Genomic DNA, 57,671 nt, shown 5'->3' with positions numbered 1-57,671 from the left:
ACGATCACGCATTACGGCGCAACCGCGATGCGGATCGATGTCGACGGTTTGCTGGATAACTCCGCGGGCGGCGTGTTGCAGAGCAACGGTTCGGACCTTACGTTGACGCCATCGTCGCTCAACAATAACGGCGGGAAGATTCTATCTGCCGGTACGGGGAAACTGACCATCGCGCCGGGAGGGGGGACTGGAACGCTAACGAATGTCGGCGGCGAGATCGTGTCAGGCGGTCAGTTGTCGCTGCTCGCGGCTCATCTCGATAACACGCAAGGCGCGCTGTCCTCACGCGGTGATTTTCAGGCCAACATCCTTAGCAACCTCATCAATTCACACGGTCTGATTCGGTCGCTGGGGTCCATCTCGCTCGGCACCGACGGGGACCTGCTCAATGTTCGGGGACGGATTCAGTCTGGCACCGAGAGCGGCAACGACACCCTCTCCGTTCGCGCGACGACGATTGACAACACGGACGGCCTTGTCGGCAATCTGGGGAATGGCGACACGGCGATGCTAAGCACCGGCAGAACCGTCAACCGTGGAGGTGTCATCACAGGTAATGGGCGTGTGGCTGTGACAGCCGCCGCCATAGACAATATCGACGGCGCGCAGTTAAGCGGCATGAGCGTCAGCGTCAATGCCGACACGCTCGACAACACTGGCGGCAGCATCGGCAACATTGCTGGCTCGCCCGGAGACATTGCGCTGGCGACAACGGGAGTCCTCACCAACGCCGGTGGTGAAATCGGTGCCACTCGGGATCTCAGCGTCAGTGCCGCCTCGCTCGCTGGCGGCGGTGGATATCGTGCGACTCAGGATGTGGCGATCAACGTTAGCGGGGATTTCACGCTCCAGCCGACATTCCAATTCGCAGCGGGTCGCAATCTGTCGATCACGCTGCCGGGCACGTTCACCAACGGCAGCGCGTTCTCGGCGATCCGTCATCTGACGGTGACCGCTGGTGACATCACAAACTACGGCTCGATCACTGTCGGAGGAACCCTCGCGACGCATTCCCGCACGTTGCGCAATGTCGGCTCGCTCGTGGGTGGCGATGTCTCGCTCACCGCCACATCGCAGTTATCGAACATCGGCGCGACCGCACTGATTGGCGCGACGAATGCCGACGGAACGCTGGAATTGCTCGCACCGTTCATCGACAACGTCGACGACACGACCGGTACCGATTCACAAGCGACGACAGCCATCTATGGTCTAGGCCGCGTCGTTATTGCCGGTCTCAAGGACGCAAGCGGTCGCTACGTCAATGCGAGCCGAATCCAAAATCACTCGGCGCTCATTCAGTCCGGCGCGGACATGGCGCTGCACGCGGATCAGGTGACGAATACGCGGCGTGCGATGCAAACCTCGGGATTCAGTTCGTCGGTGGATCCCGAGCTGATTGCCCGTCTCGGCATCAGCCTGAGTGGACGGACGGGCAAGGTGAATACCAAGAATCCGAACGCCATCGGCGGCGTCTACATCGAGCAACCGCACGGCGGGGAGTGGAACAGCGATTACATGTTCACGTCGTACTGGGGTGTGGCGACGGCCAACACCGTGACGTCGATCAGCCCGCAGGCGCAGATCATGTCGGGCGCGAACCTGAATGCGTCGGCGGTGGGTCTGTTCCAGAACTACTGGAGTGCGGTTTCCGCGACGGGTGACATCGCGATGCCCTCGACGCTGGACCAGAACAGCTGGCGGGATCAGGCCGCACCTGCGGTCACCGTCAGATACTCAGGGCACTACCACTACAACAATTACGACAACAGCAAGCATGACTGGCAGCTTCCTTTCGGCGACGCGACCTTCACGACCCAACGCCCCGGTGGGTATTCGCAGGTCGCGCCTGCGGACGTTCGTACTTATGCGCTTCCCGCCTATGAATCGAGCTTCGTCGCCAACGGCACGCTCTCCGGCTCGGGTGTCAGCGTTGAGAACACCGCAGGGAGTGCGGGCACGCCATCGCTCGGGTTACTGCCTGGACAGAATGCGACAGAGGTAAACGTCGGTGCGTTCGGCGGGAATGCGAGCGGCGCAAACACCGGCGTCACCTCGTTCCAGCACGACGGAATACTTATCGATCCGGTCATCGCCAACGCCGTCGCGTTAGACGTAATTGCGAACCTGACGATCCCGCAAGGCGGCCTGTTCCGACCGACTACCGCACCGGGTGCCAGGTACGTCATCGAATCGAATCCAGCCTTTACCAACGCAAAGACGTTTATCTCCAGCGATTACTACCTCAAGCAGATCGGCGTCGATCCGCAAACGGTGATCAAACGTCTGGGCGACGGCATGTACGAGCAGCAACTGGTCCGAAATCAGATCACAGCGCTCACCGGACGTGCTGTGCTCGGCCCCTTCGGCGATACGGAAAGCATGTTCGAGGTAATGATGACCTCCGGTGCTGCGCTCGCCAAGTCGCTGAACCTGCCGCTTGGCATGAGCCTGTCGGCGGAACAAGTTGCAGCGCTAACGAGCGACGTGATCGTGATGCAAACGCAGGTCGTCGACGGACAAGCCGTATTGGTACCGGTCGTCTATCTCGCGCAGACGGGGCGGCAAACCATGAACGGCCCATTGATCGCTGCGCGTGACGTCGATCTGAAGAACACGCAGCAATTCACTAATAGCGGCACGCTCAGCGCTGAGCGAACGCTCACGGTCGATGGCAAGTCCATCGACAACGCCTTCGGTGCATTGCAGAGCGGCGGGGTGATGACGTTGTCCACAGTCGGTGACGTCGACCTGAGTTCTGCGACGGTGAATGCAGGAAGCCTTGCATTGAAAGCGGGTGGCGATCTGAAGCTAAACACAACGGTCAACCGTGTCGATCAGGTCAGCGACACCGGGGCGACGCGCACCTCGACAACGCTCGGTCCCGCCGCGACGCTTAACGTCACGGGCGATGCGGTGATCGCCACTGGCGGCAACTTCGAGCAAAACGCAGGCACGTTGAACGTCGGCGGAAATCTCGGCATGGCGGTAAGCGGCAACTGGGAATTGAGCACCGTGCAGACGGGCGAGCAGAAGGTCGTCTCCCGCGCGAACGGCGTATCCGATACCAACATCAACGCGGCGACGGGCAGCGCGGTGACTGTCGGGGGTGTTTCCAATATCGGCGTGGGCGGCAATCTGAGCGCGACCGGGGCGGACATCAACCTCAAGGGAGGCGGCGCGATTGCGGCCCGGGGCGATGTCACATTACAGGCTGCGGTGACGACGTCCACCGTGCGAAGCAGCAGCGCGGACAGCGATTACTCGGAGTCGTCGTATCGATCCGATGACGCGGTCATGGGTACTACCGTGCACGCGGGGGACAGTCTCACGATTGCGTCCGGCAACGACATCAACTTGCTTGGCAGCGGCATCACGCTCGAACGTGGGACGGCAATGCTCGCGGCCGCGCGGGATGTGGTCGTCGGCGAAGTTACCGAGACCCACGAATATCACGGCCGTCATGAAGGCAGTCGCAGCGGCTTCGTCAGTAGCAAGCGCACATCGAGCACGATGGATTCGAAGACGGTGCAAGCGAACGGCAGCATGATCTCCGCCGATGCCGTCGCCATCGTCGCGGGTAATGACCTGAGCGTGCGAGGCAGCACGATTGTCGGGGGTAAGGGCGTCGCGCTTCAGGCAGGGCGTGATCTCACTATTCAGTCGACGGAGAGCCAGAGCGAGAGTCATTCCTCCTACGAGGAAAAGCGGTCGGGGTTCGGTATGTCCGGCGGGGTGGGCGTGTCTTATGGCAGTAGTCAGCAACGCGACCGGATGAACGAGAGCAGCGTGACGCAGACCAAGAGTCTCGTGGGGGCGCTCGATGGAAACGTCAGCATGATCGCTGGCAATGAGTTGCTGATTCGCGGAAGCGATATCGTCGCGACCGGTGACGTCACGGGGATTGGCCAGAGCGTGACGATCGAATCGTCCGTCAATCGTCAGCATCAGGACGAGACGCACGAGATGAAGCGCTCCGGCTTCACGCTGGCGATCAAGTCGCCGGTCATCGACGCCGTGCAGAACGTCGCCAATCAGACGCGTGCAGCGGTGGACAACGGCGGCGACGCACGGGTGTCCGCGCTGCGAGGTTACGCGGCGGGGAGTGGCGCATACGGTGCGTATGGCGAAGGCAAGGCGGCCCTGGATGCACTGAAGAAAGGCAAGGTGCCAGAAGGTAAGGTCGAGCTGAGCTGGGGGTCGTCGAGCAGCAAATCGACCTCGTCGATGGACATGACGCAGAACGATGCCAGCAACATCAGAGCGGGCGGCACCGTCGCGTTGATCGCCACTGGGGATGCGGCCTCGGGCAAAGGCAACGTCAACATCACAGGTTCAAATGTCGACGCCCGGGACGTCCTCCTTCAAGCCACCAATCAAGTCAACTTGCGCAACAGCACCGACACCGAGTCGATGCGCAGCGACAACCAATCGAAGAATGCTGGCTTTGGGGTGTCATACGGGACGAGTGGGTTCGGTATCTCCGCTTCCGTGTCGAAGGGGAACGGCGACGCCAACACGGATTCGGCATTCCAGAACAACACGCACATCAGCGCGAGCAACACCGCAGTGATAGTTAGCGGTGGGGATACGAACATCGTGGGGGCGGTTGTCGATGCGAAGACCGTCATCGCTCGCGTGGGTGGAGACCTGAACGTGGCCAGCGTGCAGGACACGACCGAAGGATCCGCGCATCAGCAAAGCATGGGCGGCGGCGTGAATCTCAGTATGGGCGGTGCATCAGGAAGCGCCAGCTATGCACGCGGTAATGCCAGCGGAAATTACGCGGGCGTAATCGAGCAGTCGGGATTGCAGGCGGGAGACGGCGGCTTCGACATCGCTGTCGCCGGGAATACGGATCTGAAGGGCGCGTACATCGCGAGCACAGCGGACGCCTCAAAGAACCGCCTGACGACAGGCACGCTGACGTTCAGCGACGTTGAAAACCACTCCGACTACAGCGCGAACAGCTTCGGCTTCGGCGGCGGGTTCACCGTCGGCAACGGGGGTGCTAACGAACGTACTACTGGCAAGACGTCGGGCAAGAACAAGGGTGGGATTTCTCCGATGTTGCCGCAAATGGAAAGCGGCAGCGAGCGCGCGACAACTCGCACCGGCGTAAGCGAGGGGACGATTGTCATCACCGACGCGGCGAACCAGACGCAAGATTTGGCGAATCTCAACAGAGATACTGCGGACCTGAATGGAACGGTCACGCGGACGCCAGATTTGCAGAATCTTCTCAGCGATCAATCACGTTTGATGCAGGCAGCGACGGCAGCAGGCGAAGCCGTCGCACGCGACATCGGCACGTACGCGGACAAGAAGGCGGAAGCGGCAGAAAAGCTTGCCGAGAAGACCAATGATCCCGCGCTGAAAGCGCAGTACTTGGAAGAGGCGAAACAATGGTCTGAAGGCGGCGACTATCGCGCGACGATGCACGCGGCAGGCGGCGCGCTCGTCGCCGGGTTGGGTGGAGGCAATGCATTAGGTGGTGCATTAGGCGCAGGGCTGACTTCGAAGCTCGGCCCCGTACTCAACGGCGTGAGCGACGACATCCGCAAGAAGCGCCCCACCGGAAACGCCGACATGGACGAGGCCCTCGGCCAGATTGTCGCAACAGGCCTAGGCACAGCGGTCGGTGCGATGGCCGGTGGCAGTTCAGGCGCGTTCACCGGATTCAATACGGATCGGTTTAATCGGCAGTTGGGGGATCCGGATAGAACGCTTGCCGAACACATCGCAAACCGAAGTAACGGCAAATACAGCAAGGAGCAAGTTGAGGATCAGTTGCGACTTATGGGCATTGAATACTCCGACGGCTCGTTTGTGCCACCTGGCGTCGTAGAGGAATTGAACGGACGCACCCCTTCCGATACTGGAGCACGATGGATCGATACCCGCATGGAAAACGCTCAAGGAAATCCGCTGATCGTTCAATCGATGCCGAAGGTGGATAGGGAACTGCAGGCGTACATCATGTCGACCTACGAATCTGCAACTCCGGGGCAAGTCCCCCTCACCTTCACATACGTGCCGACCCCGGTCGAAACCGATGCTAGGGAAACGGTGGCCAATTTGGCGGGAGGAGTATCGACTGCAGCAAGTCGATTTGGCGCGATCACAACGGCTAGCGCTTCAATTCCGTCACCCTACTCCCCCGGGCTTGCCACTGCATCCTTCATTGCGACCGTCACCGCAGTAGCGGCCGACGCAGTGGTCCAACTTGCGAAGCCAAATGTTGGCCAATATTGGACAAGCGGCGGTAGCGCATTAATAGTGGATCAATTATCTACGAAATACCCGATGATAAGTCCAGCAATTAATGAGACAGCCAACATTTTTAATTCAAGCGATTATTCTAAACTACTTCAAAATAAATTCAATTCGTTTTTCAATGGCATCAGTGAAATCAACAATCAAGAAGGTAACAAAAAATGAGAATAATTGAAGACGGTAACCTGACCGACTGGATGTGCACGGTACTAATCGTGGCTGGCGCAGCTATTTCGTACTTGACGGTCGAGTTCGCTACCCCCTCGTACTTTAGCGCCTCCCTTGCATTACTAGGATTCGCCGCCATGGCTATTGGCGGACTATGCGGCCGTGCACGCTTCTTAAAAATCCGTCCTTTTGGAACCGGTTATAAGAAAGCCCGCAAGAGTTACGAAACCCAACGGGACAAGGAGCACTCCTAGACTACGACTCCTCTGTTCCGGGGCAAGTCCCCGTCACCTTCACCTTCACATACGTGCCAACTCCGGTCGAAACCGACCTAAGAGGGACAGTCGCAGATGTTGCCGGTGACATTTCCACCGCTGCGGGTCCATTTGGTGCCATCACCGCTGCAGGAGCCTATGTGCCCACTCCGTATGCACCTGCACTGAAAACGGCATCTCAAATTGCCACGGCGACTGGAATTGTTGCCAACGCGGTGGTCCAAATGATGAAGCCTGATATGGGTGAGTACGCCGTCAAGGGTACGGTAAATTTCTTCGCGAAACCTCTAGGCGACCGGATTCCTGCCCTCAGTCCGGCGATTAATGAAACCGCAAACGTCATCAACAATAGTTCGGCTTCGAAAGAAGCTCAGGCGATAGCCAATAAATTTTTGTCACGTTTCTTAAATCAAAACAGGAGGTGGTCGTGAAAATAAAGTTTATTGAGAATGGGAATTTTTCCCGCTGGGTACGCGAGGGCCTGTTAGTTTTAGGAGCATCCATCATGGTGATTGCCGTCAAATACGTGCCGCCGGTCCCATTTGGTGGATGGCTTTTTTTTCTCGGGTTTGGTCTTGTCGCTCTAGGAGGTCTAGCAAGTAATGCCCATATGCTAGACATAAAGCCGTTCGACAACGAAAACAAGAAGGCTAGAAAAACCTATTCCTCGTCCGACGAAAATTAGGACAGCTAGTTGTCGCTCTGTTGGCGAAAGTAATTGAAGTTAAATAATTTCCGGAAGGTGGTGAGTTTGGCGCGTTCGGAGTCGAGGAGGGTCGTCGCTGCTCGTTCAATAGGGAAGCAAAGATATCTTTAAGGACTTTGCTATTGGCTACCGACCGCATCGGGAGTCGTAATCTACAGTCTTGATTTTCTTAAGATTGGCACAATAATTAGGTATGCGATATAAAAGTGAATAAATGGTTTCTGTATATTTTTACTCCGCTCATCGGGGCGACCCTTGTCTGTCTGATAGCGCTGTTTCCAACGATGAGGCGGAATTTTAGGTTGTGGTACATGAATCGAAAAAAGACTCCCTCATGGCCAGTTCGCGAGGAAGTGAGGATCGACAAGCATTTTGATAACTTCGCGGGCGACGATAGCTTCGCGTTTGCGGAGGTTGCGTGTTACTTGCTGGCGATGTTGAGTATTTTGGATGCACTCATCTTGTTGGCAGGTGCCAGCCCATACTCTCTGGCCCCGGGTATCTCCGTTGAGCAGGGACCGATTGTCCTCACCGCTGCCTTGATTTTTGAAATATTTTCGGTCGTCGTCTATTACGCTTTGGCAAGGCGTCTCTCAAGTTGCTCCATGCTGGTATGGAGAGTGACGCTGGGCATCTTCTTGCTAAATCTAATCTGGAGTGCGCAGTTAATGACCGTCAAACCCGGGCCGCTTCCAATGCTGCTGGGCATCCTCTCACTGGGAGGAGTAATTTCGGTCGTTCGAGGGCGAAAGTCGATACAGGGCCCGAATGTTGCCGCGGCGAAGCCCGGAGTCTGATTGATGAGAGTGAATGTTCGATGGAAAAGAAATCCCGAAAAGACAATTTTCTGATTGCACAAGTTGCTTTTTGTTATTTTGCTGTATTCAACGCATTTGTTCTTGTTCTAGCGTTGATCGGAGCCGACTATTCTTTGAACGGCGCACCATTACCCCAAAGAATATCGATTTTTGCGAACACCATCGCAAACGTATTTCTAATGACGCTCGGATTCTCAGTTATGGCCATGAGCCTGGAGCGGTGTACGAAAGTCGTTTGGCGGATAGCGTTAATCGTCCTTTTGGTGGCGGTGATCGTCAATGTGCTAACGATGTTTGCGCAACTGTCCATCATGCCGATTTTGAACACTGTGGTTTCGGTTGCGGGTATCGCGTCATTGATCTATGAGCGAAATGCGGTTTTCGGGAAGTCCGAGAGCGATACTTCGGGCGTCGTGCACGGCTGATACCCGGCTTTCCTCAGGCGGCGGGATGCCCCCCCCTTTAAGCCGGTACATCCCTCGCATCGCGATCAGCACGCGGCGTTCGCGCAATGCCCGAATTGATTGACGTCATCTGAGTTGCAACCGTTACAACGGTTACATGAAACCTGCACAAACCCAATCCCCTTTGGGTTTACGCTTCGTCCACAGCTCACGGCGATGCAGAATGTACGTCCCGGTGAGCCCCCATACGGAGACGAGCATCGATGACAAAACCCCATATCACCCTGTTTGCTGCCCTCGCAGCGACCGCCGCTATCAGCTGGATGGCCTTCAGTGCGCGCAGTTATGCCGCCGAGGCCGGTGCCCAAGTTCAGACGAATCCCCGGCAAGACGAGATCAAATCGCTCGTCGATAAGACCATCGCGCCGCTTATGGCGCGTCAGGACATTCCCGGCATGGCCGTCGGCATCATCTTCGACGGGCACTCCTATGTCTTCGATTACGGTGTCGCCGACAAAGCCGCCAACAAACCTGTGACCGATGACACCCTGTTCGAAATCGGCTCCGTCAGCAAAACCTTCACCGCCACGCTTGCTACGTATGCGCAAGCCGCTGGCGCACTCTCCCTCACTGACAAAGTCAGCCGTCTCGCCCCAGAATTCGCGGGCACACCGTTCGGCGACGTCAAACTGCTGAATCTCGGCACGCACACCACCGGCGGCATGCCGCAACAAGTGCCGGACAACGTCACCAACATCGACGAGATGACCCAGTACCTCAAAGCGTGGAAGCCCGCCAAGCCGACCGGCACCGCGCGCACGTACTCGAACATCAGCATCGGCGCACTCGGCTGGATTACCGCTCGTGCCATGCACGGCGATTTCCCCACGCTTATGTCGGATCACGTCTTCAAACCGCTCGATCTGAAGCACACCTTCATCAAGGTGCCGGAAGATCAGCAAGCGAACTACGCGTGGGGATACAAGAACGGCAAGCCGACTCGCGTCTCGCCCGGTGTGTTCGAGCAGGAGGCGTACGGTGTGAAGACGACCGCCTCCGACTTGCTGCGCTTCGTCAACGCGAATATCGGGGAGGCGGTCCATGATCGGCGTCTGCGTCACGCGATCTACGCGACGCGCACCAGTTACTTTTTCGATGCGCCGATGACGCAAGACCTCGCGTGGGAACAGTATCCGTATCCCGTTACGATCGAAGCGCTGATCGAGGGCAACTCCACGCGGATGTCGATGGAATCGACCCCTGCACGCGAACTCACGCCACCGATGGCACCGGCGCCCGTTTCGTGGGTCAACAAGACGGGATCGACGAGCGGGTTCGGCACGTATGTGGCCTTCGTCCCGTCGAAGCAGATGGCGATTGTGCTACTCGCCAATAAGAATTACCCGATGGAGGAGCGGCTGCGCGCAGCGCATCAGATTCTGACGACGCTCGACGGCAGCCATCCGGCACCGGCAGCACCTGCGAAGTAGTCGCACACCGCAATGAGGTCGCGCGCCAACCCGCTGCGCGCGACCGGCAAATCACTTCCCAAAAACCGTCTCAAACGCCGCAGCCAGATCGTCGATCAGATCCTGCGGATCCTCCAGACCGATGTGCAGACGGACGATGGGACCGGCATGCGACCAGTCTTCGCACGTGCGCGTGCCGACCACGTTCGATACCGTCGCCAGACTCTCGAAGCCGCCCCACGATGCACCGATGCCGAACAGCTTCAGCGAATCGACGAAGCGGTCCGCTTGCACTGGCGTCGCGTTGGCAAATTCGAACGACACCAACCCGTTCGTGCCCAGACAATCCCGACGCCACAATTCGTGCCCCGGGTCCTTCGGCAGTGCCAGACAGAACACGCGTGCGACGTCCGGCAATCCGTCCAGCCAATGCACGACCTCCAGCGCATTGCGCTCGTGCATCGCCAGACGCGCCGCCAGCGTGCGCGTGCCACGCAACACCAGATAAGCATCATCTGGACTCACGGCCACGCCTTGCGCGTCGGCCATCGTCGAGAGCGTTTGCCAGACTTCCTGCGTCGTGGTGACGGTGCCCATCATCACGTCGGAATGGCCGCTCAGGTATTTCGTCGCGGCCATCACCGAGATGTCCGCCCCGAGCATCAGAGGACGGCATTGCACGCCCGATCCCCATGTGTTGTCCGCGACCAGCAGCGCCCCATGACGATGCGCCAGATCGGCCAGCGCCGGAATGTCGCACATCTCGTAGACGAGCGAGCCGGGGGCTTCCACGTAAATCATCTTCGTGCGCGCCGTCATGTGCTCGGCAGCGTCGCTACCATCCGCGCGAAAGAACGTGACGTGCACACCCCACGGCTTGAGGAACGTCTCGACGAAATGACGCACCGGCTGATACACGCAATCCGCAATCAGCACGTGATCGCCAGGGCGCACGTAGGCGAGAAAAACCATCGAGATCGCCGCCAGTCCCGTCGGGAACAGACGCGCGCGATATCCGCCTTCCAGCCCGGCGACGACATCTTCGAGCGCGAAGCCCGTCGGGTTGCCACGCGCACCGTACGTGAACATGCGCTCGGTGCCGCGACGGCGTCGCGCATCGTTCATGTCGTCCATCGATTCGAACAACACCGTAGACGCGCGCACCACCGGCGGGTTGACGGCACGACCGCCGATAACGGCAGTATCCATGCCGCCTTTAACGAGGCGCGTTGCAACGCGCGCCGAGCGGCCATGATGCAGCGCATCGTGTTCGGCGGAAGGCGTGTAGGGGGAGGACGGGGGGGATTGTCGGGACATGGTCTGGCGTAGAGAGAACGGTTCGGACGGTTCAGGTCGTGCATCGTCGGCGCGCAGGACCGGGAAGGTCACCTGCGCGCCGAACGTCACAGCTTACTTCGCGACGGCGGCATCACCAATACGGAAAGCACCGCGTTCATGCTCATCCAGTTGCGCGAGCAGACCGGTTTCCCACGCCAGATACTGACGCGCAGCCGCTTTGTTGCCATCGTGACGGTCATGCACGAAGAACAGATAGTCGATGCAATCGGCGTCCGGCGGCGAGTCCGGTGTGGCCTCGACCGGCAAACCGGCGGCAACCCATGCCTTGAAGCCCCCCGCAAGCACCGAGAACGCGCGCGAGTCCTGCGCATGCTCACGACGCCAATCCGCCGCGAACAACTCGGCCACACCCCGTTCGTCGGCGATCAGCACGACATTGCCCGACGCAGGCAGCTTCGGCAAACGCGGACGAATCGCCCATTGCGCACCCGTCGCATGCTCACGACGGAAGCTCATGCTCGGACGCACGTCGATCACCGTCACGCTGCCATCGGCCAGTGCCGTCTTCAGTGTGGCGACGTCGATCTCCGGCAGCGTCGTATCGACACCCGGCGTCGGCACAGCCAGCGATGCCCCGCTGTTAAGACCGTCGCGCAACACGTAAGCATCGTGACCCAGCTGACGCAACCAGCTCGCGACGATGGGTGCGCGCACGCCGTCGTTGTCGAACAGCACCACGCGCGCATGACGCACGCCCACGTACTGATCCGTCGCCTGAATCAATTGCCCGCCCGGCGTATGCTGCGCCCCCGGCAGCGTGCCTGCGGCATATTCCTCAGGAGTGCGCACGTCGCAAAGGAACAGCGTGCGCGACGTATCCGTCGCCCATTGCGCAAACGTCGGCGCATCGACTTCCGGCACGGCGAAGCGCTCGGCGAGCGCACCGCTGGCTTCGCGCATTTGCGTGACGCTGGCGGGCGACACCGCGTCGGGATAGCGGCGCGTGCTGCCATGCTCCAGCGGCAGGTCTTCCAGATACCAGCCCTGTGTGCCGTTCTCCAGCGCCATCACCGGATTGGGAATGCCGAGGTTGATTAGCGTCTGCGCACCGATGATGCTGCGCGTGCGACCCGCGCAATTCACGACGATGGGCGTGGTCGTGTCCGGCACCAGATCGCGAATGCGATACCCCAGCTCGCCGTTCGGGCAACAGATGGACGACGGGATCGTCATCTTCAGATATTCGTTGACGGGACGTCCGTCGAGAATCACCACGTTGTCGCCGCGCTCACGCATGGCCGCAAGCTCGCGTGCCGTGACGCGCGGCGTGTGATACGCCATCTCGACGAGTTCGCCGAAGGTCTTCGAAGGCACGTTCACCCCGGCGAACAGCGTGAAGCCCGCCGCCTGCCACGCTTGCGTGCCGCCCTCCAGCACGTACACATCCGAATAGCCCAGCGCATCGAGACGCTGCGCCGCCAGTACCGCCACGCTCTGGTCGGTGTCGTAGACGACGATGCGCGCGTCGCGACGCGGCGCCAGACGCACGATGTCGAGTTCGAGACGGCTGTACGGCAGCGTCACGCCGTAGAAGAGATGCGCCTCGCCGTACTGCCCGTGCTCGCGCACGTCGAACACGGCAATCTCGGCGCCGTCGTGCAGCCATTCCTTGAGCAGGGCAGGCGACACAAAATGAGGAGTGAACGAAGTCATAGCCGGTGTCGTAACGTTAGGTCGTTAATCAATTTCGCCTGCCGCATGTCAAAGCGCTCGAAGGCACGCCAAAACGCAGGCATGAGCAGGCCCGCACCGCTCGTGCCAGTGGCATGGGCGGTGTGCTTCGGGTGACGCGAACGGAGTCGCGCCGTCGGTGAGTCTTCTCGCTTGCCGTCGGCGATACGTGTGCCGACGGTCAGTGCTGCGTCAGGAAGTCAGAGAATCAGCGGCGCGTCTTCACGCCGATGTCCATCACCTGGTACGTGCCCTTGGCGAGATCGAACGTGATGCGCTCGGTCAGTGTCTCCAGCGCACGGCCGTACATGTGCAGATGGCGGATCGGCGCGTCGCCCTGAATCTCGACCGCGTGAATGTCGTCCGACGCCAGTGCAATGCCGTGGCCCGGGTCCACTACGACGGTGTCGCTCACTTCGAGCGTGCCGACGCCAGGCGTCTTGCCGTCGTCGGTACGGCGATAGACGTAGTTGTATTCCACGCCGTCGACCGCCGCGATGCACGCCCACGTCGTGTGGTTGTGTGGCGTGATCTTCTTGCCGGGACGCATGACGTTCAGATACAGGGCGTAGGTCTTGTCGGCATCTTCATGAATCAGATAGCGCGCTTGCAGCTCGCCGTCGGTCGGCGGCGGGAAGTCGGCTTCGCTCCAGAGGGCAGTGCGCGCGGCGAGCGCCTTGACCTGTTCGAGCACTTCGGCCAATGCGGGACGCGTCTCGCCCGCCGGGGCCAGCGCGGCCTTCATGGCGGCAATGGCGTCGCTCACGGCGGCCTGACGTTGTTCGGGAAGTTGAGTCGTGGACATGATGAAAGTCTTCTCCGTAGTGCTTTGCTTTGTTATATGAGGTGCGCGGGTGAGGCGCTATCGTGTGTTCGGCTTGTTCGATGTGTTCAGTTCGCGCGCGCGGGGAACGCCATCACGCAGGCACCGCATCGCGTGGCACGCTGATCATCGGCGACGGCCGCAGCACGTCTTGCAGGAATCGCTGCGCACGTGCGTGCTTCGGCTGGCTGAAGAACTCCGACGGCGGCGCGTCTTCTAGCAACTGGCCCTGATCCATGAACCATACGCGGCTCGACACGTCGCGCGCGAAGCCCATTTCGTGCGTGACGATCATCATCGTCAGGCCTTCGTCCGCGAGCGAGCGCATGACTTGCAGCACTTCCTGCACCATCTCCGGATCGAGCGCGCTCGTCGGTTCATCGAACAGCATGAGGGGCGGCTTCATCGCGAGCGCTCGGGCAATGGCCACCCGCTGCTGCTGGCCACCCGAGAGGTTCGCAGGCATCGCGTCGATCTTGTGAGCGAGGCCCACTTTCGTGAGCAGCGTCTCGGCCTGCGCGACCGCTTCGTCGCGTGACATGCCGAGCACTTTCGTCGGCCCCAGGATCAGGTTCTGCCGCACCGACAGGTTCTGAAACAGGTTGAAACTCTGGAAGACGAAGCCGATGCGCGCACGCAACTGATTGATCTTCATGTCGCGGGCGTTCACGTCCTTCCCCTCGAAGAGAATGCGTCCCTTCTGAATGGCCTCGAGTCGTGTCACCGTGCGAATCAGCGTCGACTTTCCCGACCCGGACGGACCACAAACCACAACGACTTCGCCGCGCCCGATGGTGGCGTCGATGCCCTTGAGCACATGATGTTCGCCGTAGAACTTATCGACTTTCTCGAATGCGAGCATGGTCATGATCGCGCTCTCCTTCTTAAACCGTCTTGAACCCTGCGCTTACGCCAGTCCCGCGCGTTGGCGGGCGATACGTCGCTCCAGCCAACCGGCGAATCGGGAAATGGCGAAACACAACACAAAATAGAACGCTGCGAGCACGAGGAACGTTTGCAGCGGCTTGGTCAGCGTGATCGTATTGACCTGCGCCGCCGAGTACGTCAGTTCCGGCACACCGATCACGTAAGCAAGCGACGTCGCCTTGATGATCGACACGAACTGGTTGACGATGGACGGCAGCATGTTCGCGAGCGCTTGCGGCAGTTGCACGTAACGCATGCTTTGCAGCCACGACAGGCCGTTCGAGCGCGCCGCTTCCATCTGTCCGCGCGGCAGTCCTTCGAGACCTGCACGCACGATCTGCGACAGGAAGGCGCTCTCGTAGACGATGATCGCGCACACGGCCGTGGTGAATGCCGAGACCTCGGCCCCCACCAGCAGCGGCACGGCGAAGTAGGCCCAGAAGATGATCATCAGCAACGGAATGCCGCGCACGAATCGTGTCCAGATCCCGGCGAGGCGTCGCATCCAGCGCCACGGCGAGACCTGCGCCAAACCGATCAGCACCGAAATCGGAAACGAAATCACTAAACCCAGCGCCGACAGAATCAGCGTGATCGCCACACCGCCGAGCGGTCCGTTGGGCCAGCTGCCGACGAGGAACAGTGCGAGATAGTCGTGAAGAATCTCGAACATCGTCAGACTCCCGAGGGCGCCGTGCGGCGCTTGGCGAAATGCTCGGAGAGCGCCATGAGCGCGAGCGTGCCGATCAGATACAGAATCGTGGCCACCAGAAACACGTCGAAGGTACGGAACGTCAGGTTGTCGATCTGACGCGTGCGGTACAGCAACTCGTGCACGCCGATCGCCATTGCGAGCGAACTGTTCTTGAACAGCAGCAGCGACTGGTTGAGCAGCGCGGGCAGCGCCACGCGAATGCCTTGCGGCAGGATCACGTAGCGAAACGACTGCAAGTACGTGAGACCGATGGACCACGCGGCTTCCTGCTGCGTATGCGGAATCGCACGCAGGCCCGAGCGCAGGTCTTCCGAGATGAACGCACCGGCGTTGAGCGCCAGTGCGATTGTCGCGAAGAAGAACTCGGTGTTACCCGCGTTGATCCAGTCGCGCAGCCCCTCCGGCAGCAATTGCGGCACGCCGAAGTACCAGACGAGAATCTGCACCAGCACCGGCACGTTGCGGTGGTACTCCACCACTACGATCACGAAACCCTTGAAGAGCTTCACCGGCAGGGCGCGCAGCGTAGTGAGTACGATACCCACCACGATGGCCAGCATTCCCGAGACCACGAACAGCTTGAGCGTGGTCAGTACGCCGTCGCGGAACAGCTTCAGGTAACCGTCTTCGAGCAGAAACGAGAGATCGAACATTGTGCGACGTCTCGCTCACTGCACCTTGATCGGCTCGACCTTGTAGTCGCGCGTGAACTTGTACACGGACTTGCTGCCGAGCCATTTCTCGAAGCTGTCCTGCAAGCCGTTCGTCTTGTCGTAGTCGACCAGAATTTTGTTCACCGCTTCACGCAGCGCCGGCTCGCCCTTGTTCATCACCACGCCCCAGCGCTCTTCGAACACCGGCTTGGTCAGCAGACGGTATTGCTGTCCGCCCTTGACCGACGCTTCGTTAGCGAAGCGCGCAAGGATCAGTTGACCGGCCACCAGCCCTTCGACCTTGCCTTGTTGCAGCGCGAGGAACGCCGACGAGATGTCGTGGAACGTCAGCAGATTCGAGTCGGGCAGACGCGTGACCGACACCGCCGCCGAGCTGGAGCCTTCCGAGGCGGCGATCTTCTTGCCCGAGAGCTGATCGAGCGTTTGCACCGGCGAATCGGCGCGCACCAGCACGCGAATCGGGGCGACGAAGTACTGATCGCTGAAGTCGACCTGCGCGGCACGAGCGGGCATCCAGGCGACGGCAGCGGCAAGCACGTCGACGCGACGCGTCTTGAGTTCGGGGATACGTGCGTCGGTCGACAGGGCGCGGTGTTCGAGCTTCACGCCAAGGCCTTTCGCAAGCGCGGTGCACACGTCGACGTCGAAGCCGACGATCTTGCGCGTGGCGGCATCGGGGAAGGCGTACGGTTCGCTGGCGTTTTGCGTGCCGCAAACGAGCGTGCCGCGCGCCTTGATGTCAGCCAGCTGGTCGGCATGCGCCAGGTTCGTGATGCCCGTCATGGCGAGTGTTGCGAACAGCGCGCCAGCAAGGTGTCGTTGCCACATGATCCTGAGTCTCCTTGGGTTTGACCGAAGGGTGTCGATTCCTTGTCGTGTGCGCGAAAGCAAATGACGCGAATCGATTAGCGGGGGACCGATCAATGCCGGCTTCCACCCCCGGTCACATAAATATTGCTTGAGTGTCAGGCAGGTTATCCACCAAAATTGCACAGAACAATTTAATTTTTATCCCGAAAACATTAACGTTTCTGAAGTATCCCTCCGAGCGACCATGCGAAATCTCGATATCGATCTGCTGCGAACTTTCGTCGCGATTGCGCAGCATGAGACGTTTGCGGCGGCCGCTACACGCGTAGGTCGCACGCAATCGGCCATCACGCAGCAGATGCAGCGGCTTGAGCAGGAAATGGGTTGCCCGCTGTTCGAAAAGCAGGGGCGGCAGAAGACGATGACGACGGACGGCGTGCGTCTCGTCGCGTATGCCAACAAGATTCTCGCGCTCAACGATCAGGCGGTGCAGGTCATGCAGACGCGCGGACCGGCGGAGAAATTGCGCATCGGTTCGCCGCACGATGTCGCGGAATCGATTCTGCCGAGCATGCTGCGACGCTTATCGAAACTCTCGGCGGAATTACAGCTGGAAATCATCGTCGGACGCAGCCCGCATCTGATGGATGCGCTGCGCGACAACGAACTCGATCTCGCGATCTCGACGCGGTACGACGAAGGCTTTCCCGGCATCAAGTTGCGCACGTCACCGATGGTGTGGATCTGTGCCGACGACTTCATCTTCAACTCATCGGCCCCCGTGCCGCTCGTGATGGCGGACGAGCTGAGTCTGTTCCGTCGCCTGTCCATCGAGCGGCTGAACGCTGCGGGCATTGCGTGGCGCACGAGCTTCATCTCACCGACGCTCACTGGCATCAAGGCTGCAATCAGCGCGGGTCTTGGCGTGACGGCCCGCACCACCGAATTGCTCGACGCCAACATGCGCGTGCTCTCGGAGGCCGACGGGCTGCCGCGCCTGCCCGATGTCGCGTTCTATCTCTACGTGCAACCGACGTGCACAAGTCAGGTCTTGCGCGAGTTGTTCGAGTCGACGGAACACATCGCAACGCGCTTCGGGCCGCCGTTTCTGATCGGCGAGTGATGCACGGGCGATGCGGGGCCGACGACGCTCGGCCGGTCAATCGCCGTTAGCGTGCCTGAGCAGGCTGTCGCGCATTTTCGCGACGATCTTTTGCGTACGGTCGAATTCCTCGGGATCGAGACCTGTCGCCGCAATCAAATCGCGCTGCGCCCCCTTCTTGCGCAGTTGCTTCCCTTCTTCGGTCAGGCTGACGATGACCTGCCGCTCGTCGGTGGGGTCGCGCTGACGACTCAGATAGCCGAGTTCTTCGAGCTTCTTCAGGATGGGCGTGAGCGTGTTCGACTCCAGGAACAGCTTCTCCCCCAGACGCTTGACGGAAACATTGTCCTCCTCCCAGAGCGCCACGATTGCAATCCACTGGGTATAGGTCACGCCCAGCTCTTCAAGAATGGACTTGTAGGCGCGTCCGTAGGCCAGATTGGCCGAGTACACCGCGAAACACATGAAATCGCTGAGGTTTGGCAGCGCGGTTTCGGTGGGCTTCGATTTGCTCATGACGTTCGGTTCTCGTGGGTTCGTTCGATTTCGTCACAATATACATCGCATCCGATTTAATCGGAAGGTGTTGACTTTTGATTTCGCCTGTCGCATTATTCATCGCATCCGATTGCATCGGATACGATTTAAATAAGACTCGCAGGCAGTCTCAACCCATATCGAAAGGAAAACACCATGGCTAGCAAGATCCTCTACACCGGCAAGACTCACACCACTGGCGGCCGCGACGGCTCGGCCCGCAGTTCCGACGGCAAGCTCGACGTCCAGCTGTCCTCGCCCGGCTCGAGCGGTCCCGGCACGAACCCCGAGCAACTTTTCGCCGCTGGCTGGTCCGCCTGCTTCATCGGCGCGATGGGTCTGGCCGCCGGCAAGCTGAAGATTCAACTGCCGGTCGGCACGGCCGTCGACGCCGAAGTCGACCTCGCCAACGAAGACGGCGCGTACTTCCTGAAGGCACGCCTGAACGTCAGCCTGCCGGGACTTGAGCGCGACGTTGCGCTATCGCTCATCGACGCCGCCCACCAGACTTGCCCGTACTCGAAGGCCACGCGCAACAACATCGACGTCGAGCTCAATCTCGTTTGACGCCTCTTTCCCCCGAGACACAGAAAATGCATTCAGCAAAACTCCCCCGTCGCGCCGGTCCTGCGCGTTCGATGCATATGCTGGCGGTAACGGCCGCGCTCGCGTCCATCGGTTTGTTCATGCCCGCATGGGTCAATGCGGCGCAACCGGCTCAAGTGGCTCAAGTGGCGCAGGCAACGCCAGCGGCTAGCGCATCGACGCAAGCCGTCGACACGTCCATCCGTCCGTTTCAGTTCCATGCGTCGGAGCAATCGCTGAAGGACCTGCGTCAGCGCATCGTTGCCACCAAATGGCCGAGCCGCGAACTGGTGAACGACGGCACGCAGGGCGTGCAGTTGGAGACGATGAAGAAGCTGGCGCAGTACTGGGCGAACGACTATGACTGGCGTCGCGTGGAGTCGAAGCTGAATGCGTTGCCGCAGTTCGTGACGAACATCGATGGTGTGGACATCCATTTCATCCACGTGCGATCAAAGAACAAGAACGCATTACCCATCATCGTGACGCACGGCTGGCCGGGGTCGGTCGTCGAGCAGCTCAAGCTGATCGATCCGCTCACGAATCCGACGGCACATGGCGGCAGCGCCGACGACGCGTTCGACGTCGTGATTCCTTCGCTGCCGGGCTACGGCTTCTCGGGCAAACCCAACGAACTGGGCTGGGATCCGGCGCACATCGCTCGTGCGTGGGAGGAGTTGATGCGGCGGCTCGGGTATCAGCATTACGTCGCACAAGGCGGCGACTGGGGGGATGCCGTGACCGAGCAGATGGCAGTACAAGCGCCGCCGGGACTCTTGGCAATTCACACAAACATGCCCGGCGCCGTGCCCGACGAGATCCAGCGCTCGCTCGATGCCCACAAACCGGCACCGGCCAATTTGTCGGCGGATGAAAAGCGCGCCTACGAGCAACTCGATTTCTTCTACTCGCATGGCCTCGCCTATGCGCAGGAGATGACGGCGCGTCCGCAGACGTTGTACGGCATCGAGGATTCGCCCGTCGGTCTGGCAGCGTGGATGCTCGACCACGATGCGCGCAGCTACGAACTCATTGCGCGCGTGTTCGACGGCAAACAGGAAGGTCTGACGCGCGACGACGTGCTCGACAACATCACACTGTACTGGCTCACGAATACGGCGGTGTCGTCAGCACGGCTGTACTGGGAGAACAAGTTTGCGTTCTTCGCGCCGAAGGGCATCAAAATCCCGGTCGCCGTCAGCGCATTCCCGGACGAACTGTATCAAGCCCCGGAGAGCTGGGCAAAAAGGGCGTTCCCGAACCTGATCTATTACAGCCGTCAGGCCAAGGGAGGGCACTTCGCTGCGTGGGAGCAGCCGGACGCGTTGACTCACGATCTGCGTCTGGCGTTCAGGCAGGTGCGCTGATCTTGCAGAGTTGAAGGTTCTGAGTATCGCGAGAAGTCGGAAGTGAGAAGCGAGAAGGGCGGAGAAGCTTCCGCCCCTCGTCCCTTCCGTCAGAGCGCGCTCAGCCCTTCGGCAGCGTGCCCGGGCGCAGGTACGCAAGCGCATGCGCCACGTACTCGCCCTTGCCGAGTTCCACGCCGTGCTGACGCAGAATGCTGTAAGCCGTATTGGTGTGGAAGTAGAACTGCGCGAGCGCCCAGTCGCGTGCGTATTGCTCGCCAGTCATGTCGAAGACGACACCGTTGGGCAACTCAAGCGCGATATCGATGTATTCGCCTGCGTCGAGCGCATTGCCCGGCAGCGCTTCGAGAAATTCGATGGCGGTAGCGAGGCACGCCTTGGCTTCGGCGAAGGTGCCGGGGCGCTGGCTGCTGTTCCAGCCTTCGCGTTGAATCTCCTTCGTCGCTTCCGGAATGGCTTCGCCACGCAGGCGATGCACCGGCTCCATCGACAGGTAGCTCGCGAAGCGCGCCTGCGCGGCGAGCGGGTACATGTCCGGTGCGAGGCGCAGCGTCATCAGCGCATCGGCATCCTTGCCTTTCGCCTTCTCGTACGCGGCCGCCTTGTCGAGCCACGCAGACTGGCCGCGCAGCATGTGCAGGAATGTAGGGATGAGAAGTTCGGTCAGCGTCATGCGGTCCCTCCAGTGGACTTTTCTGAATATGCGCGGCAAACCGCACCGCCGGGGCAGCATATCGCGATCGCGCATGTTTCGCAGTACAGGACACCGAAAAAACTTCTCAACCGTCGCACTACGTCGTGGCGATCAGCAACTCCTCGGCGTTCGCCGGGGGATGCAGGCCGTCGGTACGGTTGGCGAAGTAACGTGCCGTGAGTGAGGTGGCAGACACGTGTTGTGCGTCCGCAAAGCCGTTCTCGCGAGCGAACGCCATCATGTCGTCCGGCGTGAAAAAGCTGATGAACGGCGTACCGCTCGCGCGCGCACCTTTCTCGGCCATCTCCAGCCCGGGACGCACCTCCGGGTCCGCCATCTCCAGCGGAAGAAGAAATGTCATTGCCAGCGTCGATCCGTCGCCCGCAAACGACGCCACCTCGCGCAGCGTCGCCCCGTTGGCTTCACGCGTCAGATACATGCTCACGCCCGTCGAAACGATCACGGCGGGCTGGCTCGCGTCGAAGCCGTGCTGCAACAACGCGTCGCGCCACGACTCTCCCGCCTCGAAATCTACTGGGACGAAATGCAGCCAGTCCTGCACGCCGTAGCCCAATGCCACGAGACGGTCGTGTTTCCAGCGCTGCGGTCCCGGTTTATCGACTTCGAAAATCGAGAGCGATCCGGCGAGTTCGGGATGACGTTGCGCAAAGCTGTCGAGCCCCGCGCCCAGAATGACGTACTGACGAACCCCGCGCTTCATTTCCGCGATCACGAGATCTTCGATATAACGCGCCCGCGCAACGATGGACGCGCGAAACGGTCGTGTGAATGCCGGATGCATGTCGCCGCGCTCGCGCCAGTCGTCCGGGGGGTCCAGTAGACGCAGGCCGACGTCGTCGGCAAGTACGGGGGGCTCGGCGTCGACTTCGAGATGCAACGCGCGCCACAGCGCCACACGTGCGGCGGTGCTTTCGGGGGCAATGTCTTTCGGATCGGTCATGAGAACAGCCTCGCGAGATCGGATCGAATTTCCGGATTCTGGCACGAGGTGCACAAGCTTGTCTGGCGGCCGCTATTAACGCGCCGGTGGTGCGCTCACGACTCGCGGTAATGCTCCGACATGAAGCCGACGAACGCGCGTACCTTTGGGTTGACGTGACGCGTCTGGGGATAGAGCGCGTAGTAATGGCTGCGGCCAAGCGTGCATTGCGGCAGCACCCGAACCAGCGCGCCGCGCGCGAGTTCGGCGCGCACCGTGCGTTCGGTGAATGCCGCGATGCCGGTCCCCGCGAGCGCTGCGGCAAAAAGTGCGGTGATGGCGTCGGTGGTGAATGCGCCGGAGAGCGATACACGATGTATCTGTGCGTCCGGCGTGGTGATCGTCCAGGCGTCGGGCGAGTTAGCCCCGGCGAAGCGCAGACACTGATGCGACGCCAATGCTTCCGGCGTGCGGGGCAGCCCCACTTGCGAGAGATAGGCGGGGGAGGCGACGAGCACCGTCTCCGATGCCGTCAGCAATTTCGCCTGAAGGCTGCTGTCGGCCAGCGGCGTGCTGCTGATCCGCAGGGCGACGTCGAACCCTTGCGCGAGCAGGTCGACGTACTGATCGCTGCATGACAACGTCAGCTCGATATCCGGATAGCGCAGACGAAACGCGGGTAACCACGCGGGAAGTTCGAGTGTGCCGATGGCCAGCGGCACCGTCACGCGCAACGGGCCGCTCGGCTGCTCGCGCTCGTCGGTCATGGCGTGTGTCATGGCATCTACGCGCGCGAGGATATCCACGCAATGTCGGTGGTACCGGTCTCCGGCAGGCGTGAGTGAAAACTGACGCGTGCTGCGATTGACCAATGCCACGCCCAGCGCCGCCTCCGTCTGCTTCAACTGACGCGACACACTCGAATGCGACATGCCCAGCATCTCTCCCGCCGCCGAGAAGCTGCGCGCTTCGACGAGTGCGTGAAAGATGCGCATTGCCAGCAATTGATCCATGTCGTCGGGCAGGTCGGGCAGCGTTGGGCGTGGGCGCTCGGGAACGGTCAGCGCAGCGGAAGTTGAAGCATCTGCGCGGTCGTCATAACGTCGCCGAAGGTGTCTTCGATCTCCGCAAGGGCGGCGCGATGCAGCGCCGCGCTTTCCACGCGTGTACCGTCGGCGCGCACGATGTCGCGGGTCGCGGTGGCGTCCGATGCTACCACGACGCGATAGCCCAACGGCACGGCGTCACGTGCGGCTCCTGCGACGCACGCGTGCGTCATCAGACCGGTGATCAGCAGCGTGTCGACGCCGAGCTTCTTCAGGCGCGCATCGATGTCCGTACTGGCGAAAACGCTGACGGACGTCTTCTGCAACACTGTGTCGCGAGGACGGGGGGCTGCGCCAGGGGCGAACCCGACGGTCTTTCCGTCAATCGCAAACACTGCGGCACCGGCAGGCGCGATGTGCTGAATCTGGAAGACAGGCATGCCGGTGCGGTCGGCCAGCGTGAGTAGCTTCTGCGTGTTGGCGAGCGCCGCTGCACCGTCCGGAATCGGCATGCGGCCGGTGAAGTACTCGTTCTGGAAGTCGATCACGAGGAGCGCGGTGCGCTTCGGGTCGAGATGATCGACCGGTGCGGCACCCAGCATGGCGCGGATCGTCGGCGCGGACGCATTTTGCGATTCGCCCGCGCTGACGCTGGACACTGCCGCAGAGAACGACAGCCCGAGCGTCGCGAGTTTCAGGGTTCGAAGCAAGAAATGCGTCATGGGTTTTCCTCAGTGGTGATCTTTGAGGTACCCAGTCTAGGAAGATGCGTCACTGCGAACCAGACGGCGACGCGCACAGCATTTGTGCGCCGTCTGCACGGATGACAGTGGATGGGTGGAGCGATTCAGGCGTACAGAAGAATTTGCGTAGCGCCCCGATAGATGACGTACACGCCGACGAGCACGATCACCGCACCGGAGAAGTACGGCGCTTTACGCGCGAACTCACCAAACCCAGTCCAGCGACGCGACACATGCCGCACGCTGAGCGCGGCCAGCGCACCGGACGCTACCATCGTCATCGCTAATCCGATGCTGAAACACAGCACCAATCCCGCACCCAGTGCGAAACGTTTCAGTTGCAGGCAAAGCAGGAGCACGGTAATCGACGCGGGGCAGGGCACAAGCCCGCCCGTCAGACCGAACATGACGATCTGGCCGGTCGTGACATCGCGTCCTGCGAAGCGCTTCTCGATGTCGCGGGCGTGCGCGCGCTCGTGGGTGTCCTGATAGCCGTCGCCGATGGCTTTCAACACCTGCGGGTGAGCATGCCGATGGTCGTGGTCGTGGTCGTGGTCGTGGTCGGCATGATGATGCGAATGCGCACGATGACCGTCGCGCCATGTACGCCATAGCATCCATCCCGCCACCGTGAGAATCAGAACGCCCGACACCACTTCGAAGTACGGTTCGGTCGCTTCGGGGTTCCAGTTGCGCCCGAAATACATGCCCGCCATGGCGACGAGCCAGACCACCGCCGTATGCGATACGGTTGCCGAAAGACCGAGCAACACCGCCTGTCCGACGGTGCCGCGGATCGCAACGATGAACGCCGCCATCATCGTCTTGGAATGGCCCGGCTCCAAACCGTGCAATGCGCCGAGCAATATCGCGCTCGGAATGAACAGCCAGGCGCTGCCTTGCTGGAGGAGGGTCGGGAAATCAGCCATTTCAGGAAACTCGGTGGGGGTGTGCGATGCCCCGCAATATACTCCCTACCAGTATATTTGTGTTACGATTTTTTCATTCGATTTTCATTGGACAGGGGCGCGACGAGCCGTGCATACGATTCGGGACAAGAACAAGCTGTTGGCACGCGTGCGACGCATTCAAGGGCAGACGCAGGCGCTGGAGCGGCAATTGAGCGAGGAGGGCGACTGCGTCGAGATCCTTCAGCAGATCGCCGCCATTCGTGGCGCCATCAACGGACTGATGGGCGCGGTGATCGAGGGCCATCTCGTCGACCACATCATCAACGAGCCGGATCAGGCGCAGCGGGAAGCCGAACTGGCACCCGTGCTTCACGTCATCAAGGCTTATCTGAAATGAGCGAAGTCATGCAACACGTGTCACTGCTTCGCTTCGAAGGGCTCACCCGACGTTACGACGATTTCACCCTTTTCGAGAATCTGCGGTTCGACGCCGGTCCGGGCTGCTTCGCGTTGCGCGATGAGGGCGGTGGCGGCAAGACGACGCTGCTCGGCATGCTCGCAGGCACGGTGGATACGGGCGGTGGCAAGGTGTGGATCGACGGGCATTCGATGCAGAGCGCTCCGGACGTTGCCAAAGCCGCGCTGGCAGTCGTACCGTTCGATTGCATGACGGAACCCATGCAAACGGGCCGTGGCTTCCTTGAGCAACGCGCGGCACAACGTCGGGTGACGGTAAGCGCAGACGTCCTCGATCTCGCAGAGCGCTTCAGCCTGATGCCGCACATGGAAAAGCGCTTCGAGCAAATGTCGACGGGTACGCGTCGCAAGTTCTATCTGACGGCGATATTGTTCGGTGCACCGCGAGTGATCCTTGCAGACGAGCCGACCGGCGGCCTCGATGGTCCCTCACGCGCAGTGCTGATCGATTTGCTCACGATACTCGGTAAAGATCGCTGCATCCTTTTCTCGACGCATGACGACGAACTGGCCGACGGCTGCCATGCAACGGCGCTGAACTTTCCCGAATCGCTCATGCGCTAAATCGCGCTGATTGCCTCCCGAAGGGTATTTTTTCTCCCACATCACGGGAGGGGTTCGCCCCTCCCGGAAATGCGGGGCGAACCGGCACTCGCGCTTCGACTTACTCTTGAAAGAAAGTTCTCTACTTCCCAGCCGATCCACCGGTATTACGACAACAATATCTTTGTCTGCTGGCAATATCTCATCGACTCATTCGCACAGTGGCATACCCGGCACAGTTCATGCGCCATGGTCGACTTGCCCTGAGGATTGGACTCCGACGCCTCGGACCGGGACGTCATCAGCGCGGCTAAAGCCACCGCATTCATATTCGCGTCTGAAATCAATGAGTCTCGCGAGCGGGCTCAGGCATTGAGAATTCGACGCCCGGCGCACCTATGCCATCATCCGTCTATCGTTTCAATCCACGGGAGACGGTCATGAACGGCAAATGGTTTTCGAAGTTTTCGAGCTACCTTTCCACGGTGACCGGACGTCCGGTCTCGTTCGTGCTGGCGGTCGCACTCGTCCTCATCTGGGCGGCGACGGGACCGCTATTCGATTACAGCGACACCTGGCAACTGGTCATCAACACGTCGACCACCATCGTCACCTTCCTGATGGTCTTCCTCATTCAGAACACCCAGAATCGCGATACGGCGGCCATGCATATCAAGCTCGACGAGCTGATCCGTGCGATGGAAGGCGCGCACAACGCCTTGCTCGATCTCGAAGAACTCGACGAAAAGGAACTGACCCGCTTCCGCAAGCGCTACGAAGCGCTCGCCAATCAGGCACGCCTTGCGTTGCGAAAGGGAAACCCCGATACCGATTCGCCGTTCATCGATGAGGGCGATCACGACGACAATGACCCGGACGCAAAGTCATCAGCGTTTCAACGACCGAAATGAAAATTAAAAAACCGCCGATCGAATGCACCGTTGGAGGGCATCGGGCGCGCCGTTGAAGCGCAGCACACGGGCGTTGATTCCTGCTCACTAAAGTTATTGTGCCGTTGAGCCGTAAGCGCAGAGAGCAAGGACGTAATAGACGTAATGGAAGTAACGGATTCACTGTTTCGCTGCAACGGCGCCCCCAATTCGCCTGAGCGGCCGCCCCCCCAATCAACGGCTCGCACGCGGGCCTACCGATGAAAGCCCATGAAAGTCACTTCGTTGCGAACCCGGATTCTGCTCATCACCTGTCTGACGGTCGTGGGCGCGCTGATCCTCTCAGGCGTCACGACCTACGTGATCGTGCGCGACAGCATGATGTCCAGCATCGAGCACACGCTCTCGGCCGTGGCCAACGGCAACGCGGGCACCGTCGAGCGCTGGGCGGCCGACAAGGCGCAGGCGGTCGTCGCCACGTCGCAAGTGGTAGAAAAGGGTGACCCCACCGGCCTCGTGAAGCTCATGGGCAAGACCAACGACTTCCCGATCACCAGCATCGGCTGGTCGGACAAGACGTTCTTCTCCACCGCACCTACACCGGCGGACTACGATCCCACGGCCCGTCCCTGGTACAAGAGCGCGGTCGCGGCGGGTAAGCTGACCGTCACCAAGCCATACGGCGATTCGTCGACCGGCATTCCGTACGTGGCCTTCACCGCGCCGCTCGTGCGCGACGCTCAGACGACCGGCGCCATCAGCGGTGCCGTGGCGCTCACCGGCGTGCAAGACATCATCAAAGCCGTTCACCCCACGCCGTCGAGCCTCGCGCTGGTCGTCGCCAGCGACGGTCAGGTGATCGCTCACCCGGACAGCAAGTACTCGCTCAAACCGTCGACCGACGTCTCCGCCGCGCTCACCGCCGACTCTCTGCCCGGCATGGCTGCCGACGGCGCGACGCCGGTCTCAATGGAGCTATCCGGCGCGGCCAAGCTGCTCAAGGCCAAGCGCATTCCCGGCACGGACTGGTATCTGGTAGTCGCGCTCGACCGCGCGGAAGCCACATCGGGCCTCACACACGTGCTCACGGCCACCATCGTCACGCTGGTGGTACTCACGCTCGTCGCGCTGCTCATCGCCTCGATCTTCACTTCGCGCGCCTTCAAGCGCCTGTCGATCGTGCGCGATGCGATGGACACCATCGGCTCGGGCGACGGCGACATGACCCAACGTCTGGATGTCGCCGGTCACGACGAAGTCGCGCAGATCTCGAAGTCGTTCAACGCCTTCGTCGACAAGATCAGCTCGGTCATGCTCGACGTGCGCACCGGCGTGTCGTCGATGACGTCGGCCACGAGCGAAATCGAAATGGGCAACCGCGATCTGTCGCAGCGCACCGAAGCATCGGCCGGGTCGTTGCAGGAGACGTCGTCCGCGCTCACGGAACTGACGTCCAGCGTCAAGCAGACGGCCGACACCGCCGAGCATGCGACGCGACTGGCCAACGACGCGAGCGCCGCCGCCGCGCGCGGGGGCCAGGTCGTCACCGACGCCGTAGGCACGATGGCCGCCATTACGCAGTCGTCGGAGCGCATTACGGAAATCATCAGCGTGATCGACGGTATTGCCTTCCAGACGAACATCCTGGCGCTCAACGCCGCCGTGGAAGCGGCGCGTGCGGGCGAGCAGGGCCGCGGCTTTGCCGTGGTCGCTGGCGAAGTGCGTACGCTGGCACAACGCAGCGCAGCGGCCGCACAGGAAATCAAGGGCCTGATCGAGACGTCCGTTCAGAACGTGAAGAGCGGCACGGAACGCGTACAGGCGGCGGGCACGACGATGCACGAGATCGTCGACGGCATCACGCGCGTCCAGCGTCTGGTGAGCGAGATCCACGGCGCGATGACCGAGCAAAGCGCGGGCATCAGCCAGATCGACCGGTCGGTGTCTGAGATGGATCAGGCGACGCAGCAGAACGCCGCGCTGGTGGAAGAGTCGGCGGCCGCGTCGGCCATGCTCAGCGAGCAGGCGCGCATGCTGGCGGAGACGGTGGCCCGCTTCCGTCTGCGCGAAGGACACTCTATGGATTTGCACGGCTTCGGCGGTGCCCATGCACCGGCGCTGACGGTGGTCGGCGGGTCGCAACGGTTGGCGGCCTGAGATATACCGCGCGTATATCTCCCCCGTGGGTGTGCCTGTGATGAGCGCGTCGCGCGCGCAAGACGGTTGCGCGGCGCGCGAAGCATTCACAAAATCCAATTTTCCCGTTACAATCGCGCTCCCTTGCGGGACAAAGCCGACGTGGTGAAATTGGTAGACACGCTATCTTGAGGGGGTAGTGGCGAAAGCTGTGCGAGTTCGAGTCTCGCCGTCGGCACCAAGGTTTCAGAAGGCAGAAGATCGAAAGGTCTTCTGCCTTTTTCGTTTTCTGCGTCGCGCTTCTTCGATGCCAGTCACCGCAGCATGCCCGCCCTGCGCAGCAGCCGCTGCACCAGCGGCCAGTGCTCGCGCAAGAACTTCCCCAGACCGACGCGGTGCCAGTGACGCTGCACCGCCGCGCGCCCGTCAGGGCCATCCGTCAGAAAGCATTCGAGCGCGGCGGGACGAAGGCGCATGTCGATCCTGCCGAACTTCTGCATCAGAAACCCGAACAGCGTGTAGCGGTCATGTCCGCCCGGAATACGCATTTGCCATCGGGCGACGAACGCGCGCCACGCTGGCGTGCCGCTCCCGTGCTGCACGGCGCAGACCCATTGCGTGATGATGTCGTTGTATGCATCGTCGCCAAGTCCCAAAAAATCGGTCTGAAAACGAAACGCCGTGTCGGTGTCAGGCGGCACGGTGGGAAACGGCAGTGACCACGACGGTCCCGAGACATTGAACGCACCTTCTAGATCGCGCGCCACATCCGGCGTCAGGCTCGCGCGGCACAATTCCTCGGCGTCGGAAGGCGAGACAAGACTGAGGTCGGGGATCGGCGACAGCATCATGGGCAGAACTCCGCAGCAGTAGTCGGCCCACGATGCCACGCGTGGGCCAACGCACCTTACGGATCCGTCACCGGATTTCGCGAATCCGGCGGATACCGGGAATCTGCCCGTCAATACGCACGGGAAAGCGCGCAATTCGGAAACGTTGGCGCGAGGAAGACGACCGTACCGCCCTTCACCGATCCATGCCGTTCCACGCCGGATCGCGTCGGGCGTGTTGCCTGCGCTCAGTCGAACTTGCGGCCACGCGTCTCCGGCATCTTGAGATAGACGACGAGCGAGATCGCCGCGCAGATCGTCACGTACCAATAGAAATACGACTCGTGGCCGCTCGCCTTGAAGCGCAGCGCCACGAACTCCGTCGTGCCGCCGAGAATCGCTGTCGTCAGCGCGTATGGGAAGCCCACGGCGAGCGCGCGAATGCGCGGCGGGAACAGTTCGGTTTTCGCCAGCATGTGCACCGACGTAAAGCCCGAGAGCATCACGAGACCTGCGAACGACAGTGCAAACGCCACCAGCGGGTCTTTCGTGTGGGCGAGCGCCGTAAAGAGCGGCACGGAGAAGAGCGTGGTGCTCACGCCGAAGATCATCAGCACTTTGCGACGGCCGATCACGTCCGACAGCAGCCCGAACAGCGGTTGCAGCGGCATGTACAGCAGCAGAGCGAGCGTGGAGACGAACGTCGAAGTCTCTTTCGTCAGGCCTACCGAGTTCACCAGGAACTTCTGCATGTAGACGGTGAACGTGTAGAACGCGACCGTGCCGCCGATCGTGATGCCGATGGCGAGCAGAATCTGACGCCAGTGCGCGAACACCTCGCGGGCAATCGACGTCTCGCGCTTCTTCGCGCTGTCGACGAACGCCTCGCTCTCCGTTACGTTGCGACGCATGTACAACGCGAACAGGGCCAGCGCGCCGCCCAGCACGAACGGAATACGCCATCCCCAGTGTTCGATCTGCTCAGCCGTCAGCAACCAGCGCTGCATCACCAGCATGAGCCCCAGTGCGACGAGTTGCCCCGCCACCACGCTCACTTGCAGGAAGCCGAGGAAGAAGCCCTTGCGGTTCTCCGGCGCGACTTCGCTCAGATACGTCGCGCTGGTGCCGTACTCGCCGCCCATCGACAGACCTTGCAGCAGGCGCGCCGCGATCAGCACGATAGGCGCGAAGATGCCGATGGTCGCGTAGCCGGGCGTGAGCGCGATCATCATCGAGCCGACGCTCATCGCCAGCACCGAGCCCGTGAGGGCCGCTTTACGGCCGCGACGGTCGGCGTACAGACCGATAAGCCAGCTACCCAGCGGGCGCGCCACATAGCCGACCGCCGCAATCGCGGCCGTGTTCATCAGTTGGACGGTCGGGTTGTCGCCCGGGAAAAAGGCCTTCGCGAAATAGATCGAGAAGATGCTGTAGGCGAGAAAGTCGTACCACTCGATGAGGTTGCCCGCGAGGCCGCCGACGATGGAGCCGATCTTGACGGGGGCGCGAGGGGTGGCGGTGGAAGCGTTACGGGAATGCAGTTGACGTGCGGCGAGGGAATCCGAGGGGGGCGTCACAGTCTGTCTCCGATACTTTTTGTTTGATGCCGTCTTGCAGTGATGCGGGATTGCGGCAATGCGGTGCGGCTTGGGATAGAACGGGCGACGCACCCAAATCGATGCGTCACCTACTTGCGAATATCGAAAGCGGTGCCGGTCAGTCGGCGGCGTACTTTTTGTCGAGGGCGTCGTAGAACGGCTTGTTCACCAGACGCTGACGCTCTGCGAACGGCACCACCAGCGCCGGATCTTCGTCCAGACGCCCGCTGTCGCGCAGCGTGCCGAGCGCCTTCTGCATACCGAGTACGGCGCTTTGCAGCGCGGCGTTCGCGTACAGCACGATGCCGTAGCCCAGTTCGGCCAGACGCGGCTGCGATTGCGTCGGCGTCTTTCCGCCGATGACGATGTTGATCAGTTGCGGACGGTCGAACAGTGCGGGCAGACGTTCGATGTCAGCCAGCGTCTCCGTCGCTTCGATGAAGAGGATGTCGGCCCCGGCATCGATGAAACGACGGCCGCGCTCGATGGCCGCTTCGATCCCCTCGACGGCAGCCGCATCCGTGCGGGCGATGATTTGCAGGTTGCCGTCTTCGCGAGCATCGACGGCGGCACGGATCTTACCCACCATCTCGTCGGCGGAGATCACCGCCTTGCCGTTGAAATGGCCGCACTTCTTGGGCAGCACCTGATCTTCGAACTGGATGGCGTCCGCACCGCTGCGCTCCAGCACGCGCACCGTGTGACGCACGTTCAGCGCGTTGCCGAAGCCGGTGTCGGCATCGACGATGATCGGCAGCGACACGGCGTCGCGCACACGCGCCGTGTGCTCAGCCATCTCGGCCAGTCCGACGAATGCCAGATCGGGCAGACCGAGCGACATGTTGGTGACGCCCGCACCGGTCAGATAAAGCGCTTCGAAACCCGCGTCTTCGATGACGCGTGCCGAGAGGGCATTGAAAGCGCCGGGCACGAGCAGGCCCTGGCGGGCTTCGACCTTACGGCGGAATTCGGCGCGGCGTTGTGTGGTCGCGGTAGTCATGATGACGGTCTCCGTGTGAGCTATCGGTAAATGGAGAGACCGTTCGCAATCTGCGTGCCAGCCGCGACGTCACTTGAGAATGCCGAAAATTCCACCATTGAATCAGCGACTTGTGCTGGACATTCCGTTTTCTGCGGATGTGGCAAAATCGGCGAACAGAATTTGGAACGTTTCATGAAACACCAATGAAACGTTCCATCAAGCCGTCAGAGCAGTTCGGAGACAACGCCATGACCCCCAGCCATTCCGGTGCGGTGCCGCCGCACCACGTCGCGCCCGCGCCGCTCGATCCTCGTTCCCGTCGCCCGGGCATCGCGCTCGTGAGCATCAGCCGCTTGCAAACTCTTTGCGAGACGGTCGCGCCGCGTTACACCGACCGCGCACGTTTTTATTCCGTGCGTGAAGGCTATGGCGCGGCGGTCACAGCGTTGCAATCGTATGTGGAGTCGGGGGCGGTCGACGTGGTGCTCGCCGCCGGGTCGAACGGCGCGTATCTTCGCGAGAACCTCTCCGTGCCGGTCGTGACGGTCAAGGTCAACGGCTTCGACGTACTCAGTGCCATCACGCGTGCGACGACGACCTGGCCCGACCAGCCGCTCGGCCTTGTGCTGCACGAGACCGTCTCGCGCGAACTGGATGACCTCGGGCAGTTGCTCAAGATCCAGATTCGTCAGCGTGCGTATCGCTCCGTCGACGAGGTGCAGGACGCCGTCGACACGCTCGCCGCGCAGGGCTGCAGGGTCATCATCGGCCCCGGCATGGCGTGCGACTTCGCGCAGGAGGCCGGGCTTGAGCACGTCTTCCTCTACTCGCTCGGCGCGGTGGAGGAAGCCTTCGAGCGCTCGGTGGAACTCGCGCGCGTGAGCCGCGAGAAAGAATCGAAACGCATGCGTCTGAACACCATCGTGGCGCACATGCGCGACGGCGTCGCAGCATTCGACGACAACGGTCAGCTCGAAGCGGTGAATCCGGCGATGTTCACGCTGCTGGGCGTCGACGCCGAGCGGGTCGCCACGCACGGCGCGCGCCAGTTCGAACTCACGCGCAAGCTCGGACCGCTCCTTCGCGAGTTGTCGGACGATGGCGTTGCCGTCGAGGAGCGGCTGGCGCATATCGACGGGCGTGCGTTCATCACGAGTTGCGTGCCGATCTACGAGCACGGCATGCGCTCGGGGGCGGTGGTCACGGTGCAGGACGCACAGATGGCGCAGCGCATCGACAGGTCGCTTCGCACGACGCAGCGCCCGAAGCATCTCGTGGCGAAGCACGAGCTTGCCGAACTGGTCGGCAACTCGCCGCAAATCGAGAAGGTGCGACGTCTCGCCCGCGCGGGGGCCGCGCACGACGCGACCGTGCTGCTGACGGGCGAGAGCGGCACCGGGAAGGAACTGGTGGCGCAGGGGATTCATAACGCAAGCGCGCGACGCGGCAATCCGTTCGTCGCCTTCAACTGTGCGGCGTTACCGGAGGGACTGATCGAGAGCGAGTTGTTCGGGCACGACGAAGGGGCGTTCACGGGAGCGCGCCGCGGGGGCAAGGCCGGGCTGTTCGAGATCGCGCACACGGGGACTATCTTCCTCGATGAGATCGGCGAGATGCCTGCGGCAATGCAAAGCCGACTGCTGCGCGTATTGCAGGAACGTGAGGTGATGCGGCTGGGGTCGGGGCGTCCGGTGCCGGTGGACGTCCGTGTGATCGCCGCCACGCATCGCGATCTCAACGCGCTCGTCGCCGAGGGGCGCTTCCGTGCCGATCTCTACTTCCGTCTGAATCTTCTGCAAGTGACCTTGCCTGCACTGCGGGAGCGTCGCGACGACATTCGTCTGCTCGCTCAGACATTGCTCGCGCGAAACGCCGCGCATTACGGATTGGACGCACGGGCATCGAAGCTCATTCTCGACGTGCTCGCGCCGCTGTTCGATCGTTATGACTGGCCGGGCAACGTGCGCGAACTGGAGAATCTGCTGGCCCGTGCGGCCATCTATCTCGATACCGACGTCGCGCGTCATGCGCAGACGCTTCACGAGGTGCTTCCGGAGTTGGCGCGACTGGGTACGCAGAAACGCGGGGGCGATGGCCAATCGCTGGCGTCGACATCGGCGGACGCTGCCGCACGTGAAACCGTCACGCGCGAGGCCGCACTTGCCGCCTTGCAAGCCGCTGGAGGCAATCGCGCCGCAGCCGCCCGCGCGCTGGGCATCGGCCGCACGACGTTCTGGCGATTGATGAAAGCAGGTGAATGAGCGTGGCACGCAAGAACGATCAAATGGCCATCGCAGCGTTGCCCTATAGTCACGCCGACACGTTCTCGGAAATGCCATGCATCCGGTTGCCAAAGCACTCTGGTTTATCGAAGTCCGGTTGGGTGACGCGCTGACGCTCGATCACATCGCCGACGCAAGCGAGATGACTCGCTTCTCGCTCTCACGTCTGTTCTCCGTCACGACCGGATGGCCGGTGATGCGATATATGCGCGCCCGTCGTCTGACTCGTGCGGCGTACGCGCTGGTCGACGGTGCGCCGGAGATCCTTGGCGTAGCGCTGGATGCCGGTTATGGCTCTCACGAGGCGTTCACACGCGCGTTCTCCGACGCTTTCGGCATCACGCCCGAGCAGTTGCGCGCGCGTCGTCACCTTGATGGTTTGAGACTCGTGGAGCCCCTTCGTATGAAAGAAATTGAGTTCGTTACCTTGCCCGCGCCGCGCTTTGAGACGCCCGCGCCCATGTTGATTGCGGGCATGAGCGACCGGTTTACATTCGCCACCAACGAGGGCATTCCCGCGCTTTGGCAGGCCTTCGGTCCTCATATCGGCCACGTGCCGGATCAGGTAAGCGATGTGACGTACGGCGTGTGCTGCAACCCCGATGGCGACGGTGGATTCGAATACATCGCCGGGGTGGAAGTGACGCGTCGTGATCGCTTGCCCGCGTCGTTCCGCTGGGTGGAGATTCCGTCGGTACGCTTCGCCGTGTTCGAACACAAGACGCACATCTCCACGATTCACAAGACCGTCTACACGATCTGGCATCAATGGCTGCCGCAGTCGGGTCTGCAAGCCGCCGACGCGCCCGACTTCGAGCGCTACAGCGCCGATTTCGACCCTGTCACCGGCACGGGAACGCTGGAGATCTGGATACCGGTGCTGGGGTGATGTGGGGCGAATCCACGTCAGAGCTTCGTGGCGTAGGTCGCGATGAATGTCGGCATGAACCGGTCGATGACAAAACGCGGATTCGGCTGCTCGTCTTCCAGAAAGCCTTTCAGTAAAAATCCCGCTTCGAGTTGTCCGGCGATCTGCTCGCTGAGGCTGTGACCGAAGACGACCGCGTCGCCAGCGGCTTGCCTTGCGGCGAGTTCGTCGCGTGTCAGATCGCGGACGTCCGAATACGGCACTTTGAAGCGCGGGCGAATGATGCCTTGCTTCGCGTCCTCGGGATTTCGGTCGGCGACGAAGACCACCGGATTAAAGAAGCTGCTGAGCAGTCGACCGCCCGGGCGAAGTACGCGGAAGCATTCACGCCAGACAGGGCGAATATCCGGGACGTATTGATTCGATACCGGATGGAAGATGATGTCGAATGAGGCGTCTTCGAACATCGAAAGATCGCGCATGTCGCCTTGCAGCGTCGTGAGCGTCAGGCCATCGCGTTGCGCGACCATGTCGTCTTGGGCGAGTTGCGCGCAGGAGACGTCCAGCACGGTGACGTCCGCGCCCGCCGCGCTAAGCACCGGCGCTTGCTGACCACCGCCGGATGCGAGGCACAGCACGCGAAGACCGCGAACGTCATCCGGCAACCAACCGGCAGGCAGCGGCGACGGCGTGAGATGCACACGCCAGGCACCCTTGCGCGCCGCTGCGATAACGTCGGCACTCACGGGACGCGACCATTCGCATTGTTTCGCCGACTGGCGATCCCAGGCGGCGCGGTTGTGTTCTACGACATCAGGGAATTGGGGGTTTGATTCGGGCATGGTGTTTTCATCAAAACAAAAAGCAATGCGCTCGCGTAACAGGTAGCGAGAGGGCGTGATGCAAAAACGCATCCGGCATTACTTGTTCATTCTGATGGACTCCGGCCGAAAGGAAGGGATATCGCGTATGTTACTCGCTTTCGATACGCCACATCCTTAGGAAACGAGAGAGCGCTGCCATTTGGGACAGCGCTTCTTTTGTTGCGATACGAACGTCCCGATCAGATCACGCCTTGCGCCAGCATAGCGTCGGCGACCTTCACGAAGCCAGCGACGTTGGCGCCGTTGACGTAGCTCACCGAGCCATCGGCACGACGGCCGTGGTGCAGGCAGACTTCGTGGATGCTTCGCATGATGTCGTGCAGACGCGCATCGACTTCCTCGCGTGGCCACGAGATACGCATGGCGTTCTGGCTCATCTCAAGCCCTGACGTCGCGACCCCACCGGCATTGCTGGCCTTGCCCGGCGCATACAGAATTCCGCGGCTCTCGAAGCGCTTCGCAGCTTCGTTCGTCGACGGCATGTTGGCGCCTTCCGCGACGCAGATCACGCCGTTCCCGATGAGCGTTTCGGCGTCGTCGGCGTTGAGTTCGTTCTGCGTGGCGCAGGGCAGCGCGACGTCGACCGGAATGTGCCACGGGCGCTCGCCTGCGAGGAACTTGATGCCCGTGCGTTTGGCGTAGTCGCTCACACGTCCGTAGTGATGGTTCTTCACGTCCATCAGTTCGGCGAGCTTCTCGCTGGTGAAGCCGTCTTCGTCCACGACGGTGCCGCTCGAATCCGACACGGTGACAACCTTCGCGCCGAGCGCCATCGCCTTCTCCACGGCGTACTGTGCGACGTTGCCAGAGCCGGAGACGCTTACGCGCAAGCCCTCGAAGCTGCGCCCAGTCTGCTTGAGCATTTCTTCTGCGAAGTACACCGTGCCGTAGCCGGTGGCCTCGGGCCGAATCAGCGAGCCGCCGAAGGACAACCCCTTGCCGGTAAAGACGCAATCGGCGCGGTTCGAAAGCTTCTTCATCATGCCCGCCATGAAGCCGACCTCCCGACCGCCGACACCGATGTCGCCCGCAGGCACGTCGGTATCGCTGCCGACATGACGGAAGAGTTCGGTGACGAATGCCTGACAGAACCGCATGACTTCGCCGGGGCTCTTGCCCTTCGGGTCGAAGTCGGAGCCGCCTTTGCCGCCGCCCATCGGCAGGGTTGTGAGGGCGTTCTTGAAGGTCTGCTCAAAGGCGAGGAATTTCAGGATCGAGAGATTGACGGACGGGTGGAACCGCAGCCCGCCTTTGTACGGACCTATGGCGGAGCTGTGCTGAATGCGATAGCCGCGATTGACCTGCACGTCGCCATGATCGTCGACCCACGAGACGCGGAACATGACAGTGCGCTCCGGCTCGACCAGACGGTCCAGCAGACCGTGCTCGGCGTATTTTGGATGTTGCGATATGAACGGCCAAAGGCTTTCCATCACCTCCGTGACAGCTTGCAGGAATTCCGGTTGGCCGGGGTTGCGCTCGGCGGTGGAGCGCAAAAAATCGTCAAGTGATTGATATTTCATCTCGGATGCCCATCGATGGTGCTTATTCTTGTGCAGAGAAAGTATTTTGCACCAATTAGGATCGCGATATGATCGGAAAACAAAAAAATCAGGGGAAATACGGTGGTTTGTGCTGTGATTCGATGCAGTGCAAAGTAATTGTGCTGATTGACAGCGATTTACCTAATTGACTCCATACATCGATTCTTCACGTCCCTTCTTCGCATCAGTGCTTTGGCTGTGTTGTTGATGTCCGCAGTTCTCGAATATCTCTCTGTGTGAATCCGACGCCATCAGGCGTCTGTTTGATCGCTGGTGTCCCCCACTGGCCCATTACCAGGAGCGAGCGCAATGGCAGAAACTCTCATCAAGGTCGACCTGAACCAATCCGCCTACGAAAACGAGCAAGTCCACAACCGTTGGCATCCGGACATTCCAATGGCCTGCTGGGTCAAACCCGGCGACGACTTCATTCTCGAAACCTACGACTGGACCGGCGGCTTCATCAAGAACAATGACAGCGCGGACGACGTTCGCGACATCGATCTTTCCATCGTCCATTTCTTGTCGGGTCCCGTCGGGGTTAAAGGCGCGGAACCCGGCGACCTGCTCGTGGTGGATCTGTTGGATATCGGCGCGAAAGCGGACAGTCAGTGGGGATTCAACGGTTTCTTCTCGAAGACAAACGGTGGCGGATTTCTGACGGATCACTATCCGCACGCACAGAAATCGATCTGGGACTTTCACGGGCTATATACGAGTTCGCGCCACATTCCGGGTGTTAATTTCGCGGGGCTGATTCACCCGGGATTGATCGGTTGTTTGCCGGATCCGAAGTTGCTTGAAACGTGGAATGCGCGTGAGACGGGTCTGATCGCAAAGGAACCGCAGCGGGTGCCGCCGCTCGCGAACCCGCCGTTTGCTGCGACCGCGCACATGGGGAAATTGTCGGGAGCGGCGAAGGAGAAAGCGGCGGCATCCGGTGCGCGGACAGTACCGCCGCGCGAACATGGTGGCAACTGCGACATCAAAGACTTATCGCGTGGCTCGAAGATTTTCTTCCCGGTGTATGTGGACGGGGCAGGGCTGTCTGTTGGCGACCTTCACTTCAGTCAGGGCGACGGAGAGATCACGTTCTGCGGCGCGATTGAAATGGCTGGCTGGGTGCACATGCGCGTGAACGTCATCAAGGGCGGGATGCAGAAGTACGGCATTCGCAATCCAGTGTTCCAGCCGAGTCCGATCACGCCGACGTATAACGACTACCTGATCTTTGAAGGCATCTCTGTCGACGAACACGGTGGACAGCATTATCTGGATGTGACAGTCGCCTATCGTCAGGCGTGTCTGAACGCCATCGAGTATCTGAAGAAGTTCGGCTACTCGGGTGCGCAAGCGTATTCGATTCTGGGATGCGCGCCGGTGCAAGGGCATATCAGTGGTGTGGTCGATATTCCGAATGCTTGCGCAACGCTCTGGCTGCCCACGCAGATCTTCGACTTCGATATCCGCCCGAACGCCGATGGCCCGGTGAAGCATGTGAAGGGCGGGGTCGATATGCCGTGTTCGCCGGATTTGGCGAAGTCCTGATACGTCGAACGTGACGGAGATAGCAATGCCGATATACGACTTCGAATGTGGGAGCTGCGGGACGTTTGCGGTGATGCGACGGATTGCAGATCGCGACGCCCCGTGTCATTGCCCTGAGTGTGGTGGAGAGGGAGCGAGAGTCATCACTGCACCAGCGCTGGCGTTGATGGGGAATGCGAGCCGGACGGCGCATGCGACGAATGAACGCGCTGCGAACGCACCGAGGCAGTCCGGGGATGGGGCGACGCCGCGGCATCGGGCGGGGTGTAGTTGTTGCTCGGGCGGTTCCGGAAAAGTCTCTTTAGCGACAACAGGCAACGAAAGCGCATCGAGCCTCAAACGACCGTCCGGCAGACCATGGATGATTAGTCATTAAGACGTCTGCCGTACGCGTCGTCGGCGTTCGAGCCGGTACAAACCAACGGCCCCGGAAGTGCCTTCACTTCCGGGGCCGTTTTCCATGCAAAGCCTCCATCCACACCGTCAGTGCCCAAGCGCACTCGACGCGTGCATGAGTTTGCGTAGGGTATGCGTGTCGATTTTTTCGATTGTCGGAAAAAAAATGGCTGCCTACCTTCCCACCACCGGTCGACGAACCGGGAGCGCACGCACATGGATTGGAGACCCGGATGAGAAGAAATGCGGTATGCCTCGTTGCATTGTTCCTAATGTCGACGCAAGCGATTGCGCAGTCGAACGTCACGCTGTATGGCGCGATCGACGAAGCCATGGTTTACGCGAACAACGCTGGCGGCGGCAGCGTCGTGCAGATGCTGGACAGCTTTCACTGGAACACCGTATTCGGCATTCGGGGAACCGAGGATCTCGGCGGCGGTTTGAAGGCAGTGTTCGATCTCGCGAGTTACTTCAACCTATCGAACGGCAAGCAGTTCAGGGCAGACACTTTCTTCAGTCGTAGCGCGTGGGTCGGGCTGTCCAAGGAGCAATACGGCACGCTGACGTTCGGCCACCACAACGACTTTTCGGTACTGCTGCTGACCAATTCGCCGGGCTTCAATGCCACGTTTTCCCAAACGCCCGCAAATGCGGATCACATGGCCGGTGGCTACCTGAACAACGCAATCTCCTATCGCTCGCCGACGGTGGCGGGCTTCACCTTCTCCGGCTTGTATGCGATGCCGGGCGGTGCATCCGATACCTATAACCGCGGCCGGGGGCTGAGCTTCGCTGTCTCGTATGCGGGCGAGCAGCTGCGAGCCGCCATCGCGGCGACCAAGATCAACGGCGTGAACTTTACGCCGACGCTCGCCGGGATGAAGTCGTTCCTCGGGCAGACAGTCACCCCCTACCGATCCTTCGCCGTCGATTCGCAGAACATCTATGGCGCGGGCGCTTCGTACAAGATCTTCGACAAGTGGACAGTCGGGATGAGCTTCACCGACGTGGCATTTGCGGGCTTCGGGAAATACGAGTCGATTCGAAGCGCGACGGTTGACGTGATCTACGACATCGAACCGGATCTCAAATTGACGCTGGGATACGGGCGTGACGCACTGGGTTCTGGACGACTCTCGAACTACAGCCTGTTTCTGGACAAGTTTCTGTCGAAGCGCACAGACATCTATGTGGGCGTGAGTCTGGCGACCGCTTCCGGCCCTACCCAGTCTGCAGTGCTATTCCCACTCACGCCATCGACGACGAATCACCAATTTGCCGTAGCGACCGGCATTCGCACCTTCTTCTAGTGGGTCCGGTGTCGGGTCAGGGAAGAAATTCGTCGACTGTTTTCGAAATTTGGAGGGCGTTATGGAAAATGAATTGGCACCCGCTGCCATAAGCGGGGCGAACAACAAAGTCAGGATGAACGATGCGTGGCTAATGGTCCTGCTCTCAACGATTGGCGTCGGGGTGTGTAGCACGTCGACGATCCTGATGACCGCAGGCGTGTTCATCAAAGCGTTAGGGGCGGCCTTCCATTGGGACCGAGCGCAGACATCTATCTCGCTCTCGATCTGCGCGCTGAGTCTCGCTGTCGCAACGCCGGTCGTGGGGTCGCTGATCGATCGCTTCCGCATTCGGCCGGTGCTCGTGACTTCGCTGCTTTTGTACGGTGCGACGGTGGTGGCGTTGCCGTCGATGATCGTGTCGTGGGGACTGGCCGGGTACTACGCGGGCTTTCTCATGATTGGCATTCTGAGCGCCGGTTCGAACACCATCGTGTATCTGCGCCTGATCTCTGCGTGGTTCGACCGGTCGCGGGGACTGGCCATCGGCATCAGCATGGCCGGGGTTGCGCTCGGTGGCGCCATTGCCGCCCCGTTGGCAGCAACGGTCGTTCAGCGTTTTGGATGGGCCGCCGGTTACTACGCGCTGGGTGCGATTCCCATCATCGTGGGCGTGCCGTTGGGCCTGTTGTTTCTCCGCGAAGCACCGACGCAGCCCGCCGGGATATCTCCAGTTACCGGGCAATCCAACGTGAGCGGATCCAGCCTCTCGCAAGCGCTAGCCGGGCGTGCCTTCTGGTTGGTGGGTGCCTCAGCGTTTCTGATGGCCGTCGCGATTAACGGCGCGCAAACGCATTTGGTGCCGATGCTGCTTGATCGCGGCGTTGCACTCTCGTCCGCGGCACTCGCGACAACCGTTCTGGCGGTGGCCGCGCTCATCGGTCGAGTCGCTGCGGGCTACTTGTTCGACCGCGTGTTCGCCCCCAGGGCTGCGATAGCCATCTTCGCGCTGTCATGCGTGGGCTGCGCAGGTCTGCTTGCCACGAACACGCCGATGTCCGTGTATGTGTGTGCCGCGTTGCTTGGGTTTGGCGCGGGCGCAGAATCGGACCTGCTGGGATATCTGATCAGCCGCTACTTCGGGCTCGCTCACTTCGGCAAGATCTTTGGCTGGGTGTTTGCCTCGTTCATGACGGGTTCCGCCGTCGGTCCGGTGCTGTTTGGCATGGGGTTTGACGCCGCCGGAAACTACGTAGCCCCCCTCTATGGCGCATGCATTGCACTGGTGGTCGTCTGCGCACTCTGCGCGTTGCTGCCGCGCTTCGGATCGACAGCGAAAGTCTCGTCGGAGGGCGTCAGTTAACGAGATCCAACGCGCGACTACCTCTCTACGCATGACCGCACGTGCGGCAAACGCGTCAAAAAAAGCGTGCATGGAAGTTTGACACTTTGCATACAGTGCACAAAACTACTTGCGTTTATTGAAGCGTCCTTATCGGCCGATGGCGCCGGCAGATCGCATCGCATTCCGGAGGCAGGATGAACGAAGTTGAGCTTGAGGCGCGCATCGCGTCGGCATTGCGCGCCGCCTATAACGACGGTCCGATTGCCCCGTTTGCCTCATATGTGGCGGGCAATATCGATGCCGCTTATCGCATTCAGGACCGCAACACCCACCACGCGCTGGAGATCGAAGGGCGGCGTATTACCGGACGGAAGATCGGCCTGACATCGACGGTGGTTCAGAAGCAACTTGGCGTCGATCAACCCGACTATGGCGTGCTCTTCGACGACATGGCCATCGAAGATGCTGGCGTCGTCAGCATGGCAGGTCTGCTGCAGCCAAAGATCGAGGCAGAGATCGCGTTTGGATTCGCTTCCGATCTCGATGAACCGGGGCTCAATCTCCGGGAACTCGCCAGCCGCATCGAATGGGTTGCGCCAGCGCTGGAAATCGTTGATAGCCGCATCGAGGCATGGAAGATCGGCATTGTCGAAACGATCGCCGACAACGCGTCTTCGGGGCGGTATGTGATCGGTCGTAGGAAACCGTTCACTGCCGCAGTCGAGTTAGTCGATTGTCAGATGCGTATGTGCGAGAACGAAAGAGAGGTCTCCGTCGGTAGCGGTGCTGCCTGTCTGGGAAATCCGCTGTCGGCAACACTCTGGCTGGCAAAGAAGCTGATCGAGGTCGGTCGCCCCATTCGCTCCGGAGAACTGGTGCTGAGTGGCGCGCTCGGACCGATGGTCAACGTGCAACGCGGCGCGGCGTATTGCGCCTCGATCGACGGTCTGGGCGACGTGTCGGTCCGGTTCAGCCTGAGCGCCTAGTGCTGTCACCGGGGCTTGGCTTGTAAATTTGGAGATTGGTTTGCCATATTTGAATCATCACGATAGCTGGCTGTATTACGAAGTTCACGGCAATGGACCGCCCGTCGTCCTGCTGCACGGCGTCGGAGGAAACCACGCCAGTTGGTTCCACCAGGTGGCTGCGTGGAGATCGGAATTCACCGTGATTCTGATCGATGCGCGAGGCTTCGGTAAATCGACGGACGCAGAAGTCGCGGGACGTAGCGAATTCACCAACGACCTCGTTGCCGTTCTGGACGAGCTTGATCTGCAACGTGTCGCCTTCGTGGCGCAATCCATGGGGGCCGGGACCGCTATCGACTTTACCTGCCGCTTTCCCGAGCGTGTGTCGTCTCTTCTGATCGTCGACTCGCTGGTCGGTATTCAATTGCCGGAGCCCATCGCCTCGCAGATGAGCGAAGTGCAGCGCGCTGCAGGCGGGCTGTCGCAGGCGGAAAGGGTGTTAGGCAAGTCGTATTTGTCGGAATCGCCCGCCATGACAGAGTTGTACCTGCAAATCGCGGGCTTCAACACGTACACGGTGAAGACACTGAACGGGGTTCAGACGTCGTACTCGCCGCAGCAGATCGCCGCGTCCGGCGCCCGTATCGGATTTGTGGTGGGCGACGAAGATGTCCTGTTTCCCGCAAGCATCGTGTCGGACGTCTGCAAGCACTTTCCGCGCGCTGAGCTGATCACGTTACACGGTGCCGGACATTCTGCTTACTTCGAGAGGCCCGATGCGTTCAATGCGCGCGTCGGGGCGTGGCTGCGCAAGGGCTTGGCCGCAACATAGGCACCACTCATCGTATGGGTGGTCATGATCGTGCAACGCCTTCGTCCAAAGTGTTGCGGTAGAAAAGAGCGTTTGCGGGGTTGATCTTCGTCTGACCTGCCGGGGGGCGGTGTTCAGCAGCGAAGGTCAATCTCGCGACGCGCCTGAGCGGAGTCGATAGCCGGTGATAAGGCAGACAGTGACGATAGCAGGTCGACCGCTGCCGGATGCCCGGCAGCGCTTGCGCGACCGAATCTACGACGCGATTCGCGATTTGGTGGAACAGGGAAAACTCCAGCCCGGTCAACGTCTAACCGAAACGCACCTTGCGGCGCGGTTCGGTGTCTCCCGGACACCCATTCGGGAAGCGCTCTTCCAGTTGGCCCGTGAAGGCCTTCTCGAACCGTTTGAACGGGGCTACGGTCTTCGCGAGATGCCGATGTCGGGCGTTCTGGCGCGTCTGGACGTCAAGCACTTACTCGACCCCGCGATGGCCGTCTACGCCGTCGAGACAGCGTCTCCCGCGCAGGTCGAGCATCTCTGCCAATTGGCACGAAACGCCACGACAGCGCTGGGTTCCGACGCGTCGCCGTTCGCACTGGCCAGCGGACTCCATCGACTACAGAAGGATCTGATCGCCGCGTGTTCGAACCCGGTCCTCGCGCGGTGCTGTGTGGCCGCAGAAGACGATTTCCTTGCCGCGCGCCCCTTGTTGTTGCGCGGTAAAAAAGGCCGATCAATCACAGCAGACTATCTCGACGGGCTAATGGCGAGCTTACATGCGTGCTGTTCGGAAACGGCGGAGTCCGGCGCGCGTAACTACATCGCCCGACTCATGGATTGGTGTCGGGAATCCGGCACACTCCCCGGTTGAACGCTCAGGCAGCCGCCTTCGCTTTTTTCCGTCGAGCCGGGGCGCGTTGCGCTGCCTCGGCGTGCGTTTCTATCAGCATCTCGACATATTCCTTCGCGGCGCGGCCAGCACCTTTGACGTCACGCGCACGGATCGCCTCCAGCAGCAGCCCATCGCGGTGTACGGAAATAGCCCGGTTCGCCGCGTCCTTATAGTGCTCATTGCGAACCAGCAGGAACTGGTCTTCGAGCACCGCGCATACCCGCGTGAGCGCCGTGTTATGGCTCATTTCAAGCAGCGTTGTGCGGAACTGGTGGGCCGCCGCGACAAACGGCGTGAACTTCGACATCTCGGCTGCCTTCTTCATCTTTTCGTAGGCTTGCGTCAGCGTATCGATCTGTTCGTCGGAGCCGTATCGGGCCGCGTGTTCTGCCAGCGGCGGATCGAGAAGCAAACGGACTTCCATTCGTTGCAGAAAGTCGCGCGGCGTATCGGTCATGAGCGAGTAGCCACGATCCGTGCGCACGACCAGACCCTCGCGCGCCAACTGAAACAGCGCTTCGCGCACCGGCGTGCGAGAGACGCCGTAGCGCTCGGCAAGCTCCACTTCGACAAGTCGTGAACCCGCCGGGAAATTCCCCTCGTACAGATCCTCCCGCAGCAGCTGGTAAATCTGATCGCGGAGTCGATCTCGTTGTACGACTTTTCGGGTGGTGCCCATGGCGCTTTCGGAGAGGTTATTTAAGAGGGATTCTACGACGAAATAGCGTGAAAGAACGGTTCCATCCGCGTGCGAAATCGCCTTTCGTCACGCATTCGGTCCGCTCATGCATGAGGGTTCCATAAATCGTTTGTTGCCAAAAAAGTGCAGCACTACGATGCCAGGTACGTCGAGAAACGAGCGCAGATTGCAACGATCCGTCGCAATTCATTGCATACAGTACACATAGAACACGCCCCGGAGAGACAAACCATGAGTGAACAGGCCCATTTTGTGGACGACAGCTTGCTGGACAAGGTGCCGCGCTGGCGCAATTACCTCGCGGCCAAGCTGGGGTTCAGAAACCATTGGTATCCGGTGAAGCTGTCCAGCGATGTCCTTGAAGGAAAGGTCACTCAGGCCAAGGTGTGCGGAGAAGAGATTCTGCTGAAGCGGGTCGACGGCGAAGTCAAAGCGATTCGCGACCGCTGCGTGCACCGTGGCGTCAAGTTCTCCGAGAAGATCGAGTGCTACACCACCGACACGATCACCTGCTGGTACCACGGGTTCACCTACAAGTGGGACGACGGCAGGCTCTGCGACATTCTGGCGTCGCCGGACAGCAAGGCCATCGGTCGACGCCACGTCAAGAGCTACCCGGTTCAGGAAGCCAAGGGGTTAGTGTTCGTTTTCGTCGGCGATGAGGGATTCGAGACGCCGCCGCTTGCTGAGGACGTGCCGCCCACGTTCCTCGACGACGACCTCGAACTGCATTGCGCGATCTACGAAGTGGAATCGAACTGGCGCGTCGGATGCGAAAACGGGTTCGACGGTCTGCACGTCTATATCCATCGCGCCTCCGAACTCGTCCCCGACACCAAGCGTTCGCTGCCGATCGGGCACCTTGCGAAGTCCGGGGAAGTCGAGGTGCATGAAGCGCAAGGCATGCCGAAGGGTGTCTACGACGCGTTTGCAAACCACACCAGCATCTGGGAAGGGAAGGTGGATGGCGAGGTGGTCGTCGCCGGTACGAAACGCGTATCGGATAAACCCACGCGCACGACGGCCGCTTCGCTGTGGATGCCGTGCGGACTGCGCGTCGACGATTTCCCCGATCAGGACATCACCCAGTTCGAGTTCTACGTCCCGGTGACGGAGTCGAGCCATCTCTACGTGATGCTGGTCGGAAAACGTGTCGCAACGAACCAAGAGAGCGCGGACTTCAACCACGAGTTCTGGAATCGCTGGAAGCCGATCGGCTTCGAGAACTTCAATGCGCAGGATGTTCAGGCCCGCCTCGCGCTGCAGAAGTTCTACAAACGCGACTCGGCCTGGCTCGACGAAATGCTGATCGAAGGCGACTTCCCCATCATCAAATGGCGGGAGCTGTGCCATCGACATGCGCGCGGCATTCAAAAGCCGGAGCACCTGTGAGCGCGGTGCGCCACAGCGAGAGGTCAGCCATGAAGCAGACACAGTGTAACGAGCCGCTGGTGATCGTCGGCGCGGGTATTGCGGCGGTTTATGCCGCAGAGAGCGCGAGGAAGGCCGGGTTCGACGGACGCATCGTCATTTGCGGCGACGAACCCGAATCCCCTTACGACCGTCCTCCGTTATCCAAAAAGGTGTTGCAGGACGCTGACGAGTCGGCACGCATTTCATTGCGAGACAACGCCTTCTACGATGCGCACAACATCGATCTGCGTCTCGGTAACGCCGCGCAACACATCGACCGTCTCGCCCGAACGGTGACGTTCGCCGACGGCGCGACGCTCGCCTACGGCACGCTCGTTCTGGCCACCGGCTCATCGCTGCGCACCTTGCCGCGGCTCGCGCCGGCCATGAACGGCGTGTTCTATCTTCGGCAGATCTCTGACGCGATAGCGCTGCGCGACACGTTGGCACAAACGCGCAAGCTCACCGTGGTCGGGGCAGGCGTTATCGGTCTCGAAGTGGCCTCGGTCGCCAACGGTATGGGGATCGACGTGACGGTGCTCGAAGCTGGCAGCCGTCCCATGGCGCGCGCGACGTGTGCCGAGGTTTGCGATTTCGTCGTCGGCGAACACGCGCGACGCGGCGTCGACATTCGTACTGGCATCACGATTCATGACGTCACCGACAGACCTCAAGGCTACCGTCTCGCGCTTTCGGACGGCGGCTGCCTGGAAGCGGACGCGGTGGTTGTCGGTATCGGCGTCGTCCCGAACATCGCACTCGCAGCGGCAGCCGGGCTTGACGTTTGCGACAGTGGCATTTGTGTCGACGGGCAGGGCAGAACGTCCGACGAACATATCTATGCAGCGGGCGAGGTGGCGTTCCATTACAACGCCCGGGCCGGTCGCTCGGAGCGGCAGGAGAACTGGCATCACGCAGTCTCCCACGGTGAGCATGTGGGCCGGGCGATAGTGTGCGGTGCGCCCGACTATGACGAGATCAGTGGGTACTGGTCCGATCAATACGACTTCAGCCTCCAGTCCTTCGGGAATCCGATTGGGGACCATAACGTCGTCCGGGGCGATCCGGCGACGGGCTCGTTTTCCGTCGTTCATGTGAAGGACGACATCGTGGCCGGTGTCAGCTCAGTGAATGCCCCACGGGAAATGCGCGTGGGCAAAGCGCTTGTTCGCGCTGCGGCCCGCGTGCCCGTTGCCGTCTTGCGGGATACCACCGTCGATCTGGCCAAGTGGTCGTCTGCCACACGGTAAGGACAGCGATGAGGATCCTGTTTTCAATGACGGGCAAAGACCCCGGACCGTGGCTCTCCGCCCTTCGACAAGCTTTGCCTGATGCGGACATCCGCGAATGGGCCGCCGGCGACGTCGAGCAGGCCGACTATGCGCTCGTATGGAAGCCGTCACCGGACGTCCTGCGACATCGCGCGGGACTCAAGGCGATCTTCAACATGGGTGCGGGGGCCGATTGGATTCTGGCGCTGCTAGCAAATCACCCTGAACTGGCGCACGACGACATCCCCATCTATCGAATCGAGGATGCCGGAATGGCGTCGCAAATGGTCGAGTACGCGACGTACGCCGCGCTTCGGCATTTTCGACGCTTCGATAGCTATGAGCGCCAGCAACGCGACGGCGTCTGGGAGCCACTCGCGATTCCCGCCGCTCGCGATTTCAAGGTAGGTGTGCTCGGTCTGGGCAGTCTTGGTGCGGCTGTCGCGCGTCACCTTGCGTCGTTCGGCTTCGACGTCCGGGGCTACAGCAGGTCGCCGAAGTCGATGGAGGGTGTGGCGTGTTTTAGCGGCCGCGAGCGCCTGACGTCGTTTCTGGATGGTGTGTCGGTGCTGATCAATCTGCTTCCCAATACGCCGCAGACGAACGGCATTCTGAACTCGGAGACGTTCTCAAAACTTGCACGGGGCGCGCATGTCGTGAATCTGGCGCGTGGTGATCATCTGATCGACGACGACCTGCTCGAAGCCATCCGGCAGGGGCAGATATCGGGCGCGTCGCTTGATGTGTTCACGCGTGAGCCGCTACCGATCGACCACCCGTTTTGGCGGGATCGAAGAATCAGTGTTACCCCGCATATTTCGGCGCTCACACGAATGGAAGAAAGCGTCGAGCAGGTCGCGCAGAAGATCTATGAGGTTGAGCTTGGCAAGGTTCCCACCGGCAGGGTGGATGTGTTGTACGGATATTGAACGGAACGGGTAAGGCTTATGGAAAAGAAAGTTTTCTTGTGTCGCAAGTCGGATGTGCCGGGCGAAAGCGTGATTCAGGTCTGCCCGAAAGAAGTAGATGACGGACTCGCCGTGTATCAGGTCGACGGAAAGTTCTACGTGACGGAAGACCTCTGCACGCACGGCATGGTCGCGCTGTCCGGCGGCGATCTTCAGGGCACCACCATCTATTGCCCGCTTCACGGCGGCGCCTTCGACATTTGTTCGGGCGATGCCGTGGAAAAGCCGTGCACGACGCCGCTCAAGACTTACCGCGTGGTGGTGGAAGGTGACGAGATATTTGGCTTGATCGACTGACGTTCGATCTGAAGGTCGCGTCAGGTAGCGTCGGTTCAATTTAGGAGGGGATACGCATGTTCAGCAAAGAAGATAACGAGAAACTGTGTCGCGTGGGGCCCGGCACGCCGATGGGGAAGACATTCAGGAATATGTGGATGCCGTTCCTGATGCCGGAGGAACTTCCGGGACCGGATTGCCCGCCCATCCGCGTTCGCCTGCTGGGTGAGGACCTCATCGCATTCCGCGACACTCAAGGCAAGATCGGCCTGCTCGACCGCTATTGCCCGCATCGTCGCGTCGATCTGTTCTTCGGACGCAACGAGGAATGTGGTCTGCGTTGCGTGTATCACGGGTGGAAGTTCGACGTATCGGGCGCAGTCGTCGATATGCCTGCCGAGCCGGAAAACACGCGGATGAAAAACGACACGCGGATCAAAAGCTATCCGGTGATCGAGTGGGGTGGGGTGATCTGGGCGTATATGGGTGATCCGGCGCAGATGCCCGATCGTCCGCCAGAGCTTGAATGGGGTCTGGTGCCACCCGAGTTCCGCTTCATCACGAAGCGTCTGCAACGCACCAACTATGCGCAGGGTGTGGAAGGAGGGATCGATTCCAGTCACGTCGGGATCCTGCACAGTCATCTCGACGCCGAGCATCCCGAGTTGCCGTTCCGTCAGCGACAGATCTCGCCCAATCTGTCGATTCCTTACCTCGCGTCGGATACGGCGCCCAAGTTCTTTGTCCGTCCCACCGATTACGGCATGGCGATTGGCGCCCGACGCAACGCGACCGACACGTCCTACTACTGGCGCGTCACGCAGTTCCTTGCGCCGTTCTATACGATGATTGCCCCCATCAAGGAAGGCCGTGCGTACATGGGGCACGCATGGACGCCGATCGATGACGACAACTGCTGGGTGTTCACGATGACGTGGAATAGCGATCGTCCGTTGAGCCAGGAAGAACTGGATCACGGAGCGGTCCACTCGGAAGTCATGGACGACGGCTCATATCGCCCGCTTGTCTGCGCCGACACCGACTACGGCATCGACCGGTTGCGCCAGCGATTGCATAGCTCGACGGGCATCGAAGGGATCGGCATGCAGGACACCGCCGTCCAGGAGAGCATGGGACCGATCGTCGACCGCTCGCTTGAGAACCTGGGTTCAGGAGACGCCGCTATCGTGGGTTTCCGCAAGGCGCTGCTCAAGCTGGCGACGCAGTTAGAGACGACCGGTGTGCTCGATGTCGCCCACCGCCCCGAATGGTATCGAGTTCGCTCGGCGGCCGCGATTCTCGATCACGGCGTCGATTTTCAGGCGGGCACGTCGGCAGCGACGGCCGTCGTCTGATTCAGCGCGTCGCCCAGGCGACTGGCTTCGTCGATCAGCCAGTCGCACAACTGACGAATCGCTTCGTCTTCCTGTGCCCCTTCGCGGGTCAGCAAATGGTACGCCCCTGCACTCGGGACTTCCACGGGCAGGGGCACGACCAGCTCGTCGCGCCACTCATAATTCTCAAGCACCACCTTGGGCACAAGCGCGACGCCTTTGCCGTCTCTCACTGCCTGAAGGGTGATGAAGAAATGTCCGAAGTCGAGCGGGGTGTCGTCGTCGGGCACCCTCAGGCCATGTAACGCGAGCCAGTCGGGCCACGCGTGTCGGCGGCTCGCCGTGTTGATCAGGCGGTACTGCAAAAGATCCGAAGGCTGATTGATCGGTCCCACCGCGTCGAGCAGATGCCGCGATACGACGGGCACCAGGATGTCCGCGAACAAAGGTTCCACGTACACCTTCTTCCAGTTCTCCGTCATATCGAGATCGATACGGGGCGCGCGCCGATCATATCGCTGCCCCGGCACCTTACCCACGCGTATCGCGACATCGACCTTCTCGCCATGCAGGTTGACCGGATCGATGGACGAGATCAGTCGTACTTCGATATCCCGATGACTCTCGGTGAACTGCGCAAGCCTCGGCATCAACCAGCAGGTCGCGAGCGTCGGCAAAACATCCAGTGTCACGACGCGGTGCGTATCGCGAATGGTGCGGCGCGTTGCGGCCGAAATGATGTCGAGCGCCTGCTGAATCGATCGGAAGTACTCCAGCCCCGCAGGCGTCATCTCAATTTTCCGCGTGAGCCGGACGAACAGCTTTTGTCCAAGAAAACTCTCCAGCAAGCGGATTTGGCGCGAGATAGCACCCTGGGTCAGATGCAACTCCTCCCCGGCTTTGGTGAAGGACAGATGTCGCGTCGATGCTTCGAACGCGCGAAGGGCCAGCAAGGGGGGGAGACGATAGCTCATTTTGCACCACCTGATTCGTTATGCCTGAAGGACACCTTCGACGTATGTCGCTTCATTCAACGCATTACTTAATACACATTCCCGGCGCAGAAAAAATCGTTTGTTGAGGGCTTTGTGTACTCCTACCATCGGAACTCCTATTCGATGGGTCACGCGTATTTCGGCATGTCAGTGCGGACACTGGCGACGGACTTGTCCATTCCACAGCCGATTACGGAGTCGAATGTATACAGTACTCAATGGATTCGATACTAGAGAAAACGCTATGGCAAAAATTGTGATGGGCATCGGTTCTTCGCATAGTCCGACCCTTTTGATGAAGCCGTCTGCATGGCTGGCGCGCGCGGCAACCGACGATCAGAACTTCTTTGTGCTGCATGATCACACCGGCGAACGCGTGAGCTATAGCGAGCTTCTGGAGAAGGCCGACCCCGCGATCCTCGACGAGATTACGCCCGCCAAACTCGAACAGCGGCACGCGCAGAATCAGGCGGCGGTCGCCCAACTCGCGAAGACGTTGAACGACGTCAACCCTGACATCGTTGTCATCATCGGAGACGATCACAAGGAAGTTTTCCATGACGACAACATGCCTGCGCTGTCGGTGTATTGGGGCGAGACGATCCCTTATCGACCGACGGGCATCATGAAATGGAAGTACGACCCCGACCTGGATCAAGAGCTGTGGTATCCGCAAGCACCGGCGGACTATCCGGTGGCCTCGCAATACGCTGAGCGGTTGATCAGGGGCATGATGAACGACGGCTTCGACGTCGCTCAGTCCAAGTACTTCAAAGACCAGCAGGCGATGAGCCATTCCTTCGGCTATGTCTACTACAAGCTGATGACCGGCAAGGCGTTCCCGTCGATTCCCGTCAGCATCAATACCTACTACCCACCGAACAACGTATCGCCGCTTCGCGCCTATCAGATCGGACAGTCGATCCGTCGTCAGATCGAGTCGTGGCCGGAGGATCTGCGCGTTGTCGTGATGTCTACGGGCGGCTTGAGTCACTTCGTCGTCGATGAGGCCTTCGACCGACGTTTCCTCGACAAGCTGGCGGGTGGCGGTGCGGACGTACACGCCGAACTACCGCTCGAAAAGTTGCAGTCCGGAAATTCCGAGTTCCGTTGCTGGTCGGCATTGGCGGGCGCTGTCGACGGCATGACGATGGATCTGATCGATTACATCCCCTGCTATCGAAGCCCTGCGGGGACGGGATGTGCCATGGCGTTTGCGACGTGGTCGTGAGCATCGCGCTTTGAGGCGTGGGTGCCGAATGCAATCCGGCACCTACGTCATGCAACTTCGATCAGTTGGCAGATTCGGACAGATAACCATGCAAGCAAGTCAAAACGAAAAGAGAAAGCGGGTCGGCATCGCAGTGCTCGGCACGGTCGGGAAATCGATCGCGAAGGCACTCGACGAAGGTATCCCTGGCATTGAACTGGTGGCAGTCGCGGCGCGTAACGTCGACGTCGCGAAAGAATGGGCGGCCTCGTTGCACAGTCGTCCCGTCGTTGCCAGCTTTGAAGACATGGCACGGATGTGCGACATCGTGATCGAGTGCGCGCCGGCGCATCTCTTGCCCGAGATCGCGACACCGGCACTCACGCTCGGCAAGCAAGTCGTCGTGCTGAGCTGCGGGGCGCTACTCGACAATGAGATCCTCATCGATATCGCACGCGAACACGGCGGGCAGATTCTCGTCCCGACGGGCGCGTTGCTCGGGCTGGATGCGGTCACAGCCGCAGCCGAAGGTCGAATCACGGCGGTGAACATGGTCACGCGCAAGCCGGTAAAGGGATTGCTCGGGGCACCGTATCTCGAAGCCCAGGGCATCGTGATCGACGCGATTGAGGAGAAGACTCGGGTCTTCGCCGGTACGGCGCGAGAAGCGGCCAAAGGCTTTCCTGCCAATTTGAACGTGGTCGTGGCGCTTTCGCTCGCAGGCATCGGACCGGATCGGACGAAGCTCGAAATCTGGGCCGATCCGACCATCACCCGAAACATGCACACCATCACGGTGGAGTCGGATGCGGCCATGTTGTCGATGTCGATTGAGAACATTCCGACCGACAACCCCAAGACGGGCCGCATCACTGCGCAGAGTGTTCTGGCGCTTCTGCGCAAGATGACCTCGCCGATGCGCGTCGGCACGTGAGGGACGCATGAGCGCTTCACGACGTCCTCCTGTTGAGTTGCACCGGTTGATCAGTGAACTCGTGCGAAATCCTGAACTGGTGGCGCGCTTGCGCGAGGCCCCCGATCAGGTACACGAAGCGTTCGGTGTTCCGGAGGATCAGCGTGCGCAACTAAATGCTGACCCGCGCAAGGCCCTGCGTGATCTTGAGGTGCATCCCAACTTGCAGTTCAAGTACCTCGGCGCACGCGGCCTGTTGAAACTCGCTCCGGCGACGATTTCCCCTTTTCTTGAGAAACGAGGTCCTGACAATGGGTCGGATTGTTAGTGCAGCTGCAACGTCCCATACGTTCGGGGTATCCGAGGGGGTTGAAGCGCAGGCGCAACGCATTTTCGACGGCATCGACCAGATCGGCGAAGCGATCCGCGCATCGAAACCCGACGTGCTGCTCATCGCCACCAGCGATCACCTCGTGAACTTCTCGCTGGACGCTCAGATTCCGATTGCCGTGGGCATCTCGGATGAGTGGATGCCCTATGGGGATCTGGGTGTCCCTCGCAACGCGTTTCCCGGGCATCGCGAGTTCTCCACCGAACTCATTGCCTTCGCGGCGACGCATGCGTTCGATCTGACGGCCGTCGAGAACGTCAAACCCGATCATGGGCTGGCGATGCCGAACGCCATCGTCAATCGTGATCTGGATATTCCGGTGGTGCCCGTCTACATCAATACGGTCATGACACCGGCGCCGACATGCGCGCGCAGTTACGCGCTCGGTAGGACGGTACGGGCATTTGTCGAGCAGGCACGTCCTGACACGGAACGTGTGGCGATTCTGGCGACCGGCGGACTCTCGCATTGGATTTGTTTGCCGGATTCCGGACGCGTCAACGCGCTCTGGGACTTGAGGCTGATGGAGACGATTGTCTCGGGTCGAGGGAAAGAACTGGCCGCGTTGTCGTTCGACTCGATCATGAAAGACGGTGGGAACGGCGGGCTGGAGATGGCGACGTGGGCGTTCATGGCCGGGGCCGTCGGCGAGCGCACCGGGAAGTTGGTCTACTACGAGGAAATGACTGCGTGGTGGACCGGAATGGGGGGCGTTCTCATGGATATGGATGCGTCATGAGTCGTGCCGACATCGGCAACTGAATCTATCTGAACATTTGGAATGAGGGCTGCTAATGAGCTATCCCAATCTGCCTGCTGACATCCAGGCTGCCAGTCGTTTTGTCGACGTGAACGGCATTCGGACGCACTACCTCGATATCGGACGCGGCGATCCGCTGATCCTGATTCACGGCGGTGGGGCCGGTGCCGATTGCTGGGGCAACTGGCACGGTTGTCTTGACGCGTATTCGAAGCATTTTCGCGTGCTTGCATACGACATGCCGGGGTTTGGCCGAACGGATAAGCCGTCGCCGGAAACGTATGCGTACACGCAGGAAAACCGTAATTTGCATTTGCGCGGATTCATTGATGCGCTGGGTCTTGACGCGGTTCGGGTGATCGGGAATTCGATGGGGGGTGCGACGGCGCTTGGCCTTGCGATCACACACCCTGAGCGGGTGAGAAAGCTTGTGTTAATGGGGAGTGCCGGACTCGACATCGCCAATCCAGATCCGTCGTACATCAAGAATTTGCAGGGTTACGACTACACGCTGGAGGCGATGCAGCGGATCATGCGCGCGATGGTGGGTTCGCGACACGTCGTTGATCCGGAGGTCGTTCAGTACCGTCACGAAATCATGCAGAACGACGATGCGCGACAGGCGATACAGCAGATCACCCGTGCCAAGCTGACTTATCAGCGCGAGCAGATCGCGTCGGTGAAAACGCCGACGTTGGTCGTGGGCGGCAAGGAAGATAAGGTGGCCGTGCTGGCAAGAACCTATGGGTATCTGGAGTTGCTCGAGAACTCGTGGGGGTTCGTCGTGCCCCACGTTGGCCACTGGGTCATGATCGAAGCCCCGAGAGAGTTCGCTGCCGTCACGCTCAATTTCTTGCTGGACGATGCGTTTGGTGAGAGTTGATTGAGCTGCACGTCGCTGACGTCTGCAATGAAAAATGCCCCATAAGTTATTCGCTTATGGGGCATTTTTTTGGGTGGTGCTTTTATCGACGGGACATTGTAGACGGACTCATATCCCGAGAAATGCCCCCTTGCTGCAAGAGGCTCTCTAGCCGGTACGGATGCATAACCCGAGAAACCCGGGCCCATAAACTGAGAAATTCCGCTTTTAGCCGCACCGAATGAAGCATGGTTGAAGCCCCAGAAAATGGCTACCCCTTCAACATCTTCTGTCCGCGACACCGAGGACGCGCGAAAAATCGGCTCATGAAGCAAGGTTATTCTAGCCAATTCCCTGGGAGACTGGTTTCCAATTTTGCTACGAGACCGCGTCGGTGTCAGCACACATTTACCAGCCACCGTGCTGTGGTGGGACGTCATCCACAGCATCCCAATGAAAGTCGACTGTCGGGTCTAGCCAGTCGGCCGCGCGTCGAATCCAGGCTGCATCAATGGAGTCGTCTGACGCCACCAGCTTCTTTGACTCAAATTCGGTAGCGAGTGCTCTCAGCCGGCTAGCGCGTTCAAGTTTCGATGCCAATTCTTCAGCCAGCTTCAAGCGTTCAAGCTCGGCTTGACGAATTGCTTCGAGCCGCGCACGTTCCGTCGCTTTGGCCGCGGCGATAGCTCGTTGCTCGGCCAGTATCTCCGCATTGACCACATCTCGAATGACCAGATGACGAAGCCTGCCAACGAACGTCTGAATCTTCGTCTCAATCGGAACCGTTCGCGTGTCCGCCATGCTCGCTTCAGCGTAACTATGCCCGAGTCGGAATACTGATATCTCAAGCTCGTTCGTGGGGTGATAAACCGGGCGCGGGCGGTGCAAGTTGTATCCGAGCCGCTTATTCTCGGCCAGTTGTTCTCGCGTGAGCGGAACGTTCTCCGCCCGTCCCCGTTCTTTTACGCGAAAGGTCAACTTGGCATCCAGGACAGACACATACGCAGGGTCCCTCCCCTTGTCCACGGCAGAAAGTTGATAACCTGCCGCCGACAGCGTCTCGAGTAGCTGGTTCAGCACGAAGAGCGCACGTGACGTGGTTAGTTGTGATACCGACAGGCGCATGAGCCCCGCGCCGTCGCAGTATGGCCAGTCACGAGAGTCTCGCTGCTTGCCTTCCAGCTTCTTTGCAATATGAATCGCCCCGGCTTCCGAGGAGGCCGGTTGGTTTAAGTTAATGCAGGCGCTCAGCGGTGTTTCTGAGTTGCCTGT

General features: G+C 60.6%; 53 protein-coding genes and 1 tRNA gene (1 of these 54 running past the window's edge). 33 read left to right on the top strand and 21 right to left on the bottom strand.

What is annotated here, in order from left to right; all coding sequences use genetic code 11:
• The 6 genes from PAN31117_RS16660 to blaPNC all read left to right on the top strand — a co-directional run.
• Window positions 1-6,441 carry the 3' portion of a hemagglutinin repeat-containing protein gene (locus PAN31117_RS16660; RefSeq protein ID WP_150739181.1) on the top strand. Its footprint begins 2,718 nt before the window's first position, so 6,441 of the gene's 9,159 nt are visible here — the last part of the coding sequence; its start codon lies beyond the left edge, outside the window; its stop codon occupies window positions 6,439-6,441.
• 310 nt (window positions 6,442-6,751) lie between these two features.
• A complete protein-coding gene (locus PAN31117_RS16650) occupies window positions 6,752-7,150 on the top strand; it encodes a hypothetical protein (RefSeq protein WP_150739179.1) in 399 nt (132 codons plus the stop codon).
• Complete coding sequence (locus PAN31117_RS16645; RefSeq protein WP_150739178.1) at window positions 7,147-7,404, top strand: hypothetical protein; 258 nt, start codon at window positions 7,147-7,149, stop codon at window positions 7,402-7,404. The genes PAN31117_RS16650 and PAN31117_RS16645 overlap by 4 nt, the downstream gene beginning before the upstream one ends.
• Window positions 7,405-7,736: 332 nt before the next feature.
• Complete coding sequence (locus PAN31117_RS16640; RefSeq protein ID WP_150739177.1) at window positions 7,737-8,222, top strand: hypothetical protein; 486 nt, start codon at window positions 7,737-7,739, stop codon at window positions 8,220-8,222.
• 20 nt (window positions 8,223-8,242) lie between these two features.
• Window positions 8,243-8,668 carry a hypothetical protein gene (locus PAN31117_RS16635; protein WP_150739176.1) on the top strand — a complete coding sequence of 142 codons (426 nt, stop codon included), beginning with the start codon at window positions 8,243-8,245 and terminating at the stop codon, window positions 8,666-8,668.
• Between the two features lie 242 nt (window positions 8,669-8,910).
• Window positions 8,911-10,137 (top strand): PNC family class C beta-lactamase, encoded by a 1,227-nt coding sequence (gene blaPNC / locus PAN31117_RS16630; protein WP_150739175.1) that lies wholly within the window; start codon window positions 8,911-8,913, stop codon window positions 10,135-10,137.
• A gap of 51 nt (window positions 10,138-10,188) precedes the next feature.
• On the opposite strand, the gene metC is transcribed toward blaPNC, so the two are convergent.
• From metC to PAN31117_RS16595, 7 genes are all read right to left on the bottom strand, one after another.
• A complete protein-coding gene (gene metC, locus PAN31117_RS16625) occupies window positions 10,189-11,433 on the bottom strand; it encodes a cystathionine beta-lyase (protein WP_150739174.1) in 1,245 nt (414 codons plus the stop codon).
• Window positions 11,434-11,526: 93 nt separating this feature from the next.
• The gene (locus tag PAN31117_RS16620) at window positions 11,527-13,128 is read right to left on the bottom strand and encodes a rhodanese-like domain-containing protein (RefSeq protein ID WP_150739173.1); all 1,602 of its coding nucleotides are present in this window, start codon (window positions 13,126-13,128) and stop codon (window positions 11,527-11,529) included.
• Between the two features lie 226 nt (window positions 13,129-13,354).
• Window positions 13,355-13,951: a cysteine dioxygenase family protein gene (locus PAN31117_RS16615; RefSeq protein ID WP_039394382.1), complete on the bottom strand. Its 597-nt coding sequence runs from the start codon at window positions 13,949-13,951 to the stop codon at window positions 13,355-13,357.
• 112 nt (window positions 13,952-14,063) lie between these two features.
• On the bottom strand, window positions 14,064-14,831 hold the full coding sequence (locus PAN31117_RS16610) for an amino acid ABC transporter ATP-binding protein (protein WP_174991011.1): 768 nt from the start codon (window positions 14,829-14,831) through the stop codon (window positions 14,064-14,066).
• A 45-nt stretch (window positions 14,832-14,876) separates the two neighbouring features.
• Window positions 14,877-15,569 carry an amino acid ABC transporter permease gene (locus PAN31117_RS16605; protein ID WP_039394375.1) on the bottom strand — a complete coding sequence of 231 codons (693 nt, stop codon included), beginning with the start codon at window positions 15,567-15,569 and terminating at the stop codon, window positions 14,877-14,879.
• 2 nt (window positions 15,570-15,571) lie between these two features.
• Window positions 15,572-16,264 carry an amino acid ABC transporter permease gene (locus PAN31117_RS16600; RefSeq protein ID WP_150574997.1) on the bottom strand — a complete coding sequence of 231 codons (693 nt, stop codon included), beginning with the start codon at window positions 16,262-16,264 and terminating at the stop codon, window positions 15,572-15,574.
• A 15-nt stretch (window positions 16,265-16,279) separates the two neighbouring features.
• On the bottom strand, window positions 16,280-17,113 hold the full coding sequence (locus PAN31117_RS16595; protein ID WP_150739171.1) for a transporter substrate-binding domain-containing protein: 834 nt from the start codon (window positions 17,111-17,113) through the stop codon (window positions 16,280-16,282).
• A 226-nt stretch (window positions 17,114-17,339) separates the two neighbouring features.
• Between PAN31117_RS16595 and PAN31117_RS16590 the strand changes: the two genes are divergently transcribed.
• On the top strand, window positions 17,340-18,218 hold the full coding sequence (locus tag PAN31117_RS16590; protein ID WP_039394366.1) for a LysR substrate-binding domain-containing protein: 879 nt from the start codon (window positions 17,340-17,342) through the stop codon (window positions 18,216-18,218).
• Between the two features lie 36 nt (window positions 18,219-18,254).
• Here the strand turns inward: PAN31117_RS16590 and PAN31117_RS16585 are convergent, their stop codons facing one another.
• Window positions 18,255-18,713, bottom strand: a complete 459-nt coding sequence (locus PAN31117_RS16585; RefSeq protein ID WP_150739170.1) for a MarR family winged helix-turn-helix transcriptional regulator — start codon at window positions 18,711-18,713, stop codon at window positions 18,255-18,257.
• Between the two features lie 177 nt (window positions 18,714-18,890).
• On the opposite strand from PAN31117_RS16585, the gene PAN31117_RS16580 reads away from it, so the two are divergent.
• Together PAN31117_RS16580 and PAN31117_RS16575 are read left to right on the top strand one after the other, a co-directional pair.
• On the top strand, window positions 18,891-19,301 hold the full coding sequence (locus tag PAN31117_RS16580; RefSeq protein ID WP_150663769.1) for an organic hydroperoxide resistance protein: 411 nt from the start codon (window positions 18,891-18,893) through the stop codon (window positions 19,299-19,301).
• Window positions 19,302-19,327: 26 nt separating this feature from the next.
• Window positions 19,328-20,686 carry an epoxide hydrolase family protein gene (locus PAN31117_RS16575; RefSeq protein WP_150739169.1) on the top strand — a complete coding sequence of 453 codons (1,359 nt, stop codon included), beginning with the start codon at window positions 19,328-19,330 and terminating at the stop codon, window positions 20,684-20,686.
• A gap of 100 nt (window positions 20,687-20,786) precedes the next feature.
• On the opposite strand, the gene PAN31117_RS16570 is transcribed toward PAN31117_RS16575, so the two are convergent.
• The 5 genes from PAN31117_RS16570 to PAN31117_RS16550 form a co-directional block, all read right to left on the bottom strand.
• Entirely contained in the window at window positions 20,787-21,359 is a 573-nt protein-coding gene (locus PAN31117_RS16570; RefSeq protein ID WP_150739168.1) for a DUF1993 domain-containing protein, read from the bottom strand.
• A gap of 118 nt (window positions 21,360-21,477) precedes the next feature.
• Window positions 21,478-22,341, bottom strand: coding sequence for a class I SAM-dependent methyltransferase (locus PAN31117_RS16565; RefSeq protein WP_150739167.1), 864 nt, complete (start codon window positions 22,339-22,341; stop codon window positions 21,478-21,480).
• A gap of 95 nt (window positions 22,342-22,436) precedes the next feature.
• Complete coding sequence (locus tag PAN31117_RS16560; RefSeq protein ID WP_150739166.1) at window positions 22,437-23,333, bottom strand: LysR family transcriptional regulator; 897 nt, start codon at window positions 23,331-23,333, stop codon at window positions 22,437-22,439.
• A gap of 47 nt (window positions 23,334-23,380) precedes the next feature.
• On the bottom strand, window positions 23,381-24,088 hold the full coding sequence (locus tag PAN31117_RS16555; RefSeq protein WP_150739165.1) for a cysteine hydrolase family protein: 708 nt from the start codon (window positions 24,086-24,088) through the stop codon (window positions 23,381-23,383).
• Between the two features lie 125 nt (window positions 24,089-24,213).
• Complete coding sequence (locus tag PAN31117_RS16550) at window positions 24,214-25,038, bottom strand: nickel/cobalt efflux protein RcnA (RefSeq protein WP_150739164.1); 825 nt, start codon at window positions 25,036-25,038, stop codon at window positions 24,214-24,216.
• Window positions 25,039-25,147: 109 nt separating this feature from the next.
• Here PAN31117_RS16550 and PAN31117_RS27520 point away from each other — a divergent pair, with 109 nt between their 5' ends.
• The 5 genes from PAN31117_RS27520 to PAN31117_RS16525 all read left to right on the top strand — a co-directional run bounded on the left by PAN31117_RS27520 (window position 25,148) and on the right by PAN31117_RS16525 (window position 29,307).
• Window positions 25,148-25,417: a metal/formaldehyde-sensitive transcriptional repressor gene (locus PAN31117_RS27520; protein ID WP_246189136.1), complete on the top strand. Its 270-nt coding sequence runs from the start codon at window positions 25,148-25,150 to the stop codon at window positions 25,415-25,417.
• An 8-nt stretch (window positions 25,418-25,425) separates the two neighbouring features.
• Window positions 25,426-26,061: an ATP-binding cassette domain-containing protein gene (locus PAN31117_RS16540; protein ID WP_246189135.1), complete on the top strand. Its 636-nt coding sequence runs from the start codon at window positions 25,426-25,428 to the stop codon at window positions 26,059-26,061.
• A 419-nt stretch (window positions 26,062-26,480) separates the two neighbouring features.
• The gene (locus PAN31117_RS16535) at window positions 26,481-26,951 is read left to right on the top strand and encodes a low affinity iron permease family protein (RefSeq protein ID WP_150739162.1); all 471 of its coding nucleotides are present in this window, start codon (window positions 26,481-26,483) and stop codon (window positions 26,949-26,951) included.
• 249 nt (window positions 26,952-27,200) lie between these two features.
• Entirely contained in the window at window positions 27,201-29,087 is a 1,887-nt protein-coding gene (locus tag PAN31117_RS16530) for a methyl-accepting chemotaxis protein (protein WP_150739161.1), read from the top strand.
• Window positions 29,088-29,222: 135 nt separating this feature from the next.
• A tRNA-Leu gene (locus tag PAN31117_RS16525) sits at window positions 29,223-29,307 on the top strand.
• 73 nt (window positions 29,308-29,380) lie between these two features.
• On the opposite strand, the gene PAN31117_RS16520 is transcribed toward PAN31117_RS16525, so the two are convergent.
• From PAN31117_RS16520 to PAN31117_RS16510, 3 genes are all read right to left on the bottom strand, one after another.
• Entirely contained in the window at window positions 29,381-29,917 is a 537-nt protein-coding gene (locus PAN31117_RS16520; RefSeq protein WP_150739160.1) for a hypothetical protein, read from the bottom strand.
• Between the two features lie 227 nt (window positions 29,918-30,144).
• Complete coding sequence (locus tag PAN31117_RS16515; protein WP_150739316.1) at window positions 30,145-31,437, bottom strand: MFS transporter; 1,293 nt, start codon at window positions 31,435-31,437, stop codon at window positions 30,145-30,147.
• 175 nt (window positions 31,438-31,612) lie between these two features.
• Window positions 31,613-32,494 carry an isocitrate lyase/PEP mutase family protein gene (locus PAN31117_RS16510; RefSeq protein ID WP_150739159.1) on the bottom strand — a complete coding sequence of 294 codons (882 nt, stop codon included), beginning with the start codon at window positions 32,492-32,494 and terminating at the stop codon, window positions 31,613-31,615.
• 230 nt (window positions 32,495-32,724) lie between these two features.
• On the opposite strand from PAN31117_RS16510, the gene prpR reads away from it, so the two are divergent.
• The gene (prpR, locus tag PAN31117_RS16505; protein WP_150739315.1) at window positions 32,725-34,737 is read left to right on the top strand and encodes a propionate catabolism operon regulatory protein PrpR; all 2,013 of its coding nucleotides are present in this window, start codon (window positions 32,725-32,727) and stop codon (window positions 34,735-34,737) included.
• Window positions 34,738-34,813: 76 nt separating this feature from the next.
• The gene (locus PAN31117_RS16500; RefSeq protein WP_150739158.1) at window positions 34,814-35,647 is read left to right on the top strand and encodes an AraC family transcriptional regulator; all 834 of its coding nucleotides are present in this window, start codon (window positions 34,814-34,816) and stop codon (window positions 35,645-35,647) included.
• A 17-nt stretch (window positions 35,648-35,664) separates the two neighbouring features.
• Here PAN31117_RS16500 and PAN31117_RS16495 read toward each other — a convergent pair whose 3' ends face one another.
• Window positions 35,665-36,468, bottom strand: a complete 804-nt coding sequence (locus PAN31117_RS16495; protein WP_150739157.1) for a class I SAM-dependent methyltransferase — start codon at window positions 36,466-36,468, stop codon at window positions 35,665-35,667.
• Window positions 36,469-36,689: 221 nt separating this feature from the next.
• Complete coding sequence (gene gdhA / locus PAN31117_RS16490; protein ID WP_150739156.1) at window positions 36,690-38,033, bottom strand: NADP-specific glutamate dehydrogenase; 1,344 nt, start codon at window positions 38,031-38,033, stop codon at window positions 36,690-36,692.
• Between the two features lie 330 nt (window positions 38,034-38,363).
• Between gdhA and fmdA the strand changes: the two genes are divergently transcribed.
• From fmdA to PAN31117_RS16455, 7 genes are all read left to right on the top strand, one after another.
• A complete protein-coding gene (gene fmdA, locus PAN31117_RS16485) occupies window positions 38,364-39,602 on the top strand; it encodes a formamidase (RefSeq protein ID WP_150739155.1) in 1,239 nt (412 codons plus the stop codon).
• Window positions 39,603-39,627: 25 nt separating this feature from the next.
• Window positions 39,628-39,978, top strand: coding sequence for an FmdB family zinc ribbon protein (locus PAN31117_RS16480; RefSeq protein WP_150739154.1), 351 nt, complete (start codon window positions 39,628-39,630; stop codon window positions 39,976-39,978).
• A gap of 253 nt (window positions 39,979-40,231) precedes the next feature.
• Complete coding sequence (locus PAN31117_RS16475) at window positions 40,232-41,308, top strand: porin (RefSeq protein ID WP_150739153.1); 1,077 nt, start codon at window positions 40,232-40,234, stop codon at window positions 41,306-41,308.
• Between the two features lie 61 nt (window positions 41,309-41,369).
• Window positions 41,370-42,650 carry an MFS transporter gene (locus tag PAN31117_RS16470; RefSeq protein ID WP_150739152.1) on the top strand — a complete coding sequence of 427 codons (1,281 nt, stop codon included), beginning with the start codon at window positions 41,370-41,372 and terminating at the stop codon, window positions 42,648-42,650.
• A gap of 176 nt (window positions 42,651-42,826) precedes the next feature.
• Complete coding sequence (locus tag PAN31117_RS16465) at window positions 42,827-43,618, top strand: 2-keto-4-pentenoate hydratase (protein ID WP_150739151.1); 792 nt, start codon at window positions 42,827-42,829, stop codon at window positions 43,616-43,618.
• A 40-nt stretch (window positions 43,619-43,658) separates the two neighbouring features.
• Window positions 43,659-44,432, top strand: coding sequence for an alpha/beta fold hydrolase (locus PAN31117_RS16460; RefSeq protein WP_174990998.1), 774 nt, complete (start codon window positions 43,659-43,661; stop codon window positions 44,430-44,432).
• A gap of 178 nt (window positions 44,433-44,610) precedes the next feature.
• The gene (locus PAN31117_RS16455; RefSeq protein WP_217429665.1) at window positions 44,611-45,285 is read left to right on the top strand and encodes a GntR family transcriptional regulator; all 675 of its coding nucleotides are present in this window, start codon (window positions 44,611-44,613) and stop codon (window positions 45,283-45,285) included.
• 4 nt (window positions 45,286-45,289) lie between these two features.
• Here the strand turns inward: PAN31117_RS16455 and PAN31117_RS16450 are convergent, their stop codons facing one another.
• The gene (locus tag PAN31117_RS16450; RefSeq protein ID WP_150739148.1) at window positions 45,290-45,985 is read right to left on the bottom strand and encodes a GntR family transcriptional regulator; all 696 of its coding nucleotides are present in this window, start codon (window positions 45,983-45,985) and stop codon (window positions 45,290-45,292) included.
• A gap of 252 nt (window positions 45,986-46,237) precedes the next feature.
• On the opposite strand from PAN31117_RS16450, the gene PAN31117_RS16445 reads away from it, so the two are divergent.
• From PAN31117_RS16445 to PAN31117_RS16425, 5 genes are read left to right on the top strand one after another with little or no spacing between them, the layout of a single operon-like run.
• The gene (locus PAN31117_RS16445) at window positions 46,238-47,398 is read left to right on the top strand and encodes a Rieske 2Fe-2S domain-containing protein (RefSeq protein WP_150739147.1); all 1,161 of its coding nucleotides are present in this window, start codon (window positions 46,238-46,240) and stop codon (window positions 47,396-47,398) included.
• Window positions 47,399-47,427: 29 nt separating this feature from the next.
• Complete coding sequence (locus PAN31117_RS16440) at window positions 47,428-48,669, top strand: NAD(P)/FAD-dependent oxidoreductase (RefSeq protein WP_174990996.1); 1,242 nt, start codon at window positions 47,428-47,430, stop codon at window positions 48,667-48,669.
• An 8-nt stretch (window positions 48,670-48,677) separates the two neighbouring features.
• On the top strand, window positions 48,678-49,619 hold the full coding sequence (locus PAN31117_RS16435) for a 2-hydroxyacid dehydrogenase (protein ID WP_150739145.1): 942 nt from the start codon (window positions 48,678-48,680) through the stop codon (window positions 49,617-49,619).
• Window positions 49,620-49,637: 18 nt separating this feature from the next.
• Complete coding sequence (locus tag PAN31117_RS16430) at window positions 49,638-49,955, top strand: non-heme iron oxygenase ferredoxin subunit (protein WP_150739144.1); 318 nt, start codon at window positions 49,638-49,640, stop codon at window positions 49,953-49,955.
• A gap of 56 nt (window positions 49,956-50,011) precedes the next feature.
• Window positions 50,012-51,289, top strand: coding sequence for a Rieske 2Fe-2S domain-containing protein (locus tag PAN31117_RS16425; protein WP_246189132.1), 1,278 nt, complete (start codon window positions 50,012-50,014; stop codon window positions 51,287-51,289).
• Here PAN31117_RS16425 and PAN31117_RS16420 read toward each other — a convergent pair.
• Window positions 51,253-52,242, bottom strand: coding sequence for a LysR substrate-binding domain-containing protein (locus tag PAN31117_RS16420; protein ID WP_150739143.1), 990 nt, complete (start codon window positions 52,240-52,242; stop codon window positions 51,253-51,255). The two genes, PAN31117_RS16425 and PAN31117_RS16420, sit on opposite strands and share 37 nt — an antisense overlap.
• Before the next feature lie 316 nt (window positions 52,243-52,558).
• On the opposite strand from PAN31117_RS16420, the gene PAN31117_RS16415 reads away from it, so the two are divergent.
• The 5 genes from PAN31117_RS16415 to PAN31117_RS16395 all read left to right on the top strand — a co-directional run bounded on the left by PAN31117_RS16415 (window position 52,559) and on the right by PAN31117_RS16395 (window position 56,420).
• Entirely contained in the window at window positions 52,559-53,494 is a 936-nt protein-coding gene (locus PAN31117_RS16415) for a DODA-type extradiol aromatic ring-opening family dioxygenase (RefSeq protein WP_174990995.1), read from the top strand.
• 88 nt (window positions 53,495-53,582) lie between these two features.
• Window positions 53,583-54,407, top strand: a complete 825-nt coding sequence (locus PAN31117_RS16410) for an aspartate dehydrogenase (protein WP_150739141.1) — start codon at window positions 53,583-53,585, stop codon at window positions 54,405-54,407.
• Between the two features lie 7 nt (window positions 54,408-54,414).
• The gene (locus tag PAN31117_RS16405) at window positions 54,415-54,714 is read left to right on the top strand and encodes a hypothetical protein (protein ID WP_150739140.1); all 300 of its coding nucleotides are present in this window, start codon (window positions 54,415-54,417) and stop codon (window positions 54,712-54,714) included.
• Window positions 54,698-55,516 carry a DODA-type extradiol aromatic ring-opening family dioxygenase gene (locus tag PAN31117_RS16400; protein ID WP_150739139.1) on the top strand — a complete coding sequence of 273 codons (819 nt, stop codon included), beginning with the start codon at window positions 54,698-54,700 and terminating at the stop codon, window positions 55,514-55,516. The genes PAN31117_RS16405 and PAN31117_RS16400 overlap by 17 nt, the downstream gene beginning before the upstream one ends.
• Window positions 55,517-55,571: 55 nt before the next feature.
• A complete protein-coding gene (locus tag PAN31117_RS16395; protein WP_150739138.1) occupies window positions 55,572-56,420 on the top strand; it encodes an alpha/beta fold hydrolase in 849 nt (282 codons plus the stop codon).
• Window positions 56,421-56,807: 387 nt separating this feature from the next.
• On the opposite strand, the gene PAN31117_RS27185 is transcribed toward PAN31117_RS16395, so the two are convergent.
• Window positions 56,808-57,671 (bottom strand): hypothetical protein (locus PAN31117_RS27185; RefSeq protein ID WP_174990994.1); only part of this gene is annotated, 864 nt, incomplete at its 5' end.

This window comes from Pandoraea anapnoica (genome assembly GCF_902459765.1).
Classification (GTDB): Bacteria; Pseudomonadota; Gammaproteobacteria; order Burkholderiales; family Burkholderiaceae; genus Pandoraea; species Pandoraea anapnoica.
The sequence above is the reverse complement of the archived record's forward strand: the minus strand, read 5'-3'. Positions and strand labels throughout refer to the sequence as shown.

Bases quoted from the DNA above. Each gene is read 5' to 3' on its own strand.
- PAN31117_RS16640 (WP_150739177.1), top strand. From the start codon at position 7,737: ATGAATCGAAAAAAGACTCCCTCATGGCCAGTTCGCGAGGAAGTGAGG.
- PAN31117_RS16635 (WP_150739176.1), top strand. From the start codon at position 8,243: ATGGAAAAGAAATCCCGAAAAGACAATTTTCTGATTGCACAAGTTGCT.
- blaPNC (WP_150739175.1), top strand. From the start codon at position 8,911: ATGACAAAACCCCATATCACCCTGTTTGCTGCCCTCGCAGCGACCGCC.
- metC (WP_150739174.1), bottom strand. From the start codon at position 11,433: ATGTCCCGACAATCCCCCCCGTCCTCCCCCTACACGCCTTCCGCCGAA.
- PAN31117_RS16620 (WP_150739173.1), bottom strand. From the start codon at position 13,128: ATGACTTCGTTCACTCCTCATTTTGTGTCGCCTGCCCTGCTCAAGGAA.
- PAN31117_RS16615 (WP_039394382.1), bottom strand. From the start codon at position 13,951: ATGTCCACGACTCAACTTCCCGAACAACGTCAGGCCGCCGTGAGCGAC.
- PAN31117_RS16610 (WP_174991011.1), bottom strand. From the start codon at position 14,831: ATGCTCGCATTCGAGAAAGTCGATAAGTTCTACGGCGAACATCATGTG.
- PAN31117_RS16605 (WP_039394375.1), bottom strand. From the start codon at position 15,569: ATGTTCGAGATTCTTCACGACTATCTCGCACTGTTCCTCGTCGGCAGC.
- PAN31117_RS16600 (WP_150574997.1), bottom strand. From the start codon at position 16,264: ATGTTCGATCTCTCGTTTCTGCTCGAAGACGGTTACCTGAAGCTGTTC.
- PAN31117_RS16595 (WP_150739171.1), bottom strand. From the start codon at position 17,113: ATGTGGCAACGACACCTTGCTGGCGCGCTGTTCGCAACACTCGCCATG.
- PAN31117_RS16590 (WP_039394366.1), top strand. From the start codon at position 17,340: ATGCGAAATCTCGATATCGATCTGCTGCGAACTTTCGTCGCGATTGCG.
- PAN31117_RS16585 (WP_150739170.1), bottom strand. From the start codon at position 18,713: ATGAGCAAATCGAAGCCCACCGAAACCGCGCTGCCAAACCTCAGCGAT.
- PAN31117_RS16580 (WP_150663769.1), top strand. From the start codon at position 18,891: ATGGCTAGCAAGATCCTCTACACCGGCAAGACTCACACCACTGGCGGC.
- PAN31117_RS16575 (WP_150739169.1), top strand. From the start codon at position 19,328: ATGCATTCAGCAAAACTCCCCCGTCGCGCCGGTCCTGCGCGTTCGATG.
- PAN31117_RS16570 (WP_150739168.1), bottom strand. From the start codon at position 21,359: ATGACGCTGACCGAACTTCTCATCCCTACATTCCTGCACATGCTGCGC.
- PAN31117_RS16565 (WP_150739167.1), bottom strand. From the start codon at position 22,341: ATGACCGATCCGAAAGACATTGCCCCCGAAAGCACCGCCGCACGTGTG.
- PAN31117_RS16560 (WP_150739166.1), bottom strand. From the start codon at position 23,333: ATGGATCAATTGCTGGCAATGCGCATCTTTCACGCACTCGTCGAAGCG.
- PAN31117_RS16555 (WP_150739165.1), bottom strand. From the start codon at position 24,088: ATGACGCATTTCTTGCTTCGAACCCTGAAACTCGCGACGCTCGGGCTG.
- PAN31117_RS16550 (WP_150739164.1), bottom strand. From the start codon at position 25,038: ATGGCTGATTTCCCGACCCTCCTCCAGCAAGGCAGCGCCTGGCTGTTC.
- PAN31117_RS16540 (WP_246189135.1), top strand. From the start codon at position 25,426: ATGCAACACGTGTCACTGCTTCGCTTCGAAGGGCTCACCCGACGTTAC.
- PAN31117_RS16535 (WP_150739162.1), top strand. From the start codon at position 26,481: ATGAACGGCAAATGGTTTTCGAAGTTTTCGAGCTACCTTTCCACGGTG.
- PAN31117_RS16530 (WP_150739161.1), top strand. From the start codon at position 27,201: ATGAAAGTCACTTCGTTGCGAACCCGGATTCTGCTCATCACCTGTCTG.
- PAN31117_RS16520 (WP_150739160.1), bottom strand. From the start codon at position 29,917: ATGATGCTGTCGCCGATCCCCGACCTCAGTCTTGTCTCGCCTTCCGAC.
- PAN31117_RS16510 (WP_150739159.1), bottom strand. From the start codon at position 32,494: ATGACTACCGCGACCACACAACGCCGCGCCGAATTCCGCCGTAAGGTC.
- prpR (WP_150739315.1), top strand. From the start codon at position 32,725: ATGACCCCCAGCCATTCCGGTGCGGTGCCGCCGCACCACGTCGCGCCC.
- PAN31117_RS16500 (WP_150739158.1), top strand. From the start codon at position 34,814: ATGCATCCGGTTGCCAAAGCACTCTGGTTTATCGAAGTCCGGTTGGGT.
- PAN31117_RS16495 (WP_150739157.1), bottom strand. From the start codon at position 36,468: ATGCCCGAATCAAACCCCCAATTCCCTGATGTCGTAGAACACAACCGC.
- gdhA (WP_150739156.1), bottom strand. From the start codon at position 38,033: ATGAAATATCAATCACTTGACGATTTTTTGCGCTCCACCGCCGAGCGC.
- fmdA (WP_150739155.1), top strand. From the start codon at position 38,364: ATGGCAGAAACTCTCATCAAGGTCGACCTGAACCAATCCGCCTACGAA.
- PAN31117_RS16480 (WP_150739154.1), top strand. From the start codon at position 39,628: ATGCCGATATACGACTTCGAATGTGGGAGCTGCGGGACGTTTGCGGTG.
- PAN31117_RS16475 (WP_150739153.1), top strand. From the start codon at position 40,232: ATGAGAAGAAATGCGGTATGCCTCGTTGCATTGTTCCTAATGTCGACG.
- PAN31117_RS16470 (WP_150739152.1), top strand. From the start codon at position 41,370: ATGGAAAATGAATTGGCACCCGCTGCCATAAGCGGGGCGAACAACAAA.
- PAN31117_RS16465 (WP_150739151.1), top strand. From the start codon at position 42,827: ATGAACGAAGTTGAGCTTGAGGCGCGCATCGCGTCGGCATTGCGCGCC.
- PAN31117_RS16450 (WP_150739148.1), bottom strand. From the start codon at position 45,985: ATGGGCACCACCCGAAAAGTCGTACAACGAGATCGACTCCGCGATCAG.
- PAN31117_RS16445 (WP_150739147.1), top strand. From the start codon at position 46,238: ATGAGTGAACAGGCCCATTTTGTGGACGACAGCTTGCTGGACAAGGTG.
- PAN31117_RS16440 (WP_174990996.1), top strand. From the start codon at position 47,428: ATGAAGCAGACACAGTGTAACGAGCCGCTGGTGATCGTCGGCGCGGGT.
- PAN31117_RS16435 (WP_150739145.1), top strand. From the start codon at position 48,678: ATGAGGATCCTGTTTTCAATGACGGGCAAAGACCCCGGACCGTGGCTC.
- PAN31117_RS16430 (WP_150739144.1), top strand. From the start codon at position 49,638: ATGGAAAAGAAAGTTTTCTTGTGTCGCAAGTCGGATGTGCCGGGCGAA.
- PAN31117_RS16425 (WP_246189132.1), top strand. From the start codon at position 50,012: ATGTTCAGCAAAGAAGATAACGAGAAACTGTGTCGCGTGGGGCCCGGC.
- PAN31117_RS16420 (WP_150739143.1), bottom strand. From the start codon at position 52,242: ATGAGCTATCGTCTCCCCCCCTTGCTGGCCCTTCGCGCGTTCGAAGCA.
- PAN31117_RS16415 (WP_174990995.1), top strand. From the start codon at position 52,559: ATGAAGCCGTCTGCATGGCTGGCGCGCGCGGCAACCGACGATCAGAAC.
- PAN31117_RS16410 (WP_150739141.1), top strand. From the start codon at position 53,583: ATGCAAGCAAGTCAAAACGAAAAGAGAAAGCGGGTCGGCATCGCAGTG.
- PAN31117_RS16405 (WP_150739140.1), top strand. From the start codon at position 54,415: ATGAGCGCTTCACGACGTCCTCCTGTTGAGTTGCACCGGTTGATCAGT.
- PAN31117_RS16400 (WP_150739139.1), top strand. From the start codon at position 54,698: ATGGGTCGGATTGTTAGTGCAGCTGCAACGTCCCATACGTTCGGGGTA.
- PAN31117_RS16395 (WP_150739138.1), top strand. From the start codon at position 55,572: ATGAGCTATCCCAATCTGCCTGCTGACATCCAGGCTGCCAGTCGTTTT.